At 38.1% G+C, this 57,671-nt stretch carries 61 protein-coding genes, 2 pseudogenes and 1 riboswitch (2 of these 64 only partly in view); of the genes and pseudogenes, 14 read left to right on the forward strand and 49 right to left on the reverse strand.

Annotation, left to right across the window (positions count from 1 at the left end; genetic code table 11):
- Together FI644_RS23135 and FI644_RS23140 are read left to right on the forward strand one after the other, a co-directional pair.
- A protein-coding gene (locus tag FI644_RS23135) for an ATP-binding protein (protein ID WP_053475924.1) crosses the window boundary here: on the forward strand, nt 1-1,256 show its 3' portion. Its footprint begins 13 nt before the window's first position; the window shows 1,256 of its 1,269 coding nt (coding positions 14-1,269); its start codon lies beyond the left edge, outside the window; its stop codon occupies nt 1,254-1,256.
- Nucleotides 1,257-1,260: 4 nt separating this feature from the next.
- Nucleotides 1,261-2,196 (forward strand): response regulator, encoded by a 936-nt coding sequence (locus tag FI644_RS23140; RefSeq protein ID WP_056684508.1) that lies wholly within the window; start codon nt 1,261-1,263, stop codon nt 2,194-2,196.
- A 195-nt stretch (nt 2,197-2,391) separates the two neighbouring features.
- Here the strand turns inward: FI644_RS23140 and FI644_RS23145 are convergent, their stop codons facing one another.
- From FI644_RS23145 to FI644_RS23155, 3 genes are all read right to left on the reverse strand, one after another.
- Nucleotides 2,392-2,709: a hypothetical protein gene (locus FI644_RS23145; protein ID WP_053475922.1), complete on the reverse strand. Its 318-nt coding sequence runs from the start codon at nt 2,707-2,709 to the stop codon at nt 2,392-2,394.
- Nucleotides 2,710-2,883: 174 nt separating this feature from the next.
- Nucleotides 2,884-3,120, reverse strand: coding sequence for a hypothetical protein (locus FI644_RS23150; protein WP_142108862.1), 237 nt, complete (start codon nt 3,118-3,120; stop codon nt 2,884-2,886).
- 38 nt (nt 3,121-3,158) lie between these two features.
- On the reverse strand, nt 3,159-3,407 hold the full coding sequence (locus tag FI644_RS23155) for a hypothetical protein (RefSeq protein ID WP_142108863.1): 249 nt from the start codon (nt 3,405-3,407) through the stop codon (nt 3,159-3,161).
- Nucleotides 3,408-3,598: 191 nt separating this feature from the next.
- Between FI644_RS23155 and FI644_RS23160 the strand changes: the two genes are divergently transcribed.
- From FI644_RS23160 to FI644_RS23175, 4 genes and pseudogenes are all read left to right on the forward strand, one after another.
- Nucleotides 3,599-3,967 carry a hypothetical protein gene (locus FI644_RS23160; RefSeq protein ID WP_053475920.1) on the forward strand — a complete coding sequence of 123 codons (369 nt, stop codon included), beginning with the start codon at nt 3,599-3,601 and terminating at the stop codon, nt 3,965-3,967.
- 94 nt (nt 3,968-4,061) lie between these two features.
- A pseudogene (locus FI644_RS23165) lies at nt 4,062-4,604 on the forward strand (methyl-accepting chemotaxis protein); the annotation flags it as partial.
- Between the two features lie 140 nt (nt 4,605-4,744).
- Nucleotides 4,745-5,560, forward strand: coding sequence for a CPBP family intramembrane glutamic endopeptidase (locus FI644_RS23170; RefSeq protein WP_181758142.1), 816 nt, complete (start codon nt 4,745-4,747; stop codon nt 5,558-5,560).
- 80 nt (nt 5,561-5,640) lie between these two features.
- Entirely contained in the window at nt 5,641-5,931 is a 291-nt protein-coding gene (locus FI644_RS23175; protein WP_053475918.1) for a HesB/YadR/YfhF family protein, read from the forward strand.
- 27 nt (nt 5,932-5,958) lie between these two features.
- Here FI644_RS23175 and FI644_RS23180 read toward each other — a convergent pair whose 3' ends face one another.
- From FI644_RS23180 to acnA, 8 genes are all read right to left on the reverse strand, one after another.
- Nucleotides 5,959-6,264 carry a hypothetical protein gene (locus FI644_RS23180; RefSeq protein WP_053475917.1) on the reverse strand — a complete coding sequence of 102 codons (306 nt, stop codon included), beginning with the start codon at nt 6,262-6,264 and terminating at the stop codon, nt 5,959-5,961.
- 73 nt (nt 6,265-6,337) lie between these two features.
- A complete protein-coding gene (locus FI644_RS23185) occupies nt 6,338-6,772 on the reverse strand; it encodes an acyl-CoA thioesterase (RefSeq protein WP_142108865.1) in 435 nt (144 codons plus the stop codon).
- Nucleotides 6,773-6,774: 2 nt separating this feature from the next.
- Nucleotides 6,775-9,111 carry an AAA family ATPase gene (locus FI644_RS23190; protein ID WP_053475915.1) on the reverse strand — a complete coding sequence of 779 codons (2,337 nt, stop codon included), beginning with the start codon at nt 9,109-9,111 and terminating at the stop codon, nt 6,775-6,777.
- A 101-nt stretch (nt 9,112-9,212) separates the two neighbouring features.
- The gene (tlp, locus tag FI644_RS23195) at nt 9,213-9,455 is read right to left on the reverse strand and encodes a small acid-soluble spore protein Tlp (protein WP_053475914.1); all 243 of its coding nucleotides are present in this window, start codon (nt 9,453-9,455) and stop codon (nt 9,213-9,215) included.
- A gap of 183 nt (nt 9,456-9,638) precedes the next feature.
- A complete protein-coding gene (locus tag FI644_RS23200) occupies nt 9,639-9,782 on the reverse strand; it encodes an acid-soluble spore protein N (RefSeq protein WP_053475913.1) in 144 nt (47 codons plus the stop codon).
- A gap of 64 nt (nt 9,783-9,846) precedes the next feature.
- Nucleotides 9,847-9,978 carry an FbpB family small basic protein gene (locus tag FI644_RS23205; protein ID WP_053475912.1) on the reverse strand — a complete coding sequence of 44 codons (132 nt, stop codon included), beginning with the start codon at nt 9,976-9,978 and terminating at the stop codon, nt 9,847-9,849.
- 138 nt (nt 9,979-10,116) lie between these two features.
- Nucleotides 10,117-10,650 carry a peroxiredoxin family protein gene (locus FI644_RS23210; RefSeq protein ID WP_053475911.1) on the reverse strand — a complete coding sequence of 178 codons (534 nt, stop codon included), beginning with the start codon at nt 10,648-10,650 and terminating at the stop codon, nt 10,117-10,119.
- 158 nt (nt 10,651-10,808) lie between these two features.
- Nucleotides 10,809-13,517, reverse strand: coding sequence for an aconitate hydratase AcnA (acnA, locus tag FI644_RS23215; RefSeq protein ID WP_142108866.1), 2,709 nt, complete (start codon nt 13,515-13,517; stop codon nt 10,809-10,811).
- Between the two features lie 350 nt (nt 13,518-13,867).
- Here acnA and sspO point away from each other — a divergent pair, with 350 nt between their 5' ends.
- Nucleotides 13,868-14,020 carry a small acid-soluble spore protein SspO gene (sspO, locus tag FI644_RS23220; protein WP_053475909.1) on the forward strand — a complete coding sequence of 51 codons (153 nt, stop codon included), beginning with the start codon at nt 13,868-13,870 and terminating at the stop codon, nt 14,018-14,020.
- Nucleotides 14,021-14,307: 287 nt separating this feature from the next.
- On the opposite strand, the gene FI644_RS23225 is transcribed toward sspO, so the two are convergent.
- Nucleotides 14,308-14,568: a hypothetical protein gene (locus FI644_RS23225; RefSeq protein ID WP_053475908.1), complete on the reverse strand. Its 261-nt coding sequence runs from the start codon at nt 14,566-14,568 to the stop codon at nt 14,308-14,310.
- Between the two features lie 113 nt (nt 14,569-14,681).
- Here FI644_RS23225 and FI644_RS23230 point away from each other — a divergent pair, with 113 nt between their 5' ends.
- Nucleotides 14,682-14,825, forward strand: a complete 144-nt coding sequence (locus tag FI644_RS23230; protein ID WP_075209142.1) for a small acid-soluble spore protein P — start codon at nt 14,682-14,684, stop codon at nt 14,823-14,825.
- Between the two features lie 48 nt (nt 14,826-14,873).
- Here the strand turns inward: FI644_RS23230 and selA are convergent, their stop codons facing one another.
- Together selA and FI644_RS27425 are read right to left on the reverse strand one after the other, a co-directional pair.
- Nucleotides 14,874-16,277, reverse strand: a complete 1,404-nt coding sequence (selA, locus tag FI644_RS23235; protein ID WP_053475907.1) for an L-seryl-tRNA(Sec) selenium transferase — start codon at nt 16,275-16,277, stop codon at nt 14,874-14,876.
- Nucleotides 16,278-16,418: 141 nt separating this feature from the next.
- Entirely contained in the window at nt 16,419-16,655 is a 237-nt protein-coding gene (locus FI644_RS27425) for an Rdx family protein (protein WP_342668482.1), read from the reverse strand.
- 148 nt (nt 16,656-16,803) lie between these two features.
- Here FI644_RS27425 and selD point away from each other — a divergent pair, with 148 nt between their 5' ends.
- Nucleotides 16,804-17,856, forward strand: coding sequence for a selenide, water dikinase SelD (selD, locus tag FI644_RS23245; RefSeq protein WP_082446566.1), 1,053 nt, complete (start codon nt 16,804-16,806; stop codon nt 17,854-17,856).
- Nucleotides 17,857-18,073: 217 nt separating this feature from the next.
- On the forward strand, nt 18,074-18,814 hold the full coding sequence (locus FI644_RS23250) for an arylamine N-acetyltransferase family protein (protein WP_053475905.1): 741 nt from the start codon (nt 18,074-18,076) through the stop codon (nt 18,812-18,814).
- Between the two features lie 52 nt (nt 18,815-18,866).
- Here FI644_RS23250 and FI644_RS23255 read toward each other — a convergent pair whose 3' ends face one another.
- Nucleotides 18,867-19,736 carry a serine hydrolase gene (locus FI644_RS23255; protein ID WP_056684502.1) on the reverse strand — a complete coding sequence of 290 codons (870 nt, stop codon included), beginning with the start codon at nt 19,734-19,736 and terminating at the stop codon, nt 18,867-18,869.
- Nucleotides 19,737-20,286: 550 nt separating this feature from the next.
- On the opposite strand from FI644_RS23255, the gene FI644_RS27255 reads away from it, so the two are divergent.
- A complete protein-coding gene (locus tag FI644_RS27255) occupies nt 20,287-21,354 on the forward strand; it encodes an HYR domain-containing protein (RefSeq protein ID WP_056684499.1) in 1,068 nt (355 codons plus the stop codon).
- Between the two features lie 416 nt (nt 21,355-21,770).
- Here the strand turns inward: FI644_RS27255 and FI644_RS27430 are convergent, their stop codons facing one another.
- The 11 genes and pseudogenes from FI644_RS27430 to FI644_RS23310 all read right to left on the reverse strand — a co-directional run bounded on the left by FI644_RS27430 (nt 21,771) and on the right by FI644_RS23310 (nt 30,985).
- On the reverse strand, nt 21,771-21,854 hold the full coding sequence (locus tag FI644_RS27430; RefSeq protein WP_075209303.1) for an IS3 family transposase: 84 nt from the start codon (nt 21,852-21,854) through the stop codon (nt 21,771-21,773).
- Complete coding sequence (locus tag FI644_RS26530) at nt 21,855-21,998, reverse strand: hypothetical protein (protein WP_181758143.1); 144 nt, start codon at nt 21,996-21,998, stop codon at nt 21,855-21,857.
- Between the two features lie 89 nt (nt 21,999-22,087).
- Nucleotides 22,088-22,345, reverse strand: coding sequence for a hypothetical protein (locus tag FI644_RS23270; protein ID WP_053475901.1), 258 nt, complete (start codon nt 22,343-22,345; stop codon nt 22,088-22,090).
- Between the two features lie 190 nt (nt 22,346-22,535).
- Nucleotides 22,536-24,713: an HYR domain-containing protein gene (locus FI644_RS23275; protein WP_082620661.1), complete on the reverse strand. Its 2,178-nt coding sequence runs from the start codon at nt 24,711-24,713 to the stop codon at nt 22,536-22,538.
- A gap of 286 nt (nt 24,714-24,999) precedes the next feature.
- A pseudogene (gene uvrA / locus FI644_RS23280) lies at nt 25,000-25,258 on the reverse strand (ABC-ATPase UvrA); the annotation flags it as partial.
- 177 nt (nt 25,259-25,435) lie between these two features.
- Nucleotides 25,436-26,191 carry an SAM-dependent methyltransferase gene (locus tag FI644_RS23285; protein ID WP_142108867.1) on the reverse strand — a complete coding sequence of 252 codons (756 nt, stop codon included), beginning with the start codon at nt 26,189-26,191 and terminating at the stop codon, nt 25,436-25,438.
- 109 nt (nt 26,192-26,300) lie between these two features.
- Entirely contained in the window at nt 26,301-26,780 is a 480-nt protein-coding gene (locus tag FI644_RS23290) for a GNAT family N-acetyltransferase (protein ID WP_142109090.1), read from the reverse strand.
- Nucleotides 26,781-26,881: 101 nt separating this feature from the next.
- Entirely contained in the window at nt 26,882-27,475 is a 594-nt protein-coding gene (locus FI644_RS23295) for a TetR/AcrR family transcriptional regulator (protein WP_181758144.1), read from the reverse strand.
- A gap of 180 nt (nt 27,476-27,655) precedes the next feature.
- Nucleotides 27,656-28,363, reverse strand: a complete 708-nt coding sequence (locus FI644_RS23300) for a DNA alkylation repair protein (RefSeq protein ID WP_053477517.1) — start codon at nt 28,361-28,363, stop codon at nt 27,656-27,658.
- Nucleotides 28,364-28,796: 433 nt separating this feature from the next.
- The gene (locus tag FI644_RS23305) at nt 28,797-29,735 is read right to left on the reverse strand and encodes an L-threonine 3-dehydrogenase (protein ID WP_053475899.1); all 939 of its coding nucleotides are present in this window, start codon (nt 29,733-29,735) and stop codon (nt 28,797-28,799) included.
- Between the two features lie 59 nt (nt 29,736-29,794).
- Nucleotides 29,795-30,985, reverse strand: coding sequence for a glycine C-acetyltransferase (locus FI644_RS23310; protein ID WP_056684491.1), 1,191 nt, complete (start codon nt 30,983-30,985; stop codon nt 29,795-29,797).
- 294 nt (nt 30,986-31,279) lie between these two features.
- Nucleotides 31,280-31,389, reverse strand: a riboswitch (SAM riboswitch).
- A gap of 348 nt (nt 31,390-31,737) precedes the next feature.
- On the opposite strand from FI644_RS23310, the gene katA reads away from it, so the two are divergent.
- On the forward strand, nt 31,738-33,195 hold the full coding sequence (katA, locus tag FI644_RS23315; protein WP_056684488.1) for a catalase KatA: 1,458 nt from the start codon (nt 31,738-31,740) through the stop codon (nt 33,193-33,195).
- A gap of 173 nt (nt 33,196-33,368) precedes the next feature.
- On the opposite strand, the gene FI644_RS26535 is transcribed toward katA, so the two are convergent.
- Nucleotides 33,369-33,509 carry a hypothetical protein gene (locus FI644_RS26535; protein WP_156319111.1) on the reverse strand — a complete coding sequence of 47 codons (141 nt, stop codon included), beginning with the start codon at nt 33,507-33,509 and terminating at the stop codon, nt 33,369-33,371.
- 99 nt (nt 33,510-33,608) lie between these two features.
- On the opposite strand from FI644_RS26535, the gene FI644_RS23320 reads away from it, so the two are divergent.
- Together FI644_RS23320 and FI644_RS23325 are read left to right on the forward strand one after the other, a co-directional pair.
- Nucleotides 33,609-35,165, forward strand: a complete 1,557-nt coding sequence (locus tag FI644_RS23320) for an ABC-F family ATP-binding cassette domain-containing protein (protein ID WP_142108869.1) — start codon at nt 33,609-33,611, stop codon at nt 35,163-35,165.
- 226 nt (nt 35,166-35,391) lie between these two features.
- Complete coding sequence (locus FI644_RS23325) at nt 35,392-36,243, forward strand: DegV family protein (protein ID WP_053475895.1); 852 nt, start codon at nt 35,392-35,394, stop codon at nt 36,241-36,243.
- A 57-nt stretch (nt 36,244-36,300) separates the two neighbouring features.
- On the opposite strand, the gene FI644_RS23330 is transcribed toward FI644_RS23325, so the two are convergent.
- The 22 genes from FI644_RS23330 to paaD form a co-directional block, all read right to left on the reverse strand.
- Nucleotides 36,301-37,452, reverse strand: coding sequence for a homogentisate 1,2-dioxygenase (locus FI644_RS23330; protein ID WP_053475894.1), 1,152 nt, complete (start codon nt 37,450-37,452; stop codon nt 36,301-36,303).
- 9 nt (nt 37,453-37,461) lie between these two features.
- Nucleotides 37,462-38,385 (reverse strand): fumarylacetoacetate hydrolase family protein, encoded by a 924-nt coding sequence (locus tag FI644_RS23335; RefSeq protein WP_142108870.1) that lies wholly within the window; start codon nt 38,383-38,385, stop codon nt 37,462-37,464.
- Between the two features lie 4 nt (nt 38,386-38,389).
- On the reverse strand, nt 38,390-39,010 hold the full coding sequence (locus tag FI644_RS23340) for a flavin reductase family protein (RefSeq protein ID WP_056684483.1): 621 nt from the start codon (nt 39,008-39,010) through the stop codon (nt 38,390-38,392).
- A 3-nt stretch (nt 39,011-39,013) separates the two neighbouring features.
- The gene (gene hisC / locus FI644_RS23345; protein ID WP_056684480.1) at nt 39,014-40,108 is read right to left on the reverse strand and encodes a histidinol-phosphate transaminase; all 1,095 of its coding nucleotides are present in this window, start codon (nt 40,106-40,108) and stop codon (nt 39,014-39,016) included.
- Nucleotides 40,109-40,346: 238 nt separating this feature from the next.
- Nucleotides 40,347-41,462: a 4-hydroxyphenylpyruvate dioxygenase gene (hppD, locus tag FI644_RS23350; RefSeq protein WP_053475890.1), complete on the reverse strand. Its 1,116-nt coding sequence runs from the start codon at nt 41,460-41,462 to the stop codon at nt 40,347-40,349.
- A gap of 132 nt (nt 41,463-41,594) precedes the next feature.
- Entirely contained in the window at nt 41,595-43,016 is a 1,422-nt protein-coding gene (gene lpdA, locus FI644_RS23355) for a dihydrolipoyl dehydrogenase (protein ID WP_053475889.1), read from the reverse strand.
- Entirely contained in the window at nt 43,017-44,231 is a 1,215-nt protein-coding gene (locus tag FI644_RS23360) for a dihydrolipoamide acetyltransferase family protein (protein WP_053475888.1), read from the reverse strand.
- A gap of 12 nt (nt 44,232-44,243) precedes the next feature.
- The gene (locus FI644_RS23365; RefSeq protein ID WP_053475887.1) at nt 44,244-45,239 is read right to left on the reverse strand and encodes an alpha-ketoacid dehydrogenase subunit beta; all 996 of its coding nucleotides are present in this window, start codon (nt 45,237-45,239) and stop codon (nt 44,244-44,246) included.
- Nucleotides 45,236-46,306 (reverse strand): pyruvate dehydrogenase (acetyl-transferring) E1 component subunit alpha, encoded by a 1,071-nt coding sequence (gene pdhA, locus FI644_RS23370; protein WP_053475886.1) that lies wholly within the window; start codon nt 46,304-46,306, stop codon nt 45,236-45,238. Before pdhA ends, FI644_RS23365 begins: the two co-directional genes overlap by 4 nt.
- Before the next feature lie 75 nt (nt 46,307-46,381).
- Nucleotides 46,382-47,488, reverse strand: a complete 1,107-nt coding sequence (locus tag FI644_RS23375) for a Leu/Phe/Val dehydrogenase (protein ID WP_142108871.1) — start codon at nt 47,486-47,488, stop codon at nt 46,382-46,384.
- A gap of 69 nt (nt 47,489-47,557) precedes the next feature.
- Nucleotides 47,558-47,956: a thioesterase family protein gene (locus FI644_RS23380; protein ID WP_053475884.1), complete on the reverse strand. Its 399-nt coding sequence runs from the start codon at nt 47,954-47,956 to the stop codon at nt 47,558-47,560.
- Between the two features lie 219 nt (nt 47,957-48,175).
- Nucleotides 48,176-48,970 carry an ABC transporter ATP-binding protein gene (locus FI644_RS23385; protein ID WP_053475883.1) on the reverse strand — a complete coding sequence of 265 codons (795 nt, stop codon included), beginning with the start codon at nt 48,968-48,970 and terminating at the stop codon, nt 48,176-48,178.
- Nucleotides 48,945-49,976, reverse strand: coding sequence for an ABC transporter permease (locus FI644_RS23390; protein WP_053475882.1), 1,032 nt, complete (start codon nt 49,974-49,976; stop codon nt 48,945-48,947). The genes FI644_RS23385 and FI644_RS23390 overlap by 26 nt, the downstream gene beginning before the upstream one ends.
- 18 nt (nt 49,977-49,994) lie before the next feature.
- A complete protein-coding gene (locus FI644_RS23395) occupies nt 49,995-51,020 on the reverse strand; it encodes an ABC transporter substrate-binding protein (RefSeq protein ID WP_053475881.1) in 1,026 nt (341 codons plus the stop codon).
- A 279-nt stretch (nt 51,021-51,299) separates the two neighbouring features.
- Complete coding sequence (locus FI644_RS23400; protein WP_142108872.1) at nt 51,300-52,250, reverse strand: NAD(P)H-dependent flavin oxidoreductase; 951 nt, start codon at nt 52,248-52,250, stop codon at nt 51,300-51,302.
- Between the two features lie 79 nt (nt 52,251-52,329).
- Nucleotides 52,330-53,205, reverse strand: a complete 876-nt coding sequence (paaX, locus tag FI644_RS23405) for a phenylacetic acid degradation operon negative regulatory protein PaaX (RefSeq protein ID WP_142108873.1) — start codon at nt 53,203-53,205, stop codon at nt 52,330-52,332.
- Between the two features lie 300 nt (nt 53,206-53,505).
- Nucleotides 53,506-54,708, reverse strand: a complete 1,203-nt coding sequence (locus FI644_RS23410) for an acetyl-CoA C-acyltransferase (protein WP_142108874.1) — start codon at nt 54,706-54,708, stop codon at nt 53,506-53,508.
- A gap of 2 nt (nt 54,709-54,710) precedes the next feature.
- The gene (locus tag FI644_RS23415; RefSeq protein ID WP_142108875.1) at nt 54,711-55,586 is read right to left on the reverse strand and encodes a 3-hydroxyacyl-CoA dehydrogenase; all 876 of its coding nucleotides are present in this window, start codon (nt 55,584-55,586) and stop codon (nt 54,711-54,713) included.
- A gap of 53 nt (nt 55,587-55,639) precedes the next feature.
- Complete coding sequence (locus tag FI644_RS23420) at nt 55,640-56,413, reverse strand: enoyl-CoA hydratase-related protein (RefSeq protein ID WP_142108876.1); 774 nt, start codon at nt 56,411-56,413, stop codon at nt 55,640-55,642.
- A 20-nt stretch (nt 56,414-56,433) separates the two neighbouring features.
- Nucleotides 56,434-57,213 (reverse strand): enoyl-CoA hydratase-related protein, encoded by a 780-nt coding sequence (locus FI644_RS23425; protein WP_142108877.1) that lies wholly within the window; start codon nt 57,211-57,213, stop codon nt 56,434-56,436.
- Entirely contained in the window at nt 57,206-57,514 is a 309-nt protein-coding gene (locus FI644_RS23430; RefSeq protein ID WP_053475875.1) for an EthD family reductase, read from the reverse strand. The genes FI644_RS23425 and FI644_RS23430 overlap by 8 nt, the downstream gene beginning before the upstream one ends.
- 141 nt (nt 57,515-57,655) lie before the next feature.
- A protein-coding gene (gene paaD, locus FI644_RS23435) for a 1,2-phenylacetyl-CoA epoxidase subunit PaaD (RefSeq protein ID WP_056684474.1) crosses the window boundary here: on the reverse strand, nt 57,656-57,671 show its 3' portion. 476 nt of this gene lie beyond the right edge of the window; the window shows 16 of its 492 coding nt (coding positions 477-492); its start codon lies beyond the right edge, outside the window; it ends in the stop codon at nt 57,656-57,658.

Genomic DNA, 57,671 nt, shown 5'->3' on the forward strand with positions numbered 1-57,671 from the left:
TACTTACTTATTTATTGCTGATATTTGCTGTGTCATTAGGTGGAGAGTTGAAATTTTACCCAGTTGAAGCTGATATCCGAGTTAGTCTTGGAACTCCATTTTTTTGCTTTTTTCTATTGATATTTAAAAAAATCAATTCGATTATCGCTGGTTTATCAGTCGGGATTTCAGTGGTTTTCTTTCGTATGCTGCTGTTAACATTTCATGGAACAGGAGATATATGGGGGGAATCATTCACTCACATTTTTCCGGTGTTTTTTTACTATGTTGGGTACGGGTTGTTTTTTCAACTGTTCAATGTAAGAAAATATTACACTCAACCGCTTCTTATAGGTTTATTTGGAATCGTAAATGAAATTATCGCAAGTATTATTGAAATATCCTTCAGAGTTATCTTTTCAAATGCGCCATTTACATTTTCAACCTTTGCTACGATCAGTGTGATTGCGTTTATTCGCAGCTTTTTTGTTTTAGGTTTTATTAATCTTTTTATCTTACGGGAAGCGAAGATAGCAGAAGGAATACAAAGAAAAAGGAACGAAGAGATGCTGTTGCTAGTCTCGAATCTTTTTGTTGAAATGGTGCAAGTAAAGAAATCGATGAAAAATGCAGAGAATATTACACAATCCTGCTATTTTCTATATCGGGGACTAAAAAAAGGAGGCTGTCAATCGCATGCGAAAACGGCATTGAGAATTGCGGGTGAGGTTCATGAAATCAAGAAAGATCATCAAAGGATTTATGCTGGCTTATCTAAACTTAAAGTAAAAGAAAATTTGACTGATTTAATGAGATTAGAAGAAATTATCGAGGTAGTTGTTGAGTGTAATAAAAAGTATGCTCAAAAGCTTGGAAAATCGATTGAGATTTTAGTAGATATTCAAGGAGGACACGGTAAATATCACACCTTTATGGTGCTCTCTGTTATTAACAATCTCGTAACTAATTCTGTTGAAGCTATTAAAGATACAGGATCCATCTTAATTTTGATAGAGAGGGTAAATGACAATATCAAAATTCAAGTCAGTGACAACGGTCCCGGTATACCGTTAAAATGCAGGGATTTAATTTTTGAGCCAGGATATACAACAAAATATGATTCTAGCGGAAAATCATCCAATGGAATTGGGCTGTCTCATGTTAAGGAAGTTATCGAGAATCTAGGTGGAGAGATACGATTAAGTACAGATAAATTACTTAGTAATACAACTTTCATTATTCAACTGCCAATAATGAATATTAATCAGAGCGGGTGACAAAATGAAATTTTTTATTGCAGACGACTCATATTCTATTCGTGCCATGCTATCTGAAATTATTGAAGAAGAAGAGTTGGGGACTGTCAAAGGTGAAGCAGAAGATGGAATTGAGATAAGCAGTGAACTTCTTTCTGTCAAAGAAATTGATATTTTGCTTATCGATTTATTAATGCCTGAGCGAGACGGCATCGAAACGATTCGTGAACTTGGTCCTCTATTTAAAGGGAAAACGATTATGATTTCTCAGGTAGATGCGAAAGAAATGGTTGCAGAGGCATATTCACTTGGAATTGAATATTACATAACAAAGCCAATTAATAAATGTGAAGTGGTTACTGTAATTAAAAAAGTCACGGAACATTATTTAAGGGAGAAATCGATTATTAATATCCAAGATTCACTAAAATCATTGGCAGGCTTTCAAACAGAGGGTATGGTCCACAAAGAACAGGAGGATCCAGCTATGCTGGTTGTTTCTTCTGGAAAATCTATATTATTGGATTTAGGAATCGTTGGGGATTGTGGATATCGGGATTTGTTAGCCATTATTAAGTATTTGTATTCATTAGAAAAGCATAAAGATGGTACTCCATTTCCACCATTAAAAACATTGTTTGAAAAGGTTGCAGAAAATCTTTTGGAGATAGAAAATGATGAAAGTTCTCTAAAGCGGGAAATGAAGGCCTGTGAGCAACGGGTCAGGAGAATCATTCACCGTGCCTTAGAGCATGTCGCTTCATTAGGATTGACTGATTACACAAACCCTAAATTTGAATTATATGCTTCAACATTCTTTGATTATTCCGTTATACGGAAGAAGATGCTTGAGATTGAAGGTAAGTCTAACGGTAACATGATGCCGCTAAGAGTTAACATCAAAAAATTTATTGAAGTATTATATATGGAAGCAATAGAATTATCTGATGGAAAAAATTAATGCAAATGCGAAAAGGATTTGTTTCAAATATCTTTGAAACGAATCCCTTTTCTACATCAGAAGTTATTTCTTTATGAGCCTCTTTTCATCGGCTTCATATCAACACAAGATTTTTAATTAGTAAAAATAGAGACTTACATAAAAATTTAAAAAGCTACCTAATAGTAAGGTAGCTGGTAGTATTATGTTCAATATTTATTTAGGTACAAAAAAGTAGTATATATCAGGTGAAATTTGCAAGAATGTCCAAACCAAAGGAGCTTCAAAAACCATCCCCATGCCAATCCGTTTTCTGGCGGGATTTTTAGCTGCTAATAACCAGACCCCTGCTCCTATGAAGAAACCGACGTAAATCATTGGTTCAAATAGTACTTTTACGATTTCGTAAACTACTTCTCCCCAAGGCAATGTAATGTCTACTACATCTCGTATAGTTGCATCTGTGTTTTCTGGAAGATTCTTAGACCCTATAAAATAAATAATAATCACCGGTAAATATAGAGCAAGCAACATTCCTACTGAACCACCAATTGAGAATAAATAAGCTTTTCTACGTTTGTATGGATTTTTAAAAGCAAACAAGAAGAAGAATAACGATATTAAAAATATTAACCCAAATAGCGGGACAAACAATAATTAAAAGAGTCGAATTCCATTTCCAATTAGTTCATCAGCAATCATATGTTATCACCTACTATTCTCAATCTTATTTATGATTTCCCAAACCGATGAGTCAATATAGTAGTATTCTGAGATATCATGATAATCAGTGTCTCCATGAGGCAAATGTTCCATTTTTTCTTTTTTAACTTTTATATTGACCCTTACAGGTGACTGCCTATCTTCATAGAATAGATCACAAATCACTCTGATGCTGTCTTTCTCAAACACCATCATCCCTTTAAGTACTTTAACTGTAGTCAACTTGCCGTCTCTTGTGAGACGAGATAAAATATCCTGTACTAACTTTTCTTTGTCCTTTTCTTTTCTGTTGAACAAATCATCTTGAATTTGCTCTTGACTTCAAGTTCCTTCTTGGGTTCCTTTCCATCCTGCATTGCCGCCTCTTTTTCTTTTTTTCCAGTTTCAATGAGTTCAACATTGCTTTTTTCAAATTTGGATACTTTCGAGAGAACAGTGGTTTTTATGATTAAATAGGTTGTAACCACAAGCAATATAACAATTACAGTTACTATAATTTTTCTCTTCATTCTTCACACTCTTTTCATCAAGGGCTAGGCGGAGCAATATAGAGCAATGGGTTTACACTATTACTAGGTTGATACTTATAAAATGGTCTATGAATTTCAAAGTGTAAATGCTGACCAATTTTTTCTTTGATCCAAGTTTCAAGAAAAATCCTACTGCCAGTGAATATTCTGAACTTAGGAAATTTTTCATAATGCAAAAAGCGGTAATAAAGGATTTACAAAATAAAAGTAAACAATTAGTGGAAATTAATAAAAATTATGAAACAAAAATAATGATTCATGTAAGGCATAATGATAATGCAAACAGATTGCTCGATTCATTCAATTATTATGTAAATAGGAATGAGAATTTTGTAGACAAGCTTTTACGTGATACTCTCACGGAATGTGTAACAGTTTTACAGAAAGATCTAAATGATAAGTCTATATCCTTGTTTGAGGTAAAAGAGAACCAATTAGTGATAAGGGAATATTCACGAATCAGTGCATTATCAGCTGCGACACGAACTTTTAAAAAGGGTGAGGGATTTGCCGGCAGCGATGGAGAATATGAGAATTAAAATGAACCGAATCGTTGCCCAATCGGTCGATTCCACCACGATTATGAAAGAACTGGACCAAAAGCTTCAAACGATTAATGACATTACGACATTCATTTAGGATATTGCAGAGCAAACAAATTTACTGTCCCTTAATGCAGCGATTGAAGCAGCAAGAGCAGGTGAACAAGGCAAAGGGTTTGCAGTAGTGGCACAGGAAGTCAAAAAGCTTGCTGAGCAAAGCAGTGATTCTGTAGGAAAAATCTCAGCGTTAATTACAGAAATACAAAGGGATTCTTCTGAAGCCTTTAAAAATATTGATCTTGGAAAGGAATCAGCAGTCCAAGGTGCAGAAATGGTGAAGAATACAGCGAACAGTTATGATAATATGATTCAATTTATCGAACACCTAACAAAAGATATTGATGAAATTGCAGGAGTAAGTGCCACCCTTTCATATAGCAGTCAATCGATTTCTACCTCGGTTGATAGTGTTATTGCCATCTCTGAGCATACTTCTGCAGGAGTTCAGGAAGTAACAAATATGACGAAAGAACAGCAGCAAGCTGTTCATGAGTTAAAGTCTATCTCCGAGAATCTACATAAGCTAAGCTTTGAATTAAGAAAATTGATTAAGCATTTTATAACATCTATATAAGAAAAAATATATGTAGAGAAGGAGCAAGCAAAATTGCTCTTTCTTTTATTCATTTATTCTACTATTAGTAAGTGCTAAAATAAGAAAAATGAGGTTAAAAGTGGTAGAATGACTTGATGGCTTTTGAAGGAGTGAACACAATGGTGATTTCAGTAAAGCATAAAAAGATTCTACCCTATTTACAGCTTTTATTATTTGTTATCATTATTGTCATTGTTCAATTTAAACAGTTCACTATCGCTTTTACCCTCTTACTTGCATGTATTCTTTACTTAGCAATTTTTGCAAAACAAAAACGTGTGTTTTTATGGGGGTTAGCAGCCTATAGCATCGGCTACTTATTTTATCTTTTTGGGGACCGCTTCATTGACAGTCTCCCCTACCATGTAAACATCTTAATGGTTCTTAGTCGGTGTTTACTTTTATTCCCTATTGTAATCATGTTTTATGTTGCAAGGAAGTTTGGTGAAAAATCAGTTCTGTATTGGTCAAGGCCTGATTGGCAAGCAAAAATTACTTTTCCCTTTATTTGGGATGGTTTTCACTCCATTTCTATTAAGGGATTCTTGCTCTTTGCAATAAGTATAAATATTGCTATTTTCACTCCCTTTATATTAAAAACTAATCCTAGTATGAGCCTTCATCTCCTCCTTTTCTTACTATTTTTTTCAATAATAAATGGACTATTGGAAGAGATATTATGGAGAGGAATCATACTTACTAGCATGGTCAATCTTGCTGGTGAAAAAGCCGCCTTGCTTTTTTCGGGAATAGCCTTTGGTCTATCACATTTAATACTGGGCTACTCCATTCTAACTTGCTTTGGTTTTGCAATTGGCGGTTTCTTCTATGCGGGCATAACGATTCGTTCAGGAAGTCTTTTTCCCGCGGTGATCTGGCATATTGTATTTAATTGCCTGATGATCCTGAGCGGGCTGATTCCGTTTATTGAATAAGGGTATATTAGAATGCAATGATTTATTTTTCATTCAAGGACAGAAAATAAACTAAAGTTGCTTAAAGGAGGATGTTTCAATTGAAAATAATAATTAATGACCAAGCTGCTAACTGGTATAAAGAGGAAATGGAGCTGAATGCAGGCGCTTACGTTCGTTTTTTTGCCCGATATGGCGGTCACAGCACTGTACAGCAAGGTTTTTCGTTAGGCATTTCAAATGAAGAGCCACTTGATGCTGGCACATCAACAACAAAAGATGGCATTACCTATTATATTGAGCAAAAAGATCTGTGGTATTTCGATAACCATAATCTCTTTGTTGAATTTAATGAAAAAGCTAAAGAGCCTGAATTTAAATACGAAAAATAACAAAAAAAGAGTTACAGACATGTTCTGCTAACTCTTTTTTCCTTCCCAAATATGATCTTCAAGCCCTTCTGCTTCTAATATCTTCGCTTGATGTTCCCCAATTAAATCAAAATGGGAATAGCCATCTTTCCGCTTATGTATCCATTCGGGCCGTAATTGATGCTTCATGCCCCATTCAATAAGGCGGTTCATATCGCTGCAGCCAACTTTAGTCACTGTTTTATATCCAGGAAAGCGGTCATCCAGCCAATAATGTGTTATAAAGGCTAATTCTCCTTGATCAATCTTAGTTTTCCAATCTCTTATGTCTTTCTTTTTTAAACCAAATGCCAAAGCCTGCACCACCAATCATATAAAAAAGAGAGATAAGGAGCGATAACTTCCAAAGTACTTACGCTCCACAACATTAATTTGCTTCTACTGGTTGTTTCTTTGCTTTTTCATACGCTTCAAGCCATTCAGGATATTTTTTTCTAATCGAAAGCGGTCGGAAGGAATCCTTTTTCACACATACATGTTTAGTAAGACCAGTAACAGCTAAATCTCCATCTTCATTAAAAATTTCATACCCATAATTGACGCGTAAGCCATCATACTCATCAATCCATGTTTTCACAATCGCCTTTTGCCCATAAAGGAGCGGTTTTTTATAGGATGCTTGGATATCCATTACAGGTGATAGAATTCCATCCTTCTCTAATTCGGCATAATTAAAGCCTAAATCCTTAATAAGCTGAGTGCGTCCTAACTCCATCCAGATTAGATAATTAGCATGATAAACAACACCCATTTGATCAGTCTCCGCATATCTGACTTCAATTTCCCTCGTTGAAACAAACATTCCTATTCCCCTTTTCTCATTCTAAAAATTGCAGTTTCAAAATCTGCTTTTTCTAGGTGATCCACTTTTTCCAATCGATTATTTACCTTGTCTTCTGTCATTAATCTTAGCGCCTGTGTCTGAATGGCTTCATCCGTTACATTCGTTGCGAACCTACCATTCCCATTTATTGTTATTTTACCTAATACATCTTTTAGATAAGTCAGTGCATCTGAAGTTAAATGATATTGATAATGTGATGCATAGTTAATGATAATTTGAAGCAATTCTTCATTAGAATAATCATTAAATTGGAAAAACTTCTTAAATCTCGATTTTAACCCTGGATTACTTTTAAGTAATTCATCCATTTCCTTAGGATATCCAGCCAAAATGACAACTAAATTTTCATTATGCTTCGTCATTTCATCAACTAGCGTATTAACTACTTCCTTACCAAAATCCCCTTGCGAAGCAGACAGCAACGAATACGCCTCATCAATAAAAAGAACACCGCCAAGTGCTTCTCGAATCATCTTTTTTGTTTTTATAGCTGTTTGTCCGACATAGCCAGCAACAAAATCCGCTCTGCTAGTAACGACTAAATGGCCTCTTTTCAGCACTCCGCATTCCTTCAAGAGCTCCGCAAAAATTTTTGCAACTGTTGTCTTACCTGTTCCAGGGTTGCCTGTAAACACTGAATGAAGCTGGATCGGAACGACTGGCAATCCTTTTTCTCGCCTAATTTTCTGCATTTTCACAAAAGAGATCAGGATCTTTACTTCATTTTTTATTAATTCAAGTCCAATTAGTTGATCTAATTGTTCCCTTGGGTTCATTTCCTTTTCGGACTCAATTTCTTCAAAATCCTCTTTTTCAAGCAGCGTATACGTCAAAATATGCTTGTCCATTGAAGATTGTGAACCCTTTTTAAAAATTGCAGCTAAGACTAAATCCTGAACTGTCCGTGCATTGCCAAACGTATCATCCACCCGTTCCTTTTCAATTCTTTTTTCAAGCTCCAGCTTTGCATCATCTGTCATTACATAATCATTCTCTATTGCAAGTTTCTCAGCAATCCCGATGAGTTCGACGTTCGAATAGTCCGGAAGCTGGATATGGTTTGATTGTGGAAAGCGGCTTCTTAAACCAGGATTGGCATCTAAAAACTGTCTCATCTCATCTGGATAACCAGCCAATATTACTGCAAATTTCCCGCCATATTCTGGTCCAGTCATCAATGAAACGAGCGTATCAATTGCTGTTTGTCCAAAATCGTTTCCGGATTGCCCATCTCTTTTGAGACTGTATGCTTCATCAATAAACAGGACTCCACCGCGTGCTTTTTCCACCATTGTGCGTACATTTTCTTCTGTTTGACCAACAAATGACCCAACAAGCTGTGAGCGGTCTGCTTCAACCACTTCTTCGCGCGGCAGAACTCCGAGCTCGTGAAAAATTTTAGCCAATAAACGAGCAATGGTCGTTTTCCCCGTCCCTGGATTCCCAGTTAAGACCATGTTTAAGCTCATTTCATCCTTTACTTGAAATCCAAGTATCTTTCGTTCTTTTTGATAGGTAAGGAAGCGATAGTAATCATTTACTCTCTTTTTTACATGGTCAAGTCCAATCATTCCCTCTAACTCTTCAAGAGGATTCGTTTCTGATTCTGTCTCCTCTTTTTCGTCAACAAATACCTCAGCCCACTCTTTTTTTAAACCTTCAATCCGATCTAAGTGCTTCTTCATATCACTATAATAGGTCGAAGTATAGAATACACCCGCTATCGATTGGTCATATTCTTCTGATGCCTTCAAGAGCAAGGCTGTCTCTTCAATGATCTCCTCCAATAGAAGAATCATTTTCTCATGTGTTTGCTGCAAGCCGAGATCCTTTCTTTTTTGGGCATTTTCCTTCCCTCTTTGTAATTGATCTCTTTCTGCATCTGCATGATCAAGAAATTGTTGGCAAATATTCAAAAATTGCTCTGATGTTTTTTTCTTCGCTTGCCTGTTATCTGTTTCTCTCAATGGCGGAAATACGAGTGCACTAAGGGCTTCTTCCTTCTTTTTCCATTCGAATTGTCCCAACAATTCTGCTGCTCTTTCATTATTAGCATTTAATTGATATGCCTTCTTAAGCCAAGCCGAGCTTAATGAATCCTGCTTTAATTGATTTATTCTCGATAGTGATGCGATTGTTAATAATTCAGAAGCCAGCTGATGATCTACATTTTCATCTAATGATTTGATCACAGATAGTAATTCCGCTTCATTCTTTATGTACTTATTTTGATTTAATTCCTGTTCCCATCGCTGCCATTTTTCGATGATTGATTGCTGCTGTCTTTTCTTTTCCACGTCTCTCACTTCTTCTTTTCAATTTCCAATTCTATCATATCATATTTCACTTTATCTCTAATAAGAAAAGACCTGTTCATCCTCGAACAGGCCATAAAATATTATGATTGTCTATACCCATTTTGACGTGCCTGGGACTCATCTTGTATTTCAGAACGCATAGCATCAATGCTTTCCTTTCTGCGCTCGTTTTTTGCCTCTACTCTAGCTCGATCCTCAGCATTTGAAAATTCTAATGTTTCCTCAGCTTCATTTATATTTTCAATTGTATTTTGAACCATCGTTTGTAATTTTTCGACATTGTCACTGCGATCATCTGGTTTTGGTTTATTATTAAACTCCATGCTCCTAGTCCTCCTAAAATTGTTGTAGTAATACGAATTTAGTTTGTGAATTAAGAGTAAAATTATCAACGGAAAAAAGTGGTTGATTTTATAAGAAAAGCACAACTATTCGAAAAAGGTTTACTTTCTTCTTCCATAGAAAAACCACCGTAAATTAAAACGGTGGCAATAGGATTTGTATCGTTATTCACCTTTGGTTTGAATTACTTGAGGCACTCCGCCAGTATTACTTTGCATTTTCTTTCCATTATTTCCACCATAGCCTCTTGGTTGTGTACCAATATGGTTTGGATTAAATTTCCTTGCATCTCTTTTAGGATTTCCCATAAAAATATCCCTCCTCATTTAAAGTATGGTCATTTGAGGAGGGAGTTATTGCTTGTAAATAATGTTATTCAGCTTTCGTTAATCGCTTTTGTTCTAATCGTGCTTCAATTCTTTCCATAGCAGCTTGATCTTTTAAAATTTGTCGTTTATTTTCTAAAACAAGATCGGCGAATGAACGTTTTCTAGGTTTTCTCATTAGTTATTTCACCTTCCTTTAATCCTATATTAACAGTTATTATTCACAAAAAGCGTTGTAATTATTACAACTTTTTGAAAATTTATTTGTTTTATGAAAAATATAAAAAACATCAGCGAATGCTGATGCATAAAAAGCTTATAAATCTGAATATTCTTTCATCATCTCCATTGTCATTGCACTTAAATGCTTATGTCGAATGATTCCTTCCTCATCGATAAAATACGTAGTTGGAATTGTCAGTATTTTGTACATCGAACTTACTTTGTCTTTCTCATCTAGTAGGATAGGAAAATGAGCATCCATTTTCTTTGCAAAACCTGCAACATCAGCTTCTGTATCAATATTTACTGCAAGAATGACTACATCATCTTTCGCTAGTTCATAGAATTTTTGCATATCCGGTATTTCTTTTTTACAAGGGGGACACCATGTTGCCCAAAAATTCAACATGATCTTTTGCCCTTTGAATTCAGAAAGACTGACTGTTTCACCTGCTAAATTCTTTAATTCAAAGTCTGGTGCTTTTAACCCAACCTCTAGACCAGGGAGATTATTTGTCTGAATCGATTTAACTTCTTGCTCTTGCATTGTATTCTTTTCCATTGCCTGGACAATTGCGACAGTCATTAAGCCGCATAAAAAAACGATAGCAATTACTTTTTTTATCATGCTATTCCACACCTTTTTTAACCTTATAAAGTTATTGTAACCCAGACACAAAAAAAAAATAAGATGTTTTCCTATGTATTTAACAAGGTAAATGTGACAATTCTTCAAATAAAAAAGCATGCAATTTCATTTCTGAAATCACATGCCTTCATTACAATTTAGTTAGCTAGCTTCTCACGAAGAACCATTTGCAGGATTCCTCCATGACGGTAGTAATCAATTTCAACTTCTGAATCGAAACGAACAAGCACTTCAAATGATTTCTTGTTTCCATCTTCATCAGTTGCCGTTACTTGTACGAGATCACGAGGTCTCACATTTTCATCGACTTGAACATCAATTGTTTCTTTACCTGTTAAGCCTAAAGTTTCAGCACTTTCACCATCCTTGAATTGAAGTGGAAGAACACCCATTAATACAAGGTTTGAACGGTGAATACGCTCATAGCTTTCAGCAATTACAGTCTTGATGCCTAATAGGTTTGTACCTTTTGCAGCCCAGTCACGTGAAGATCCCATTCCATAATCCTTACCAGCAAGAACAACAAGACCCGTACCATCTTCTTTGTACTTCATACAAGCATCATAGATTGAAGTTACTTCCCCAGTTGGCCAGTAAGTTGTGAAGCCACCTTCTGTACCTGGTGCAATTTGATTACGAATACGAATGTTTGCGAAAGTTCCGCGCATCATCACTTCATGGTTACCACGACGAGATCCATAAGAGTTAAAGTCACGAACCTCAACACCATTTTCACGTAAATATTTTCCAGCAGGTGTATCTTTACCAATTGCACCAGCAGGAGAAATATGGTCAGTTGTTACAGAATCACCGAATTTACCAACAACACGCAAACCATTTAAAGGTTTTACTTCGTCTGGATCAGGCTTTAAGCCTTCAAAGAACGGTGGGTTCTGGATATAAGTTGATGTTTCATCAAATGTATATAGCGGTTCATTGCTTGTTTGGATTTTGTTCCAAAGGGCATTATCGCCAAATACATTTTCGTATTCTGAACGGAATAAATCAGGTGTAACTGTCCGTTTCACTACTTCATTGATTTCAGCAGATGTTGGCCAAATATCCTTAAAGAACACATCTTTACCATCTTTGTCTTTACCGATTGCTTCAATTTGAAGATCGATATCAACTGTTCCTGCAAGTGCATAAGCAACCACAAGAGGCGGTGATGCCAAGTAGTTCGCTTTAACAAGCGGGTGAATACGTCCTTCAAAGTTACGGTTACCTGAAAGAACGGATGTAACTAGAAGATCGCTTTCTGCAACCGCCTTTTCAATCTCCTCTTTTAATGGACCAGAGTTACCGATACATGTCGTACAGCCATATCCAACAAGGTTAAATCCTAATTGATCAAGGTATGGAAGTAATCCAGAATCACGCAAGTATCCAGTTACTACCTTTGATCCAGGTGCTAAGGATGTTTTTACAAACTTTGGCACTTCCATGCCAAGTTCAACAGCTTTTTTCGCAACTAAGCCTGCCCCAACTAATACATATGGATTAGAAGTGTTCGTACAGCTTGTAATCGCAGCGATTGCAACGGCACCTGTTTTCATTTGTGTTGTTTCACCATTGTTGAATTTTACTGTTACTTCTTTATTAATTTCCTTCTCATCTAAACCAAATCCTTGGTTTCCTTGAGAAGCTGTAATCGCTTGATTGAATTCTTTCTTCATTGCTGAAAGTGGAATTAAATCTTGAGGGCGCTTTGGTCCAGATAGATTTGCTTCAATTTCAGCCAGATTGATTTCAACAACATTTGTATATACAGGCTCTAATGACGGATCGAAGAATAATCCGTTTTCTTTGCTGTATGTTTCAACCACTTTAATTTGTTCTTCCGAACGTCCAGTTAAGCGCATATATTCAAGTGCTTCCGCATCAACCGGGAAGAACCCACATGTAGCACCATATTCTGGAGCCATGTTTGCAATAGTTGCACGATCAGCAAGTGGCAGCGCTGGCACACCAGGACCGTAGAACTCAACAAATTTACCAACAACACCATGAGCACGAAGCACTTGTGTTACTTTTAACGCAAGGTCAGTAGCTGTTGTACCATCTGGAAGCTCTCCAGTAAGTTTAACCCCTACAACCTCAGGAACTGGGAAATATGAAGGCTGTCCAAGCATACCTGCTTCTGCTTCGATTCCACCTACACCCCATCCAAGTACACCAATCCCATTGATCATTGTTGTATGAGAATCTGTCCCAACTAGTGTATCTGGGAATGCTTCAAATTCGCCATCTTCGTTTTCAAGTGCATGAACGACATTTGCTAAATACTCCAAGTTAACTTGGTGAACGATTCCTGTTGCAGGCGGAACAGCACGATAATTATCGAATGCTTTTTGTGCCCAGCTTAAGAATTGGTAACGTTCAGCGTTACGTTCAAATTCAAGCTCCATATTTAAATCCAATGCTTCTGCTGTACCAAATTTATCTACTTGCACAGAGTGGTCGATAACAAGGTCAACTGGCTTTAGCGGGTTGATTTTGTCTGGATCTCCACCCATATCTGCCATTGCTTTACGTAAAGATGCTAAGTCAACTACTGCAGGAACACCAGTAAAGTCCTGTAGGATAACACGTGAAGGCTTGAATGGCACATCCACTTCCTTCACTTCACTTGTTCCCCATTTTGCCAGGTTTTCAACATGTTCTTTCGTAATCACACGTCCGTCATATTGGCGTAATACAGATTCTAGTAATACTTTAATAGAATATGGTAATTTTGAAACATTTCCTACTCCAGCCTCTTCAAGAGCGCTTAAATGGTAATAGTTATAACGCTTCCCGTCTAATTCAAAAGACTTACGGGCATTAAATACATCATTTTTTGCCATGGGTGTATCCCCCTTTTACAATTTTACAATTAATTAAATATAGGAAGTTGTCGAAAAGTTGGAATTTTCATCTATCCTAACTTTTCTCACAATTCTTATCTTAATACAACCTTCTTTATATGTAAATAACAAGAAAGTTATTGGTTTCAATAAGTATTACTTATGTTAAAAAGAAGTTTTTAACTTTTTTTATTAAAAAGGTGAATTTTAGTGGATTTACTGATAATGATTTTCATTTGCTTTTGGATAAAAATTATTGTAGAAAAATATTATTTAAGACTATTTTCTATACTGGAAACAACACATAATTCCTCCAATAAAAGACAAACTTATACATGGAGGTGATTAAAATGGCAAAAAAGAGAAAAGCAAATCACATTATTCTAGGCATGAATGCTGCAAAAGGGCAAGGAATGGGTGCTGGTTTTAATGAGGAATTCGCCAATGAGCCACTGACAGAAGCACAAAAGCAAAACAACAAGAAAAGGAAAAAAAATCAATAATCGGGATTGGGAGGTGGGTAGATTTCTGCTTCCCTATTTTTTAGGTAGGTTAATTGAAAAAACCCGACAATTACATGCCGGGCAGTTTAACACTTATTTTTTATAAAGTATAATTTTGCAGCTTTTATGTTTTTTTGCAAGTTTCGAACCTATTTTTGCGAACAACAAAAGTATTTTTGCAAATTCCTCTGTTATTTGCAAAAGTTAAATTTTATATGCATGTTTCCGTTATTTTTTTGCAAACAATCAAACATTTTTTGCAATTCTTCTGTTTTATTTGCAAATCATTATTGAAACTCATTAACTTCCTGTACCATCGTGCTTAAGTCCTGCTGAAATTTCTCCAACTGTGCACGTTGTGTTTCTGAAGCCACTTCCAGCGCATTTTCAATTTGCTCATAAGCCTCATTCACTTCCTGTTTTAAATGCTTTAATTGGTGGCCGTAGCTTGCAGTATCTCTAACAATTTCATGATACAATTCTTCTGCATCCTCTACTCCCTGCTGGGCTGCTTGGAATGCTTGCTGTTTGTTTTTTTGATATGGCATGTTCTATTCACTCCTTCTTCATTTTGTACAATTAAATTGTGCAGTCCAATTAAAAAATATTCCGCATAATTTCTCATTTAGATTCCATCCTATTGATTAGGAGGGATGAAGAAATGAATAAGAACGATGGCAAGGATATGCGAAAAAATGCCCCAAAAGGGGATAATCCCGGTCAGCCAGAACCACTTAGCGGATCAAAGAAAGTGAAAAACCGCAATCATTCGAGACAAAAGCATAACAGCAATCACGATATGTAAAGTTATTAATAAACAGCTGTCGCTTATCGCTTCAGCTGTTATCCTTGTCTATATTAAAGTTAGTGAATAAAGGAGATGGACTTCTTCTTCCTTCGTTACAGCCCTTAAATCTATTAGAACTTCTTCTTTATGGATTCTAACAATCACTCCAGGTGAGAAACCCATTCTTAGCTTCCTTGCGAGCTGGTCCGCGCTCATTTTCTTATGTTTAATAACTGCAACATAAGTATAGAGCTCAACATCTGGCATCGTGCCTCCGCCTACTTGTCCAATGCTTTCCTTTAATGTTGCATCGTACAGATCAGTGCTGCTTAAAAGCTTGCTGATAAAGGCTTGCGTTCTTCTTTCCAGTTCTTCCTTTGAAGTTAATAAATCTCTAATCACAGGAATATTTTTCATCCCTGCATCCCCTTTTAAATAATCTATTAAAGTGCCTTCCAATGCAGCAAGTGTCATTTTGTCCACTCGTAAAACCCTTGCAAGCTGATGCTTCTTTAACTGATTTATTAGTTCCTTCTTACCCGCAATAATTCCTGCCTGCGGACCACCAAGCAGCTTATCCCCGCTAAATGAAACAAGATCCGCACCCTTTTGCAGCACTTCCTTAACTACCGGTTCATCGCCAATTCCTTTCTCTTCAAAATTAAAAAGCGCACCACTCCCTAAATCCTCGTAAAAAAGAATATTCCGTTCTTCCGCAAGCGATGCCAAATCTTCCGTTTCTACTGTTTTTGTAAAACCAATCACTTTAAAATTGCTTGTATGAACTTTTAAAACCATCGCCGTATGTTCAGTAATCGCTCGCTCATAATCTGCAAGATGTGTTTTATTTGTTGTACCTACTTCAACGAGTTCTGCACCACTTTCTTCCATTATAGAAGAGATCCGAAAAGAACCGCCGATTTCGACAAGCTGGCCTCTTGATACAATCACTTGACGGTTATTTGCTAATGCCTTAAGTATGAGGAAGACCGCTGCCGCATTATTATTTACAACCATAGCAGCCTCTGCACCTGTTAGCTCTTTCAACAGTCCTTCAATATGACTATGCCTTGAGCCACGCTCACCTTCTTCAAGCTTATACTCTAAATTGGAATAATGTAAGGCTGTTTCAAGCACATGTTTTACAGCACGTTCACTCAGTCTGGCACGTCCTAGGTTTGTATGCAGAATTGTCCCCGTTGCATTAATCACTCGTTTAATCGTGTAGCTATATTGCTTACCTACATGTTCCTCTAAACGCTGAAAAAGTAAATCTACAAATTGCTGACTGCCTGGATCAGATCCTTGCCATTTTCCATTGATAATTTCAGCACGAACGTTTTCAAGTACTTTTTTCATTTCATTTGTCATATGTATTGAATCAATCCCGCTCTTCTCCAACAATAGAACAAAACGCGAATCCTTTTGGAGCTCATGAACAGGAGGTATATTTCTTAGTAACTTCTTCAACTTGCCCCCTCCTTCTCTTGCAGATTTATTATATACCATTTTTGCCTTAGGGCTAAAGGAAGTCTAATTAACATTTTAGTTTACATAATATTTTTATATAAAACAAACCTTCCCTTTATATAGAGAAGGTTTGTTAAAAGGCTATGCTTCCATTTTTCCAATTACTTCTTGTGCTTTCGGAAATAAGCCTGTTTCATCTTTAGAGTAAATTTTCTCTCCGTTGACAGTCACTTCGAAAACCCCGCCAGAGCTAGGAACTAATTCCAATTTCTTGATATTTGTTCGAAAATGTGTAAATAACTCTTCCGCGAAACTCGCGGCCTTCGGTGCATAGTTTCACTGCATACAAAATTCGACTTTAACTTCGTAGGTTTTCATATCATTGACCTCCAAGTATAAATTCTCGAAACATTCATATTTTTTCACTTCTATTGTAGTATAAATGCAGTTTTTCCACAAATGTTGAAATACTATCAAGTGATTTTACTCAGTAATAGAGGTATACTGATGGTTGGAGGTGGTATCAGTGAGTGAGCAAGAAAAAATTCGTTTGACATCTTTATCAACAAAAGCTGGCTGAGGCTGCAAAATTGGTCCTGAGGACTTGTCGCAAGTTTTGCGACTGCTGCCGAAACAAGATCCAGTTCCAGAATTGCTTGTTGGCCATGAAACAAGCGATGATGCTGGTGTGTATCAATTAACAGATTCAATTGCATTAATACAAACAATCGATTACTTTACTCCGATCGTCGATGATCCATATATGTTTGGCCAAATTGCCGCTGCAAATGCGCTTAGTGATGTCTATGCTATGGGAGGTCAGCCCAAAACAGTCCTAAATATTGTTGGTTATCCTGTTAAAAAACTGGGACCTGATATATTAGCAGAGATACTTAGAGGTGCAGCTGATAAGGTGAAAGAAGCCGGCGCAATTACGGTAGGAGGACATTCCATTGATGATCAAGAGCCTAAATTTGGTCTTTCTGTAACAGGTATTGTTCATCCAAACCATGTATGGAAAAATGTTGGTGCCAAGCCAGATGATGTACTGGTCCTAACAAAGCCGATTGGTGTTGGAATCATGACAACCGGGATTAAACGTGGAGTTGTGACCTTAGAACAAGAAAGAGAAGTAACCGAAACTATGGCTTCTCTTAATAAAATCGCTGCTGAAATTTTGACTTTCTTTACACCCCATGCGGTAACCGATGTGACTGGATTTGGTCTACTAGGTCATGGAAGCGAAATGGCTCGAGGAAGTAATGTAAGCCTTGAAATTGATTATAATCGTATCCCTATTCTTGATGGTACATATGAACTTGCTGTGAAAGGGGTCATTCCTGGAGGCACAAAAGCAAACTATAACTGGCTTGTGGATGACGTTGATTATGGCACCGTGGCACCTGATGAACAATATATTCTTTGCGATGCGATTACATCAGGAGGATTGCTTGTTGCCATGAGTAAAGAAGAGGCAGATCAATATGTTCAACAATTACATCATGCCGGGCTTCATTGTGCATCTATTATTGGGAGAGTATCCGAAAGACAGGAAAAACTGATTTATTTGATAAAGTGAAACTTCAATTAGTGGGGGGCTTCATCCCCCACTGATTGTTAGTTGAACTAATCACGCTCAGGTACGCCACGTCCTGTGGCTTTCGCCTGACTAGGACATCCTGTCAGTCGTCGGGCATTTACGGGATGTTGATCCCCCACTTGGAATTTTCTGTTCTCTCAATTTCTGAGTTGGGATTTTACAGCCCGTTAATCTGCGAGAAAGTGAAGGTGTTTTTATGGATGTTCAGGCATACTTAAAACGCATTTCGGTAAAAAAGGAAGAGCAGTTAACATTAGAATATCTGGCAAAACTCCAGAAAAATCATATGGAAAATATCCCATTTGAAAATTTAGATGTCACACGTAAAGTGGAAATTAAATTAATCATCGATCGCTTTCATGAAAAAGTTATGGGAAATGGGCGAGGAGGATTTTGCTATGAACTTAACGGGCTATTCCAACTGCTCTTAACAAATCTAGGCTATCATTCTCACCTCATAGCTTGCACCGTGAAAAAGCCTGAAGGGTGGGCAAAAGCAGATACACATGCTGCTATTATTGTTCACTTAGACCGTCCCTACCTTGTAGATGTTGGCTTCGGGGACTCTGTTCGACAGCCAATTCCCTTAACAGGAGTGGAACAGACGGATGTAAGCGGGACTTATCGAGTCATTCAAACTGAGCAAGGTTCATTTGATTTACAACGTTTTGATGAAAATCAATGGCAGACACTCTATCAATTTACAACCGCTGTTAAAAATATTGAAGATTTTACAGAAGGATGTCTATATAATCAAACGTCTCCAGACTCTACTTTCACACATGGTGATATCGTTACAATCGCGACTGCAGATGGCCGAATAACCTTATCTGGCTTAACCGTTACCCAAACGAAAAATGGGCAAAAGGAAAAATGGGAGCTTTCTGAGAAAGAAAAAATAAAGTTTCTTGAAAAACATTTTTATATTAAAATGTAAAAGGACTGCATTCGTTGCAGTCCTTAAGCCCATAGCAATAGTATCATTTGATCTATATTTTAAACTGAAAGATTCGGATCATCCGTGATATAACAATTATTAGACTCATTATAGAAGCTATTCCAAGCCAAATAATAATACTCGGCATTGTCATAAAGATTCCTTTCTGATTAAGAACTCTCCCACCCCCAATAAATGTCATGATTTGTGGAATAAAGATAAGCAGAAAGAGCGGGATCAGCCTAATAATGAGATAGAAAAATGAGAGCCATTTTGGACGTTTTTTGTATTTTTTCTCCCAGTCTGTTATACGAAGTAAGTTTCTAATTTCTAAAATGATAGTCAACACAATTAGAACGATCATTCCTATTTCTAGAAGTTTGCTGCCAAAAAAAGACTCTTCCGGTGGATGATTGGCTAATATCTTTGTAATCCCACTTATAAAAGAAGAATAGTCAACAAATGTATTCAACCCACTATTAAATAGCATGACGACACCATATCCATCTTCCGGCAATAAAACTTCTTCAGCTTTGTATGTCCATAAAATTCCGCTATGCTGAACTTGTTTTTTCCCATCCTCTGTTTCTCCGATATTCCAACCCATTCCATATGATATCTCTGAACTTGCAGAAGTTTGCATTATTTGAATACCATTAGAACTTAGTATTTGCTTATTCTTATACATCCCGCCATTTTGTTGTGAGATTAACCATTTCGCCATATCGTCAGCTGTAGAAACAATACCTGCTGGACCATCGATAAACCATTCTGGCTCATTTAGCCTAAGTGTAGAAGGCAAAACTTTAGAAAATATAAAGAAAAGTATTAAGAAAATCTTAATTTTAATTAGGTTAATGAATTCGCAATCAAATGTTGAATGGGAAAAAAGGCTAAATATGAAATGCATAAAACCTTTCATAAATAGGCTCGTTAATTGACTTTCTTGCTGTTTTAAAAATAGCCTTCAAATATGGCATCTGAGAAATTTTTTTAATATAAACTTTTAAAAGGCAAATCGGCTTTCATAGGTCTAGCCTAGTTTAAAAATAAAACTAAACAGCCCAAAACTTTCCAATCATAGAACCTTGGAAGGTTATTTAATATTCCTAAATTTAGTATAGTATGAGATATTTTAAGCTTTTAGAGAAAAATATTGACAAACTATTAGCTAGTTTTGCTGAATAAGAAAAGTTGTTTTTTTGTTGCCTTTTCTTTTAGGTTAATGTCCAATTTCTCCTGTTCCCACTTGTACAAACTCCTTAAGGATAATTTTACATATAGTATGGTGAAGGTATAGATACAACCAAGGAAGGATTTTTAATTGTTTAATAATTCATTTAGTGGTCAAGTTTTCAACGTCATTATGTTGTCCAACTAATCTCTAAAAACCAAGTCACGTGATTTGGATTGTAAGTAAGGACCTGTTAAACCAGTATATTTAGGAAAAATATATGGAAGGAGAACAATGAATGGTAACCTTTTTCTTTACGGGAGATCTTCAAACATTTTCTATCCCACCAGATGTATGCTCTATAACCATCCGTGCTGTGGGTGCAGCAGGTGGCAATGGTGGGAATATCCCTGATTTTGGAACTAATGGTGGTGCTGGTGGAATCGGTGCTTCGATTCAAGGTGATTTTTCGGTGACCCCTGGAGAAACCCTATCCATATTGGTCGGAGGAGCAGGAATGAATAGCACTACAAGTGCTGGCGGCGGCGGCGGCGGTTCTTTTATTTGGCGTGGAAATGACTTCTCTGATTTAAGCCTTGCATCCCTTCTAATTGCTGCTGGTGGCGGCGGTGGCGGTGGCCAGGGTGAAATTACTAATGGTAATCCTGGAATAGATGCTTCGATTACTACAAATGGAACTGCTGGGAATCCTGGTGGTAGCGGCGGAACAAACGGCAATGGTGGTAGCGCCGTTGATAGCGGCGGTGGTGGCGCAGGCGTCTTTACAGATGGTGGTAGTGTTGGAGGTGGCGGTGGCGGTGGAACCGCGATCGACGCTGGAGGAATTGGCGGTACGGGTAGTGGTGGCGGAGGTACTGGTGGTTTTGGCGGTGGCGGTGGTGGCGCTTTCGATGGTGGCGGTGGTGGCGGCGGTTTTAGCGGTGGTGGTGGTGGTCAACAAATTGCAAATGCTGGTGATGGTGGCGGTGGCGGTGGCGGTTCTTTTAATGCAGGCAGCAACCAGATCAATACTGCCGGTGGCGGACAAGGGAACGGAGTCGTTGAAATTACCCTTATCCCTGATACTATACCACCAACCATCGAATGTCCTCCTGACATCACCGTTTTCAATGATCCAGGTTCAAATGGAGCTATTGTAGATTATCCACCTCCAACCGTGAGCGATAACTGCTCAGCTGTCACTACTGTTTGTTCGCCAGCATCTGGTTCTTTCTTTCTTCCCGGTACGACATCGGTCACTTGTACCGCAACAGATGCTGCTGGAAATACCAGCACTTGTACTTTCGATGTGACAGTGGTTGTTGATCCTTGTCGGTTTTTTAGTGGTAGATGTAGACGAAGATAGCAAGCTTTTTAATCTACACTATCTCGTATATTATATAGTAATATATTTATAGAAAAAGCGGTGTGGTGTAGTGATATGCTCCCTATAAAGTAGACAGATGAAATAACAAAAATCTGTTTATTATGGACTGATCCATAGTTTTAAGACTTAGAAAAAACACCTATGCTGCCTGTCCTTTAAATTCAATAGGGGATAGGTAGTTTAATTTTGCCTGAATGCGTATCCACAATTTCATTGTTATACAAGTCTATAATTGTTGATAAATACAACATTGTTGTCCCATAAAGTAAATATGTAATATCTATTACCCATTTTTCATTGGGTTTAATTTCACTGAACTGACAATTTAAAAGATTTTCTACTACCATATTACTTTCCCCGTTTAAGTATTTTGGTCGTTTCACTTTAATTTGACACTACACTTTGTATTTCTGCATGATTCTTTGGACAGTTTTCCGATTTACAACTAACTGGTATTTTCGCTTAAGTAAAGCTTTTATTTAACGGTGTCCATAACGAAAATATTTTTCTTCACAACGAGCGACAATTAGCTCCTCTAAAACTTGGCGATACTTTTTCTTCCAGCGATAATAAGTCGCTTTTGGTACTTTCAAAATGGCTAATATACTGATGATAGAATACATAGAACAAAGATCTTCAACAATCTTTAAGATTATCTCCGGCTCTATCTCCTTTCTAACTCTTGGTACTTTTTTAGAATTTCCAACTGTGTCTATAATTGTTTGTTCTTTCTTCTTAATTCCTCTACTTTACTTAATCCATATGGTCCCTTACCGTATGTGTATTGTTTGCCAACAGGCTGAGAAAATCTGTGAATCCGTCCTTCTCTATGCCATTTCATCCAAGTTTTAATTTGATAAACATTTTTAATGCCCAATTGGTCCATAATAGCGTGGTTGGTAAATCCTTTTTGTTTTAACTCGATCACTTTCCACTTAATTTCCTCTGGGTAATGAACTCTTGTCCCCATAAGAAAAACACCTTCAAAATCGTATAAGTAATAAATACGACTCAGGGGGTGTTTTTTCCTTGTCTCATTTTACTGGGTCACTCTACAGCTCAAGGGGGTTTTTGATTTGAGAATTTCCGAAATTAATTTTATGTTAACTAGATGTGTATAAAGTATTCATTTCTTTTTGATCCCATGTGTGGTTTAATCGTTATCTCCTTCGACTGCATCTGCCGCTAAAAAACCGACAAGGATCTACAATTACTCTCACGTTGAACGAACAAGTACTGGTATTTCCTGCAGCATCTGTAGCGATACAAGTGACAGTGGTATTACCGGGAGGAAAGAAAGATCCAGATGCTGGTGTACATAAAGCAGTAACGTTAGGACAATTGTCGCTTACTATTGGATCTGGAAAATTGACAATAGCTCCGTTTGTACCTGGATCATTAAATAATGTAATATCTTCAGGGCAATCAATCACCGGCACTTCGACATCGTTTACTGTTACTGTAAACGAACATTCTGCTGTATTTCCAGAGGTATCAGTAGCTAAACATGTCACTAAAGTAGTTCCAATAGGAAAAAGGGAACCTGATGCTGGTGTACAAACAAATGTTGCTCCAGGACAGTTATCATTTATGGTTGGCGGTGGAAAGTTCACTACTGCCCCACAAACACCAGGGTCATTATCCTGAGTGATGTTACCTGAACAGATAATAGTCGGTGGTTCGACATCGTTGACTGTGACCATAAAGGAACATTCCGCCGATCCTCCACAAATGTCGGAAGCCGTACAATTGACGATGGTGGTACCCACTGGGAACAGAGAACCAGAAGGCGGGCTGCAGCTAAAAGTCACTCCAGGACAGCTAGTACTTACAGTTGGATTTGGATAGTTGACAATGGCTCCGCATACACCCGGGTCATTATTTTGAGTGATGTTACCTGAACAAACGATAGTTGGTATGCGTTCTAGATCGCTAATGTTTCCAAAGATATCTTGACTGTTGTTACTCCGAGTGTCAGTCCATACTGAGATTAACTTTTCCGGTTCTGGCAAAGCTGGTGGAATAAAGGCCGAGTAGATATAATCACCAATAAATGTACTAGGATTACCAAAGGTTGGATCAGCATTAGGGTTAAAAGAAACGTCGGTTATCCGTGTATTTGTAAAATTGACTCCTCCATCAATAGAAACTGCTAAAAAAACATCTAGAAGAGTAGTAGATTCACGGTTTGTATAGTAAATAACAGTTACCGTGCCACTGCATGGAGAAACCGATACAAACGGGAAAAAATTTTGGGTATCCTCTGGACTATTGTCAACACGAGTGGGGGGAGACCAGTTTGCTCCACCATCATCGGAGAAAGACAAAAGAATATGAGCATTGGATGTGCCGTAAGCCTGCCATACAGCATACACTCTTGCAAAGTTCGCAGAACCAAAACATTCGGATGTATCTACCCCAAGAAAAGCAAAGGTAGGGACACGGAATGCCCATTCAGGTACCTCCGCAGTTAGTGTAAAAGGAACTCGAACAATAGGACTGACATTAACAGTGGGACCGAAATTTACCCCTTCATCATCTGACCGGCGAATTCGAAACGTGGCGTTAGTGAAATCTCCCTCAATCCAAGCAACATATACTTCTCCATTCGGACCTACTTGAACATTTGATCCTTGGACAAAGGGAGCTCCTCCAATTGCCGCTGAGATGGCGACTGGCGCCATCCATGTCGAACCACCATCTTCAGACCTTTGAAGTAAAATTTGAGAGGTGGCTGCAGCATCATTAGTAAACCTAGTATAGCTAATATAGGCATTCCCTTGAAACGGACTTGTTAGCGTCTTGTCGAATGCAAGATATTCCTTATCATCAAAGAAATTATTGTCTATTCCAGAAACATTAATGGCATTAGAAAAAGTTGCTCCATCGTCAACTGACCGATAAACAATGATGGATGCCCTATCTACTGTATCTGAAACAGGTTGAACAGCGATACCAGCTAATAACCACCTATTGTTTAAATCGGCATCTATGATTGGGTCGCTTGTATTTCTAAATCCTGCTGGAACTGGGAGAAACGAAGTTGTGAATGAAGCACCTCCATTAGTGGATCGATATACCCCGAATTGAGGAAATCCATTTGCAAGTGTATAGGCGTGAGAAGCAGCAATGATTGACGAGGGATTATTTGGATTGACCGCTACAGTAGGCTCATTTTCGGGCCGTCCATTTAAAGTTGAGATTCGAAAATCTGTTGAATCCACTTGTAGTATTGATACGGATGTATTTTCTTCATTCTCCTCATGTTCTTCACTTTGCACTATCATTTGTTGCATTGGAGGTGGACTCGTTATCCTTTTTATTCTTTCTTCTGACATAATCTATTACCGCCTTTCTGGTTATTCATAAACTAAACTGATTCTGGATTTTGCCTTAGTTTGATAATATATACCAAATGTCCTTGTTATCTAAAAACTTAATAAACTTCCCTTAAATCGGTTTGGGCGACTTTTGGTTGCCTTTCAAAAATAAATTGTGAAGAGGTCTTTCCTCTTAATTACAAAGTTCTAAATAATATATGCTAAGACAAACATCTAGTGCTTAGACTTAATACCCAAAGGAATAGTTTTATTTTTCACCTCCAATGATCTTCTGATTGAAATATACATCATGCTCTATTAGTAAAACAGTATTCCCTAAATCTCTTAACCCCTTTAATACATTTACTAGACCTAATGTATCCTTTGGGTGCAATCCAACAGTCGGCTCAACCATGATGTAAAGGACACCTGTTAAGGCTGAATCTAGAAGTGCGGATAACCTTACTCTTTGGGCTTCCCTCCGGATAAAGTAATTACTTGACGTCCAATGTTAAGTAGCCCAATCCAATTTTTATAATTCTAGTAAGTTTGGTTGACAAATCCTGATCTAATATTCAATTTCTTGCTGCTTTTTTCGGGCCAATTTCTTATTGGACTAAACATAAAAATAGAGTGTCCGATACTAATGGACACCCTCTAAAAACCTTATGTACTTATGATACTGTCACCGTTAAATTCATGGGAATTTTTGTTTACTAGTTATTATATTACATTTTCTTTTAAATTGATTTTCTAAACAAATACAATCCAAATCCTAAAGTATCTCTCCCCCACTTCAAGTAAGTTGTTCTCCATTTCCGAATTCGGTTTAGCATCGCATCTCGATCTGAATCATCAGGATTTTCCTGACAATAATTTTCAATTGATGAGGAATAAAGCCATTCGTATTCATCCCACTCATCATCGTTTGAAACATATGACCATAGAGGAACTAAACCCAAATCCTCACCAACCATTACATTCTCTGCATGGGTTTTTAGTTCCGACTCATCCACTCCTCCAAGAGCAGCTAAATACTCCTTACTAGGAGACTGTTTCCAATAACCTTCACCGATTAGAATATATCCATTTTTCTTAACTACCCGATTCAGTGTCTGTAATGTTGATTCCAATCCACCTAATGCATGTGTTGAACCAATGCACATACCTAGTTCATAACCTTCTTTTATACATTTATCGATTGCAGTCCTCGCATCACCCACGATAAATTCTAAACGGTCATCAGGAATTCTGCCGTTTGCATTCCTTTTTGCTTCCTTAATGGCACCTTCATACAATTCTATTCCAGTTGCGGATACATTATATTTTTCGATTAGACGAATGATTAGTTCACTTTTACCAGAACCAATATCAATAACCGTATCCAGTGAATCCAATGAAATCATTTCAAGCATTTTCATCATCTTTGTCTCACTAATTGGGTTACTGAAAGCATGATTACGGTGCGCAATCGCTGAAAACTTATTTCTATCCAAATTTAACAACTCCTTTAGAGCTGAATATTTAATCCAATTACCAAAATATGTTAATTTTAATGAAAGCTATTATCCGGTAAATATAAAAAACTTGCAAATTATAAATTATCTACTGCTTAATATATTCGGATTGAAGAATCCCCATATGAAAAATGTCATGCCAATGACCATTTCTAAACAAGGACTGTCTGCTAACCCCTTCATGTTTAAAGCCAATTTTCGTATATAAATTTATCGCTTTTTCATTAAACGAAAACACTCTTAGTGATACTCGATGTAAATTCATTTCCTGAAAGGCATAATCGAGCAATAATTTTAATGTCTCTTTTGCGTATCCCTTTCCCCAGAAATCCTTTTCACCAATATCAATAATACATTCACCATTTCTATTTTTATAATCAATATTAATTAATGATGTAATACCAATGGACTTATTTAATTCCTTTTCAAATATTATATAACTTTTTGAAGAACTGGAGCTTAATATAACATTTTCCACAAATTCTTTTGTATCTTGTAATGTATAAAGATCTAGTGAGGGATTTGTTGATACCATGACATCCATATCATTTCTCCAAGAATGATACATTTCTGCATCCTCACTTACCAATTTTCTTAAACTGATTCTATTAGAGTTAAACAATACATTACTCTCCCTTATTAAATAAGTTCAACTGCCATTCCTAGTTTTTAATTTTCCACCCCAAGTAAATAATAGAGTGAACTATGAAAAACTTCTAACTGATCATTCACAAAATTAGAAGTCTCGCCAAGCTGTGAAGTATTTAGCATGAGACCATCTACAAATGAAAGCATAAAATGTGCAATAGATCTAACATCTTTTTGAGGTGCAAATTCTCCTGACTCAACTCCTTGTTGAAGAAAATTTGTGATTCCCTCAATAACTCTCTTATGTCTTTGCTCAAAAAAAGTAGTATCTTCTAATGAAAAGAAATATTCTGCCCTTGCTTGAACAAGTGATGGTTGACGCAACAGATCTACTACTTCCTTGTAAATCAAGGTATTCAACTGATCAACAAATTTCATATTGCAGACTTCTTCTATAAAAGTAAAAGAATGATTATCTACTATTGCTAAAACTTCCAAAAAAACTTGCTCAATACTATCGAAATAAGAATATAGAGTTCCTCTTGCTATATTTGCTTCAAGCATGATGTCATTCATTGAGGTATCTGTGTAACCTTTAGTTTCAAATACTTTTTTCGCAGCGTGAGCTATTTCTAATTGTTTTTTTCTCCGATAAGCTTCAGTTACTTTTGGCACAAATATTACTACCTCCTTCTCATTAAAATGAACAACAATGTCTATTTTAAAATACTAGACATTGTTGTTCATTTTCAAGTCTTATTTTTACTGTACTTACACTCTTCCCCTTGAACGTTTTGTAACTTCAACAAAAAGAGTATTGATCCTTTTTGGATCAACACCCCTATGAATGTTATTTTAACACCTTACATATTTACGTTTGAAACCCAGCTTCCCTCTATCAATTTCTTTTTGAATACTTTCGTAAGCGTTTAGGAAACTGCTTTTTTTCATTCCCCGTTTGACTTCTACTATGCCTACTTCCTTTGCGGTCTCGACTGCCTTTTCATGAAGAGGCAAATATGAAATCCCCACAGTGTATAGAAAATTATTCATAGCGGATTTCGTTCGCTCTGGCGAATCGTGAATCGTATCTTTCACAAAATCAAGCAGATTGAAAATCTTACTTTCAGAAAACTCATTGTCCTTACGATTCCCTAAAAGCCAGCAATAGCAACTCCAGCCCCCTGACATTCTCAGCTCATTACCGCTTGCAATCCACTTATCTGAAACGTCTTGGGCAATATCTGACTCTGATAAAGTTACTGCCACCACATAATCGGACAGCATATAAAAATACGCTCCATCCATCCAACGGTCAAAATCCGATTCATTCATTGCTTTTGGATCTGCAATAATCCCTGCAAAGTACATGGCATCGTAGTTACCTGTGGCGTAAAGCTCTTCAGCTAAAGATTGATTTATTTTTATTTTCTTTGCAATTGGTTTCATGGCACCAGTTGCCACTCCAAAAAGCGGATCATGCGCACCATTGGATATGTACATTTTTTTAGTTCGTTCCTTACCAAGGGCTTCAAGCTCTCGCATAACTGTTTCGAAATCCATAGTTTTGCACTTCCTCCTTAAAAATACCCAATTAATTGTGAAAAAGGTTTGTTTCTTTACCAGTCTTTCATACTTCTCTATTTTACCATTATTCATTTCAAGTAATTGGACTACAGCCAACATTTTTAGAAAATCCTCCATGTTATAATGTATTAGAAGTAATTTTGGGAGGGATTAAAATTGAGAAGCGAATACGAAATGATGGAATTAATTCTTGGTATCGCCAAAAAAGATGAAAGAATATAAACTAAATTACGAATATCCAGAATATGATGAACAAATAACTAACTATACTCAAAAAATTTATCATTCCTTATATCTGTCAAAGGAGAAAAGGAGAAGCTGAATACTTTGACTTTATCAGCATCTCCTCATACATTCATCTTGGAATAGATTTAAAAAGGACAGCTAATCATAGCTGTCCTTTCCATGTTTACTTGCTCAGTTTCTCTAACATATCTGCTGTCATTTTTGCTAAATCAAATTCCGCTTTAAAGCCCCACTCTTCCTTGGCTGCACTAGCATCGATTGAATTTGGCCAGCTATCGGCAATTTTTTGACGAACAGGATCGACGTTATAGTTCATTTCAAAGCTTGGGATATGCTTGCGGATTTCAGCTGCAATTTCTTCTGGATCAAAGCTCATTGCCGTCACATTAAATGAATTTCTGTGTAATAATTTGGATGCATCAGCCTCCATTAATTCGACAATTGCATTTAATGCATCAGGCATATACATCATATCCATATATGTTCCTTTATCAATATAAGATGTATATCGTCTATTTTTAATGGCCTCATAATAAATTTCAACTGCATAGTCCGTAGTTCCACCTCCAGGAGGAGTTACATAGGAAATCAAGCCAGGAAATCTTAATCCTCTCGTATCAACACCAAACTTATGATAGTAATAATCAGCTAGCAGCTCACCAGCTACTTTATTTACCCCGTACATTGTTGTCGGACGCTGAATGGTATCCTGAGGTGTATGATCCTTTGGCGTAGAAGGGCCGAACGCTCCGATTGAGCTAGGTGTGAAAAACTGACAGCTTAATTCCCTTGCAGTTTCTAGTGCATTCATAAGTCCACCCATGTTTAAATTCCAAGCGAATACAGGATTTGCCTCTGCAGTCGCAGATAGCAGTGCTGCCATATGAATAACTGTATCAACTTTATATTTCTTCGCTACCTCAATCATCGTTTTTGAGTCAGTTACGTCTACCACTTCAAAAGGACCCGACTGTGCAGCTTCTGTTTCATTTTTTCGAATATCTGTTGCAATCACATTATCTGTACCATAAATATCTCTGAGCTTAACAGTTAATTCAGACCCAATTTGCCCTAATGCACCTGTAATAAAGATCTTTTTCATTGATTGCCTCCATCTCTTCCCTTTTCGAAAGTGTTCTCTATCTAAGAAATGTTCATCTTTTAGATAATGCCCATTTCCTTTCCAACCTTTTCATAAATCGCAATTGCTTGATCAAGCATTTCCTTTGTATGTGCAGCAGAAGGCATATTTCTTACTCTGCCTGTTCCTCTTGGTACGGTTGGGAACACGATTGACTTCGCATAAACGCCTTCTTCATTCAGCTTTTTACTGAACTCCTGTGTTTTTACTTCATCACCGATAATACATGGTGTAATTGGTGTTTCACTATTCCCGATATCAAACCCTAATTTCTTTAATCCTGCTTTTAAATAGTTTGCGTTATCCCATAGCTTCTCATTTAATTCAGTGCTTTCCATTAATATTTCGATCGCCTTCGTGCTCGCAACAACATCAGCAGGTGTTAATGAAGTAGAGAAAAGGAAAGGTCTGCTGCGAACTTTTAGCCAATCAATAAGTTCGCGCTTCCCAGCCACATAACCGCCCACAACGCCAATTGCTTTAGAAAGTGTTCCGATTTGAAAATCAATTTTATCGGATAATCCGAAATGCTTAACTGTTCCTGCTCCATCACCTAGAACACCTGATCCGTGTGCATCATCTACGTACGTTATTAGATCAAATTCCTCAGCAATTTCAACAATTTCAGGAAGTTTTGCGATATCCCCGTCCATTGAGAAAACCCCATCCGTGATAACCATGATTTTATTATAAAGACCTGATTCTTTCGCTTCCTTCGCTTTCGCTCTTAAATCTTCCATGTCAGAATGGTTAACCCGAATAATTTTTGCTTTTGATAAACGGCAGCCATCAATAATTGAAGCATGATTTAATTCGTCTGAAAGGATCGCATCATTTTTATCCATTACAGCTGAAATCGCTGCCATATTACAATTGAACCCTGATTGATACGCAATTGCAGCCTCTGTATGTTTAAACTCAGCTAATTTTTCTTCAAGTTTAAGATGAATATCCAATGTTCCATTAATTGTCCGGACAGCTCCAGCACCAACCCCATATTTGTTAAGTGCATCAGTCGCTGCTTTTTTCAATCGTTCATCTGTTGCCAGACCTAAATAGTTATTGGAAGAAAGGTTAATTAATTCTTTTCCATTTATTTTAATGACTGGTCCATTCGGGCTTTCAAGAGGGTCGATCACATTGTATAACCCTTTGCCTCTTAAATCTTCTAGATTCTCATTTAAAAATGCATCTAATGTTTTACTTGTCATTATTAAATCCCCCAGTTAGATATTTTCACACTAATTGTCACCTTACAGTATACAGTTGTTTTTCTAGAAAGGACATCTGCAACCTTGTTATGTAAAGGATTCTTAGATTATACTTTAACATAATTTTTAACTTTGTACATACCTCATGGACAGAATAGACGGTAAAATTTTTTAGCTGCATTTCCTAGTTTGCTCTATTTTTTTAAAAGTAATGAGTAGGTATTTAAACGAAAAAAACCTCCTTTTTCTCATCCAAAAGAAAAAAAGAAGGCTCGTACTTACGAAACCATCTCATTCTCATCTTCCAGACACGTAATGCATCTGCAGGAATTGGCACAGTGTTCATTTAAGAACCTGCTGCCGAGACTTCTTAGGGCCTGTCCCTCAGTCTCTCTGGATAAGAAAGTGATGTGTTGCTATTCATTTTTTGCTATTCCAACTTCTATTTTATTTAAATAATCCTAAAAGTCAAGCAATTCAATAAGTTTCGTGATTAAAATCTTCTCACTTGTTCTTATTTCCAAACTTCTTCATATAATTATACTGTTGTTGCAAATAGGACATCCCCATCCATACAATACATATTTTTAGAAAACATCATTGTCCTATGTCAAAGCATTTCATTCTATCTATTATTTTATTATATTTATTTTTTATTTGTATTAATTATAAATAAATATTGATTTTTTGTTGAGAAGTGTTATCATTGCATGCAAGAGGTAATTAACTAATTTATATGAGGTGAATATGAAATGACTAATAACAACAATCTAACTACAAGCTGGGGTGCACCCGTTGGTGATAACCAAAACTCAATGACTGCTGGTTCTCGAGGCCCTACATTAATTCAAGATGTACATTTACTTGAGAAATTAGCTCACTTCAACCGTGAACGTGTACCTGAGCGTGTTGTTCACGCAAAAGGCGCAGGTGCACACGGATATTTTGAAGTAACAAACGATCTAACGAAATATACAAAGGCTGACTTTTTATCAGAGGTGGGCAAACGCACACCAATGTTTATCCGTTTCTCTACTGTTGCTGGTGAACTTGGCTCAGCGGATACTGTACGTGATCCACGTGGATTTGCTGTAAAGTTTTATACGGAAGAAGGAAATTATGACTTAGTTGGAAACAATACACCGATTTTCTTCATTCGCGATGCGATTAAATTCCCTGATTTCATTCATACACAGAAGAGAGATCCAAAGACTCATTTGAAAAATCCTACTGCTGTTTGGGACTTCTGGTCATTATCACCTGAATCCCTTCATCAAGTAACATACTTAATGGGAGACCGTGGAATCCCAGCAACATTACGACATATGAATGGATATGGAAGCCATACATTTAAATGGACAAACAAAGACGGTGATGGCGTATGGGTGAAATATCACTTTATTGCTGATCAAGGTGTGAAGAACATGGATGTAAACCTAGCAGCAAAACTTGCGGGTGAAAATCCTGATTACCATACAGAGGATTTATTTAACGCAATTGAAAATGGTGATTATCCATCTTGGACTTTGAAAGTTCAAATCATGCCGCTAGAAGATGCAAATACTTACCGCTTTGATCCATTTGATGTAACAAAGATTTGGTCACATAAAGATTATCCATTAATTGAAGTAGGAAAAATGGTTTTAGATAAAAATCCAGAAAACTACTTTGCAGAAGTGGAACAAGCAACATTCTCACCTGGCACTCTAGTTCCTGGAATCGATGTTTCACCAGATAAAATGCTGCAAGGCCGCCTATTTGCTTACCATGATGCTCATCGCTACCGTGTTGGTGCAAACCATCAAGCATTGCCAATTAACCGTCCGAGAAATGAAGTGAAGAATTATCAGCGTGATGGACAAATGCGGTTCGATAACAATGGTGGCGGTTCTGTCTACTATGAACCAAACAGCTTTAGCGGACCTACAGAAGTAACAGAACATAAGCAAGCAGCATTCCCTATCACCGGAATTGCTGAAAGTGTCGCCTATGATCACAACGATCATTATACTCAACCAGGAGACCTTTACCGCTTAATGTCTGAAGAAGAACGTACTCGCTTAGTTGCAAATATAGTTTCAGCAATGAAGCCTGTTGAATTGGAGAAAATTAAGCTTCGTCAAATCCAGCACTTCTACAAGGCTGATCCTGAATACGGTACTCGTATTGCAGAAGGACTTGGCTTGAAAGTTCCGCAAGAAGTAAAATAATAGACTCATAGAACAAGGCATCCGTCTTATATGATGGATGCCCTATTTGCATATTTTAAAATTTACTTACCCCATTTTGGTTATTACTGGAAATAATAGGTTCATAACTTCTTTTTAAAGCTCAATATTGCAATATTTTGGAATAATTAGGTTCATAAAATCTTATTAAGACTCTATTTTTCATTTTTTTGGAAAATGTGGGCACTTAATTTCTTTATTGCAACTATATCTTTTTGATTTTGGTATTTAAGTTCACCAAAATCACTAGTGGCACCCAAGCTGCCTCCTATTTCATCTTCTGCCTCTTTTTCCATTACTTTTTCCTCTTCCCTCCCGCTGAAAGTCTAGTCGAATGAATAAAAATCTTGTAGAATGTAAAAATGGATTACTTTTGAAAGTTGAGGATATAAAAAATGAGCTTATTAAACGTTGAAATTTTGAGCCATACTTTTGGCGATCGGACATTGTTTAAAGATGTTTCCTTCCGTCTTTTAGCTGAAGATCATGTAGGGCTTGTTGGAGCAAATGGGGTTGGAAAATCAACTTTGATGAATATTATTACAGGCCAGCTGATACATGATTCCGGACGTGTCGAATGGACACCAAGTGTTCATTATGGCTACCTAGATCAGCATACTGTTCTCACTCCAGGAAAAACCATGCGAGATGTGCTTAAAGATGCCTTTCTTCCGCTTTTTGAACAAGAAAAAGCACTTAATGAGGTCACATCAAAGATGGCGGATGCTACTCCTGAAGAACTTGAAGAATTGCTGGATGAAATGGGGAAAATTCAGGATCGCTTGGATGCAGGCGGTTTTTATTCTCTTGATATAAAGATTGAGGAAGCTGCACGCGGACTTGGTTTGGATGCAATCGGACTGGACCGTGACGTTTCCGCATTAAGTGGTGGACAGCGAACAAAAGTATTACTTGCAAAGCTGCTCCTTGAACAGCCACAAGTTCTATTGCTTGATGAACCAACAAACTATTTAGATGTCGAGCATATTCGCTGGCTTTCAAACTACTTAAAAGAATATCCATATGCATTTATGCTTATTTCTCATGATACAGAATTCATGAATCAGGTTTCTAACACAATCTTTCATTTAGAATTTTCGAAGCTGACACGTTACACAGCAAGCTATGATAAGTTCCTCGAATTAGCAGAGATTAATAAAAATCAGCACCTCAATGCATATGAAAAACAGCAGGATTTCATTAAAAAACAAGAAGATTTTATCGCAAAAAATAAAGCGCGCTACTCAACGACTGGCCGGGCAAAAAGCCGTCAAAAGCAGCTTGATCGCATGGAAAGAATCGACCGTCCTGAAACGGCCATGAAGCCAACCTTTGAATTTAAGGAATCACGCGGCAGCAGCCGTTATGTGTTCGAAGGACAGGATTTTGAAATTGGGTATACACATGCGCTACTACCTAAAATGTCGATAACAATTGAGCGTGGAGAAAAAATTGCTATTGTTGGCTGCAACGGGGTCGGAAAATCGACTCTACTCAAAACAATGCTCGGAAAAATCAATCCGATTAGCGGAAAAGTTGAACGTGGTGACTTCCTTTTCCCTTCTTATTTTGAACAAGAAGTAAAAGCAGAAAATATCACTCCAATTGATGATGTCTGGAATGAGTTCCCATCAATGGATCAGCATCAAGTACGTGCGGCTCTGGCAAAATGCGGTCTAAAAAATGAACATATCTCTCGCCCATTAAACCAATTAAGTGGTGGAGAACAAGCGAAGGTTAGACTATGTAAGCTCCTTATGAACGAGAGCAACTGGCTCTTATTTGATGAGCCAACCAACCACCTTGATGTCGTCGCAAAGGAAGAATTAAAGCGTGCCTTAAAAGCGTATAAAGGAACTGTTGTATTAGTTTGTCACGAACCTGACTTTTATGAAGACTGGGTAACAAAGGTTTGGGATGTCGAAGAATGGTCCCAGCAGCTATCTAAATAATCAAGTATAGAAGCCTTCTGCAAAGCAGGGGCTTTTATTTTTATGTAGGCATTTGTGACCAATCTTTGAACATTTAATAAAACTCGTGCAACCGATTACAATAGTGTATAATAAAAAAAGCCCGTAAATTAATAATATTTTTAATTATAACTATGAGAAAATAGTAATATTTCTTTTCTTGGCTAACCTTTAAGCGGGTAAATATTTATAAAGGACTAACTAATTTATGACTGTAAAAAAGATTGCCTGGATTACTGACAGTACTGCCTATATTACAGATGATTTGAAAAAACACCCTGATGTGTATGTTATTCCATTATCCATAACATTCGGAGACGAAACCTTTGAAGATGGAATCGATTTAAGTACAGATCAATTATATAAAAGAATTGTTTCAGCAAAAGAAATCCCGAAGACTTCTCAGCCGTCTGCAGGACGATTTGCTGAGCTGTTTGAACGATTAAAGGAAAACTATGATTCTGCTGTTGCCGTTCATATTTCTAGTAAATTAAGTGGAACTATTAATAGCTGTCTTTCTGGAGCTGCACTCGCAGATTTCCCAGTAGAAGCAGTCGATTCTAAGTCAATGTCTTATGCGATAACGACCTTAATAAATAAAGGGATGGATCTTGCTGAAAAGGGTATGTCTAGTAAAGAAATCGCTAATTTTTTGCAAAAGGATGCTACAAAATCAGAGAACTATTTTTTACTAGGAAGCCTTGATCAATTTTACAAAGGCGGAAGAATGTCAGGAACCGCCTATTTATTAGGTAGCCTTTTAAATATAAAGCCAATTATCAGAATTAACAATCATGGTGAATTTGAACTTTTCGAAAAGGTTCGATCAGAGAAGAAAGCAGTTAAACGTATGCTGGAATTGCTTGGTGATTCATATAAAAAACACTCAATTTCCCAAGTGCAGATATTACACGGAAATGTCCATGAAAAAGCGAAAGAGCTTGGAAATGAAATAAAAGCTCTTTTCCCTAAACTTGATATTTTCATCGGTGAAATAAGCTCCACCATTGCCTCTCATTCCGGTGAAGGCACGCTTGCTACATTGTGGCACAACGAATAAAAAGAGAATGCCTGGGGATACACGTTCTAAACGCTATCTCACAGGCATTTTTGTTAATTAAACCCATGTAAACATATACTTTTCATCCTCAATTGCTTTAGCCTGATTGACGACCTTCAAAGGTCTGAACGTATCAATCATAACCGCAAGCTCTAGCGTTTCCTTCTTCCCGATGCTTGCTTCCGTCGTCCCAGGATGCGGACCATGAGGGATTCCACTTGGATGCAACGTGATGGATTCAATATTTACCCCTTTCCTGCTCATAAAGTTCCCTTCAACATAGTAAAGGAGTTCATCACTATTCACATTACTATGTGTATATGGTGCAGGTATCGCCTCTGGATGGTAATCAAACAATCTTGGCACAAAGGAACAAACAACAAAATTATGCCCTTCAAATGTTTGATGAACCGGCGGCGGCTGGTGGACCCTTCCAGTAATTGGTTCAAAATCTTCAATATTAAATACCCATGGATATAAATACCCGTCCCACCCTACCACATCGAGAGGATGATGGTTTAATATATGGGAATGAAGATATCCTCTTGTTTTTGTAATGACTTCAAACTCACCTTTTTCATCAAATGTTTCCAATTTTTCCGGACCGCGAATATCTCTTTCACAGAATGGGCTATGCTCAAGCAATTGACCATACTCATTCCGATACCTTCTCGGTGTCGTTATTTGACTAAATGATTCAATAAATAAAGCTTTTGTCTTTTCGCTATTATCTGGAATAAAACGATAAATCGTTCCAATCGGGATTATTACATAATCCCCCGGACGATACGTGATTGTTCCAAACATCGTTTCTATTTTGCCGTTTCCATAATGAATATAGATCATTTCATCGCCGTCACCATTTCGATAGTAGTTATTCATTGGTCCTGTTATATTTCCTGTCCCTATCAGTAAATCCTCATTGCCCAATAGATACTGTCTGGCTTTAAGCGCATCGCCATTTTTCTCAATATTATTCGTCATCAAATGTCTGTGCTTTAGTGGGCATTGCTCCTCATATTCCGGTAAATACTTTCCAATTAATGTTGTTTTTACTACCTCAGTTGGCATATGGTGATGGTAAAGAATGGATTGTGTTCCCGAGAAGCCTTTTGTTCCCATCACCTGTTCTCTGAATAGACTGCCATCATCTTTTCTAAACGCCGTATGACGTTTATGCGGAATTCTCCCCATTTGTCGATAAAACATCTCCCCACCTCACTCACTAATGATTGTATTAATCAATTTTCCTAGAGCAGTAATTTCTAATTCAACTTCATCACCCGGCACTAACCAGCGATGAACATCTGTTCCAAGCTCCAAAATACAGCCGCTCCCTACGGTCCCGGAACCAATCATTTCTCCTGGATACAAAGTAACCCCTTTTGAAGCCTGCTCGATCATTTCCCCAAACGAATAGTAAATTTCTTTCAAATTCCCTTCTGATAATAAGACACCATTTACTTTCGCCCTCATGTTTAACTCATAGCCATTTTCGACCCGATATTCTTCCATTTCATCCTTCGTTACTATAAATGGACCAATCGAGGTTGCAAAATCCTTGCCCTTTGCTGGTCCAAGCCCAACCTTCATTTCCTTCCTTTGTAAATCTCTCGCACTCCAATCATTTAGGATACAATACCCAAAAATATGTTGATCCGCATGTTCAGCTTTAATATCCTTGCCTTCTTTTCCGATTACACATGCAATTTCTAATTCATAATCAAGCCATTCACAATTTTTCGGCCGAGTGATACTTTCGTTAGGTCCTTTAAACGCTAAATGATTAGAAAAATAAAACACAGGAATTTCATACCATTCAGGGATCATATCAAGTCCACGGTTTTCTCTTGCTGTTTTCACGTGTTCTTCAAAAGCATAAAAGTCCCTAAAACTTTTCGGATTTGGCAGCGGTGCTTTTAATTCAACCTCTTTTAATAAATAAACTCCTTTATTTGCAGACAGAGTCTTCTGTTCACCAGAGAGATACTTCATGAAAAAAGAATGGTTTTCAAGAAATGAAAGCATGTCTTTCGGTAATACACCGTTTGAAGCTTCATGCATATCAACTACAAAGTGATCATTTTCGATCCATCCAGCTCGTAACGCCCCATCCTTCTTTTGAAAGGTTACAAATTTCATCGTCTCACCTCAGGTTTGTTTTTCGGACTAATTCAAAAACATCACCCAATGGCTTTGTATACATTTGTCCAGCCATACGTCCGACAGGCTTTAGTTTATCAGTATTAATTCTGCCCTTTTCATAAAGCTCTTCTGCAACATGGACATGCTCTACCTTTCCTATGACTAGACTCCCTGCACCTGGATGCTCACCAAAATGAAGCACTTGATAAAGAGAACATTCCAGATGAATTTTTGATTCTTTTACCCTAGGCGGTTTTACCATCTGACTGCTTTCCTTCCACAAACCAGAAATATCTAGTTCATCCATTTCAGCAGGAAACTCAGTCGCACAAATATTCATCTTTTCTGTCCAATCTTCGCTGACAATGTTTATTACGAATTCCCTTGTTTCCTCAATATTGGCAAGTGTATCCTTTTTCTTTCCGTCCGTTCCCCTTCTCATTGGCGAAAAACAAATGAGCATCGGATCTGCACAAATAGCGGTAAAAAAACTAAATGGTGCTGCATTCACGATCCCCATCTCATTAATTGTCGTCACAAATGCAATCGGCCGGGGTAAAATGGACCCCACCAGTAATTTATAGGCATCTTTCCATTCCAGATTACCCGGAGTGATTTCCAATGTTTACACCGCCTTCTCTCTAACTATTTCATTAAGTGTTGTTAGGAAAAATTCATTATCTTCACGTGTACCGAGTGTAATCCGAAAGGCATCAGCATATCCTGATAGCATTATTTGCCGGACAATGATACCGTTAGTTATTAGCTTGGCGGCAACAGGCTGATGTGCGTACACATAAACAAAATTCGTTTCAGATGGAAAATAACCAAACCCCATCTCATCCAATTGTTCACAAACAAACGCTCTCTCCAATGCATTTTTCACCGCACAGCCTTTGATGAATTCCTGATCATCAAGAGCGGTTTCAGCAGCCACTTGAGCCAGCTGATTTACATTAAAAACCTCCTTCACCTTGTGCAGCTCCTTCACTATTGCCGGATCCATGATCCCGTAGCCGATACGAAGACTGGCTAACCCATAAACTTTTGAGAAAGTTCGCAGGATAACTAGGTTTGGGTGATTATACAGTAGTGGAACAGATTCAAGGTAATTATTTGAGCATACATATTCATAGTAAGCTTCATCCAATATAATCAGAATATGCTGCGGAATATTTTTAATTAATTGTAAAAGTTCCTCTTTCCCAACAATTGTCCCTGTTGGATTATTTGGGTTACAAACAAAGATCATCTTTGTTTTCTCTGTAATTTCTTCGTACATATTGGATAAATCATGCGCACCATTTAACATTGTGACAGTGATAGCTACCCCACCTTCAATAACAACATTCGTCTCATAACGAGGAAATGTCATCGAAGCCATGATCGCTTCATCACCGGGATTTATATATGCCCGTGTTAGCAGGCGAATTATCTCTTCTGAACCATTTCCAATCAGAAATCGTTCTTTTCCTAACTGGTAAAATGCCGACAATTTTGCAATAAGCCTTGACGTAGTTCCATCAGGATAGAGAGATAGCTGGTTCAAGTTTTGAGAGATAACTTCCTTTACACGATTTGAGCAGCCATACACGTTTTCATTGTCAGACATTTTTCTCACTGTTCGAAGCTGATATTTTTGTTTTATTTCTTCAGCCGAATCTCCTAGAGGATAGGAGACAATTCCTTCTACTGCACGTCTCGTTTGAATGTTTGACATGTAAAACACCTCAATTTATTTAGACAAAATCCATTTTATTTGAAAAACTTCGTTATTTTTTGCAAGTTTTTTAGTTTATTTGCAATTACGCCTTTATTTTTGCAAAACCTCCATTTTATTTGCAAGAAACGCTTTATTTTTGCGAAACTCCCATTTTATTTGGAAAGCACGCTTTATTTTTGCGAAACTCTCATTTTATTTGCAAAACTCCCTTTTTAATAAAGGGAGTCTACTATATTTATAAATTTCCTCTTCTTTCTTGTTCCCGCTCGATAGACTCAAACAACGCTTTGAAATTCCCTTCGCCAAAGCCTCTTGCTCCTTTACGCTGAATGATTTCAATAAATAATGTTGGGCGGTCAACGATTGGCTTCGTGAAGATTTGCAGCAAATAGCCTTCATCATCCCGGTCTACTAAAATGCTTAACTCTTTAATTTTGTCTATTTCCTCATCTATTTTTCCTACACGCTCTGCTAAAGCATCATAATACGTAGATGGAGTGCTTAAAAATTCAACGCCATTTTTTCGAAGGATACTAACTGTTTTTACAATATCTTCAGTAAGAATCGCTAGATGCTGAACTCCAGGGCCATTATAATATTCTAAGTATTCCTCGATTTGAGATTTCCGCTTCCCTTCGGCTGGTTCATTAATCGGGAACTTTATTCTGCCGCCATTATGCATAACCTTTGACATAAGTGCAGAATATTCAGTGGTAATATCTTTGTCTGTGAAGTGTTTCATTTCTTTAAAGCCCATTACATTCGCATAATAATTGACCCATTCTTCCATTCTTTCCACATTGCCAACAACATGGTCAATGCCGATAAAACCTGCATCTTCGAATGGAACATTCATTTCTAGTGGTTCATAGCCAGGCATAAAAACACCTTGATAGTCATTTCTCTCAACTAATGTATGAATCGTGTCACCATATGTACCGATGACTGCCTTCTTAATTGTTCCATTCTCATCTTTTAATTCAAATGGCGGCAAGATTTCAATGGCCCCTCTTGAAACCGCTTCTTGATAAGCTTTTTCTACATTATCAACTGTTAGCGCAATATCCTTTACCCCATCACCATGCTTCTTCACAAACGAAGCTATTCTACTGCTTTCATTTAACGAACCCGTAATTACTAAACGTATTTTCCTTTGTTGAAGGACATATGAGACTGTCTCTCTATTCCCTGTTTCAAGACCTGAGTAAGCGACAGGCTTAAATCCAAAAGCTGAGCAATAAAAATGACAAGACTGTCTAGCATTCCCAGAGTATATTTCTAAATAATCCACCTCTTTTACAGGAAAGAATTCCTCTACCTTTTGTTGTTTAGCCACTGTTTTTTCTTGCATTTCCATTCCTCCTATTTTTAAAATTAATAATATTCTGAACTAAATTAATAATATATGAAGTGTGTAAACGTTCTCAAGAGTTTAAGTTAAAGCTATGATGCTTATCTGTGTTAAAGTGAAATTTTCGTTATATTAAACTTTATATATTTCATTTCTTATTGCAGGTGGAATATGAATAGCCTGTTTTTTTATCGATTCAACTGCTTCTAGCATCCCCTCATTTATACTTGGATGCGGATATGTTGGAAACAGCCAGTCTTCATCACGAGCTGCCATTTCCAAGGAAAAAACTCCGCTTGTAATCAGCTCTACAGCTCCATATCCCATCATATGCATACCAAGAAAAAGCTGACTCTCTTTGTCTATTATTACTTTAATGAATCCATCTCTTTCTCCACTAATTGCAGCAATCCCGCTCGATGATAGTGGAAATTGACCAACATTGACCTGATATCCTTGCTCGCACGCCTCCTGTTCCGTTAGTCCCACACTCGCAATCGGGGGCAAAGTATGAGCGACTGTTGGCAAGAAGCTAAAATCTACCTCAGAGGAGATACCTGCTATGGCTTCTGCAGCTGCTTTTCCTTGCCGAATAGCTCTAACAGCTAATGCAGGACCCTCTGTCACATCTCCAATCGCAAATATAGATGGGATTGAAGTGAGACATTGTTTATTTACTTGAATAAACCCGCTTGCTGTCATTTCAATGCCAATCCGGTTAATCCCTAAGTTATCGATGTTTGGTTTTTGTCCTGTGGAAACAAATAGATGAGTGCAAGTGTGTATTTCTTTTTCTAGATTGATAGATACACTACTCTCGTTAGCAACCGCTGAAGAAATCGCAGCATTTCTGATTATTTTAATCCCGTTCTTCTTGAACACTCGCTTTATCTCTCGATTGATTGCTTGGTCAAAGGGAAAGTCATTCTTCTCAATTATCAGGGTAACATGAGAGCCAAAAATGCTAAAAGCCATTGCCATCTCTAATGCAATATAATCATGTCCATACACGAAAAGTGTTTCTGGAATCGTTTCAATCTTTGTCATTGACCATGAATCTACAATCCGTTTATGATCAATTTCTATTCCTGCAGGTATAAAGGGAGAACTGCCTGTTGCAATAATTGCGTGTTTAAATCGATACACTGCATATTGATCGCCATTCTCTACTCCAATCCGGTCTTCTGCAAGAAAGAAAGCAGATCCGCTTAGAAGTTCCACTTTATTCGCTTTACATAAAGCTGCAATGCCTTTACGCAGCTGGTGAATGGTTTTTTCTTTATGTGTTTGAAGTGTATGAAGATTAAAGTGGATTGAATCACTTTCTATTCCAAATTGGCCAGCTTTTCTAATAGATGCTAACTTATTAGCTCCCTTTGTAAAAACCTTAGTAGGAATACAGCCTTTATTCAAACATACACCGCCGAATTCTTCTCTTTCAATAAGTGTTACAGATTGGCCAAGCTGGGCCGCCCGAATGGCCGCATGATAGCCGCCTGGCCCCCCTCCGATTATGATAAGATCTCGTTCATGAGCAAGTTCGCCGACAACCATTTACACCATCTCCAGCAAAAGCATTTTTGGCTCTTGAATTAGTGCGGCAAAACGGTTTGTGAATCGAACTGCAGTTGCCCCGTCTGCCACTCTATGATCAAAAGACATCGACAGATTCATGATAGAGCGGATGACAATTTGATCCTCATCTGTAACAACTGGCATTTTTTTTGTTTTATGAAAGGAAACTAATGCAACCTCTGGATGCTGTATTATCGGTGTAGCGCCAAAGCTTCCTCCTAGTGGACCGACATTGCTAATTGTAAAAGTCCCGCCTGAAATATCCTTTATTGCTAATTTATTTTCCAAAGCCTTTTCTTTGAGCTGTTTCATTTCTAATTGAATGGCACGGATTGATTTCTTTTCCACATTTTGTATTACAGGAACCATTAATCCTTCTTCCATATCAACCGCTACGCCAATATGATGCTCATGCAGAAGCTGGATCACTTCATTTTCTTCATCTAGTACGGCATTAAATATTGGGTACTCCTTTAAGCAAATGGATAGTGCTTTTAAGAAAAAAGCAGTGATTGATATATTTTGGCTACTTTTCTTAAGCTCACTGCAAAATTGAAGAAGGCTGGTCACATCTACCTCTTCAAAATGGGTACAATGTGGGATCGTGTACATGGACTGGACCATATTTTTGGCGATTTGCTTTCGTCTGCCCCTAAATGGGATCGTGTTTTTCTCATAGGAGGTTTTAGTTGGGGCCACAGTTGGATTTATTTCGGGAGCAATTGCTGTTTCCTGAAGAGCAGTAATAAAATGATAAATATCTTCATCGGTAATTCGTCCACTAGGACCTGATCCTTCCACCTTTTCAATATTGATGCCATTTTCACGTGCAATTTTTCTTGTATAAGGGGAAGCTAAAATTCGTTTAGATGAAACCTTTTTACCAGTAAATGCAAACGGAACTTTTTCCTCAAGGGTAGATTGACTGGGTTTCTTTTGATTATCTTTGTTTACTTCTCCATCAATATCATTCATTAGTAGTAGTGTCGTTCCAACAGGCACCGTTTGTCCTGGTTCCACTTTAAATTCTCGTATAATCCCCGCTCTTGGGGAAGGGATTTCAGCAGTCATTTTATCTGTTTGCACTTCAAGAAGCGGATCATCTGCTTGAACGATATCTCCAGGCTTCACTAGAAAACAATTAATCTCCGCCTCCGTCATCCCTTCACCAATGTCATGAAGTTTTACTTCCATTCCTTCCCTCCTCTAAAACATCATCACTTTTCTAATGGCATGCTTAATTCTCGTTTCATTCGGCAAATAATGATCCTCAAAGCCAAAATAAGGAACTGGGGCATCAAAACCTGTCACCCGCTCGGCCGGTGCTTTCTGGTATAAAAATGATGTATCATTTATGATGGCTAACACATCATTTCCAATTCCACCGGTCGCGTGGGCCTCATGAACAATTACGGTCCTGCCCGTTTTTTGGACGGATTCGGCAATGATATCCTTATCTATTGGGAAGAGTGTCCGCAAATCAATGACCTCACATTGGATTCCCTCTATCTTCATCTCTTCAGCTGCCTTTAATGCGATTGGCATCATGGCTCCCCATGATATAACCGTGACGTCATCACCTTCAATCATTTTTTTCCCTTTGCCAATTTCAATCATATATTTTCCTTCTGGCACTTCCTCTCTAGTTGATCGATAAGAGCGCATGGGCTCTAAATATAAAATTGGATCAGGGTCTTCTATCGCCGCAATGAGCAATCCCTTTGCATCGTAAGGGTTTGAGGGGCAAACCACTTTTATGCCTGGCATATGCGTGAAAATAGCTTCGGTGCTGTCACAATGAATCTCCGGTGCTCTCACCCCTGCTCCGTATGGGGCACGAATCACCATCGGAACAGTGTAATGCCCCATCGTGCGCATTCTTAATCTTGTGGCATGTGTCATGATTTGTTCATAAGCAGGATAAATAAAACCTAAAAATTGTATTTCAATTACTGGCAGGAAACCATTAACTGCCATGCCAATACCTGCTCCGACAAAGCCTGCCTCACTTAATGGCGTATCCATTACCCGATTTTCTCCATATTTTCCCTGCAGCCCATCTGTTGCTCGAAAAACGCCGCCATTTTTTCCGATGTCCTCCCCCATCAATACCACTTCTTTCCGATCGGCAAGCATTGTATCGAGTCCATCGTTAATAGCTTGAATCAGCGTCATCGTCTTCGTTCTAACTGCTGTACTCAAGTACTGACACCCCCAACCAATCTGAGATACTCCTCTTTTTGCTCACGTATCTGCCAAGTCGGCTCAGCAAAAACATGATTAAATATATCTGCTGGATCAGCAGGAGGAAACGCTTCCATTTCAGTAATTGCTTCTTCTATTTCCTCTGCTGCATCTGCTTCGATATCACGTACCCAAGCCTCATCATAAAGCCCTTCATTTTTCAGCCATCTTTCCAGGCGCAAGATCGGATCTGTTTCCATTCTGCGGCTCTTGCTTGCTGCTTGGTCCCGATATTTGGCTGGATCATCAGCTGTCGTATGGGCACCATACCGCCATGTAACTGCTTCAATCAATGTAGGTCCCTTGCCGCATCTTGCACGTTCCAAAGCTTTTAATGTTTCAAAATAAACAGTAAAAACATCATTTCCATCGATTCTAATTCCAGGAATATCATAGGCTATTGCTTTTTGAGCAATCGTCTTTGAGTTCATCTGCTTTTCAATCGGAACTGAGATAGCATATTGATTATTTTGATTGAAAAAGACAACAGGTGCTTTACATACACTGGCAAAATTGATTCCCTCATGAAAATCTCCCTCAGATGTTGCCCCATCTCCAAAGTAAGCAATTGCGGCATTTTTTGTACCTTTCATCTTTTCCGCTAAAGCAGCCCCAGCCGCATGAGGAATTTGTGTCGCAATTGGAATGCCTGGCGGAAATATCTTTTTTCCAGCTGGTGGGATGCAGCCCTCGTTTCTGCCGTTCCAAAAAAGAAGAATATTTCGCAGCGAATGGCCGAATACAAAAGCAGCTCCATGTTCCCGATAAGTTGGAAACATCCAATCGGATGATTGCAATGCAAGGGCACTCCCTACTTGAGAAGCCTCCTGGCCTTCAAAAGGTGCGTATGTGCCAATTCTCCCTTGTCGCTGTAAACTAATTGCCTTTCGGTCAAACATCCGGATTCTAACGAGTTGCCTGTAGAAGCTTTTAGCGAGATCTGCAGTGATTTTTTCTTTATATTCAGGTGAAACAATTATTCCGTTTGGATCCATGATTTGCTGGATCGGAAACTGATTATCCATTTTCTCACCCTTCTCTTTTTCATTTTAGAGATTAACAGTTTACTATTGTTGTAATATTGTTTTTATTAGAAAAAATTACGTTCTTACTGCCCATTTCGGTCGCTTCATATGAGAAAAGAAGCTATTTCTGCGTGATCGGGCCTCTATTCGATTTTCACAAAATTGATTGGCTGCTTCGATTGTTGTTATTCCCTTGCTTTCCGCGTATTCATAAATATTAAGGAGTGAATTATAAATGGCTTTTGTTTTTTGAAGAACCCTTTCCTTGTTTGGAGTATAAAGCTCATCAGCTACTTGAATAAGACCTCCTGCGTTTACAATATAATCAGGTGCGTATAAAATCCCCTTTTCTTTCAAGGATTGCCCATGGTGAAGCTCCAAAAGCTGATTGTTTGCTGAGCCAACTACCGCCTTCACCCTTAATTGTTCAATCGTTTCACTATTAATAATTCCGCCCATTGCACATGGAATAAATATTTCTGCATTCGACTGATATATTTCTTCTTTATTTACTACTTTTACACCAGCTCCTAATGTTTTCGCTTTTGATAGCAGCTTATCAATTGCCTGCTGGTTTATATCTGTCACATAAAGGTCTGCTCCTTCTTCCAGCAGCCTCTCTGCTACTTTAAATCCAACCTTGCCGAGCCCTTGAATAGAATAGCTTTTCCCAGCTAAATCATCTGAACCAGTCAACGCTTTTGACGTTGCCTGCAGTCCATAAATAACACCTTGAGCAGTCGGAATCGATGAATCCCCGCTTCCCCCATACACTTCGTCAACACCGACTATACAGTTTGTTTCCCTTAATGCATGCACAAAATCTTCTGGGGAAGTACCCATATCTGTACCTGTGTAAAACCGTCCATTCAATGATTCCACAAATTGCCCAAAGGCTCGGAATAGTTCAGGTGTTTTATCCTTCCTTGGATCTCCAATGATAACAGCCTTCCCACCGCCGAAATCAACATCTGCCGCCGCACATTTATAGGTCATTCCTTTTGACAGGCGAAGAACATCCTCTATTGCTTCATCTTCGCTTGCATAAGGAAGCATTCTGCATCCTCCAAGTGCTGGACCGAGTCTTGTACTATGAATCGCTATAATTGCTTTTAAACCAGTTGATTCATCATTACAAAAAACAACTTGTTCATGACCTTTTATTTTCGAAAACATATTCATTTCATTTGCTCCTCCCAAATTTTTGATAACGCTTACACATTTAAAAATGATAAAGTCGTTGCCAAATAATCAGCTTCCGTCTACTTTAGCAAGTAAACTGTCAATCTTCCCTTTTGGAAGAATAACTTGCTTCACTTCTCCCGTCCCAACAAGTCTTTCTCCTTGTTTAACAGAAACCTTTGTCATTACGGTATTCTCTTCTAAAGCAGAAACAGTGGCAGTAATGATTAATTGTGATCCTTCAGTCGATGGAGCAAGATGCTTCACAGTTACAGCTCCGCCCATTCCTTCCTCATGTTCCTCTAAAAATGGGAGAATGATTTTTCTTGATGCCCACTCCATATGATAGACCATTGAAACAGTTGAAAAGACACGATGAACAATTTTCCCTTCAAACTGTGCAAACATATCTGGCGTAACAATTACCTTCACAGTTGCAGTATCTCCAATCTTCAATCGTTGTTTCACATTCATTCCCCCTAGCCAAAATCAACCTGCATTATTTTTATAGCCATTAAAGGAGTATCACTATATATGTATGACGTATTATTAACGATATAATATCATTTCGTATAATAAATAGTCAATAAATTGTAAAAAGTTTAAAAATTCTTTCTTTTTTGATATGTAAAGTCCATAATAAAAAGGATTAACTAGCTAAAAGTGCCTAATTAATCCCTTTGAATTTTAAGATAAGAGCGCGCGATCATTTGCCATTTTTGCGCCTCTAATTCTCTGAAACTCGTATAATAGCTGTTCGATCGTCAAATTACCTTTTTGACCTTCATCCACTTCAAGGATGATTTGTCCATTATCCATCATAATTAATCGATTGCCAAGATCCAAAGCCTGCTGCATATTATGCGTAACCATCAAAGTTGTTAAATTGAATTTTTCAACTATTTCCTTCGTTAAATTTGTGATTAGCTCTGCACGAGACGGATCAAGGGCAGCTGTATGCTCATCCAATAAGAGAATGGAGGGCTCAGTAAAAGTTGCCATAAGCAATGAAAGTGCCTGTCTCTCTCCCCCTGATAATAAACCAACCTTTGCAGTCAATCGATTTTCTAAACCTAGATGAAGGGTTGAAAGTACCTCTTGAAAATACTCCTTCCGCTTCTTCGTTACTCCTTTTCTTAAACTGCGCGACTTATTTCTTGAATAAGCCATCGCTAGATTCTCTTCAATTGTCATACTAGGAGCTGTGCCTGCCATCGGGTCTTGAAACACACGGCCAATGAGTTTAGCTCGTTTATATTCAGATATAGAGGTTACGTTCTGACCATCAATCGAAACGGTTCCAACATCAGGAGTCATTACGCCAGAAATCATATTCATTAATGTCGATTTTCCAGCACCATTACTGCCAATGACTGTAACAAAATCACCTGCATTCAGCGTTAAATTGATCCGGTCCAAGGCAATTTTCTCATCTGGTGTCCCCTCATTAAACACTTTATGAATCTGTTTTAATTCCAGCATCAGCATCCCCCTTTCTATCTGTAGGGATTTGGCTTACTATCATATGTTCTGCTTTTCTTCTCGCTTTTCGTTTTTTCTCCTTTGAGGCATCTATGAATTTTGGCATAATAAGCGCCAAAATAACTATCATAGCCGTGATGAGTTTCATATCTCCAGGCTCAAGAAAGTCCACTCTTAGAGCTAATGTGACAACAATCCGGTAAATGATTGCCCCTCCGATTACTGCTAACGTCGTCCTTGCAATCGTTTTTGTACCGAAAAGCGCTTCCCCAATAATGACTGAAGCCAGACCAATGATGATCATCCCTATTCCCATTCCGACATCGGCAAATCCTCCCTGCTGAGCAATAAGGGAGCCGGAAAAGGCAACCATTGCATTAGAAAGGCCAAGACCAAGAATAACCGTTACATTCGTATTGGCCGAAAAGCTTCGAATCATTCTTTTATTGTCCCCTGTTGCCCTGATTGCGAGCCCAATCTCTGTTTGTAAAAACTTATCTGTCAGAAACTTAATGGCAAAAGTGACTACAATCATAAAAATTAATATTCCCCATGTCCTCGGCAAACTCTCACCAAGGCCAATAGCAGAAAATATGCCATTAAAGAAAGAATCCATTCCGATTTTATTAGAAACATCACTCATGCTCGTTATTGCCGTGTCAGTATTCAATAAGGGAACATTTGATTTCCCCATTATCCTTAGATTAATTGAATACAAGGCAATCATCATTAAAATCCCTGAAAGAAGCGCATTTATTTTGCCAAACGTATGAAGAACTCCCGTAATACAGCCAGCAATGAAGCCAGCAACTAATGCGACTAATGTTGCAATAAATGGATTCACACCGCTGACAATCATTGTCGCAGAAACAGCAGCTCCAGTAACAAAACTGCCGTCGACCGTTAAATCGGGAAAATCAAGCACACGAAATGATAAATACACACCTAGTGCCATGATGGCATAGATAATACCAGATTCAAATGCACCAAAGACCGCAGTAGGCATTAAGAATCACACCCTTTATTATTCGCCTTCATAAAATTCAGCAATTTTTTCCCACTCCTGTTTCACTTCTAGCCCCTGTGCTTCAGCAGCTTTTTTATTTATCATTAATGTTAGACTGCTCGGCAGCTCAACAGGAATTTCTGATGGCTTTTTATTTCCTTTTAAAATATCAGCTGCCATTTTCCCCGTTTGATAACCAAGATCAAAGTAGTCAAATCCGCTCGCTGCAATGGCTCCACGTGCCATAGAATCAAGTTCGCCAACAAACAGCGGGATTTTCTCATTATTTGCTACGGCAATAACTGACTCTAAAGCAGAAACTACTGTGTTGTCTGTCGGAACATAAATGGCATCTACACGGCCAACTAGTGACTCCGCCCCTTGTTTTACCTCTGCTGACGTTGAGATCGATGCTTCTTCAACTGTAGCACCGAATTTAGCTGCAAGTTCCTTTACTTGAGCTACTTGTACTTCGGAGTTTTGCTCACCAGCATTATAAATAATGCCAATTGTCTTTGCTCCTGCTTCCTCAACAATAAAATTAATCGTTTTCTCAGTTCCATCTGGATGGTTATCTGTTGTCCCAGTGATATTATCCCCAGGCTTATCAAGTGCCTCCACAAGCCCTGCCCCAATTGGATCGGTAACGGACGTAAATACAATCGGAATATTCTTTGTTGCATTTAAAGCACTGACCGCACTAGGAGTTGCATTTGCAAAAATAAGGTCTACCTTGTCTCCAGCAAAGTTATTTGCAATCGTTTGAGTGTTATTCATATCTGCTTGAGCATTTTGGAAGTCATACTCAACATTGTCTCCTTCTTTAAATCCGGATTCTTCCATTGCTTTTTTAAATCCTTCTGTTGCTGCATCTAAAGAAGGATGCTCAACAAATTGAGTAATTCCTACTTTATATGTTTTGTTTTCTTCTTGTTTTGCTGCCGGTTCTTTCGCCGCCTCGTTTGCAGCCTCTTTCCCACAGCCGCTTAATACGAGCAATCCTGCTGCCAATACTAAAGAAAATGCCTTTAAAGACTTTTTCACTCTAGTAACCCCCCTAATATTATTTAAAATAGAACACTACCAAATGATGATAGTGTGAACTCCTTATGTAGGTGTATTCTTGTTGAATGAGGTATGTTGCTTTGAAATTTATATGATAAATACTATGAATAACGTATTTATAACGTTATATTAACACCTTCAAGAAGGAAAGGTCAATAATATTCTAAAAATTTTATATTTTTAGATTAATACAATTTATTATATGATAGCAAGAAGAAAAGCATACAGAAAAGTAATCTGTATGCTTTCAATCGATGCCTATTTAAATAGTAGAAATGCTTGTTCAAGCTGCTTCTTAGCATCATTGATTATTGTTCCCATCAGTTCTTGGACAGAAGGAATATCTGTGATTAATCCGGCAACTTGCCCTCCGTTCATAAAACCTTCTTCTTCCTTTCCTTCAAGTGCACCCGTTCGGTGGAATTCTTCGGAGGTTAGTCTATTAAAATCATCTAAAGAAATTCCGTTTTCTTCAAACTTTAATAGTTTCCAGGCATAATCCGTCGCTAAAACTCGCCGGATTCTTCCGACAGATCGCCCTACTATTAACGTACTATGATCAGAAGCATCGATTATCTTTTGTTTATACTTATGATGAAAGGGGGCTTCCTTCGTAGCTATGAATCTCGTCCCCATCTGAACTCCACTTGCACCTAGAGCAAGCATAGAGGCAACGCCTTTCCCATCTCCTATTCCGCCTGCTGCAGCCACAGGAATAGTAACCGCTTCAACGATCTGTGGGATTAATACAAGTGTCGTCGTTTCAAGTGCTGAATTAATTCCCGCTGCCTCATATCCTTCAGCAACAATTACATCCGTTCCAGCAGCTTCAGCTTTTTTCGCTTGCCTAACAGAAGCACAGACAGTTATTACCTTTGCTCCGTGTTCATGCAATTTTGGAATAAATGGGGCGGGATTTCCAGCAGAAAGAGATACAACGGGAATATTATATTTTTTTACGAGGGAAAGAATTTCACGAACATATGGAGAAACTGTAAGAGCTACATTGAGAGCAAATGGCTTATCTGTTCTTCTCATTGTTTCATTTATGATTTCTTCCACTTCAGCTGGTGTCATCGTTCCTGCACCAATTGTACCTAGTCCACCAGCTTCTGACACAGCTGAAGTTAAAATTGCGTTGCTAATATTCCCCATTCCCCCTTGAATGATGGGATACTTGATTTTTAATAGGTTTGTTAAAGAATTCATCTCAATGCCCCCTTAAAATTGATCCACCTCGTCATACTCTCTTAGTCATTTTTTTAACAAGCGATGCCTGGCAACTGTTTTATTCAACAATGTAGGGGTGGGTTAGGACATTATACTCCTGATCTTTATTCTTCAGTTCATTTCCTTCTTGAAAAACACTTTCGAAAAAGCGAGAGGCTGGTTCTGCCAATTCTTTGTAATAATCGCTAAATAAAGATGCAGCATGGTTGCCTAGCCATTTCTCCGGAAGCAGTTCTTCTGGAAGACCCGGATCAACAAAAAGGAATTTACGGTATTCGTGTACAAGCTTTGTTCGTTCAACAAAGCATTCCGCATCCGTTTTATTGCCTTTTTGAATTTTATTTTTATCGATAATGTATTTTTGGCTATATTCAGAAATGAAGTCCTGATATTTCGCATTGATTTCTTCTAAATTCCAGCTTTTTTCGACTAAGCGGATGTTTTCATGCGGGCCGGTATATTGTGAAATAAAAAAGTCGACATAGTCACCAATTTCATATTTTTCGATTAGATCAAACACTTGTTTTTCTAAGTCATTTGCGGAAATCCAGCAGCTGTTGGAAAGTGTGCCGAACCCGCTCCAAACAAGCTCTTTTCTCAGCTCATCTCTTACATTCCTGATTTCTTCTGGAATGTTGTACATGAATATTCTCCAAAAGCCATCCCATTTTTCAGGCATTAATTTAAATATCCGTTTTCCTGCCTCATCGATTCTTCTTTGTCCACGATCTGTCAATGAATAATAGCTTTTATTGCCAATCTTCTCAGACTGGACCCACCCCTGCTTATTCATTCTTGAAATAGCTGCTCTGACAGACTGATCATTATGACCAAATTCACTTAACAGTCTGATTAAGCTTCCTACCCAGATTTTGCTTCCATAATGGGAAATATAATCTCCATATAAAGTAAAAATCATTGATCTTGTATTCAACCTGCATTCATCCTCATTTCATTTCAAACTTGTTCGGAAAAAATACGTTATACCCCTATTCTACTAAATGATTTCTTTATTTTCCAAAAATATTTTTCCGAAATAACGATATATAAAGTGAAAGTACCATCAGTAGGGGTTTTCTTTCTTCCCCCACTGTTGGTTAGTTGAACCAATCGGGCATTTACGGGCAGTTAATCCCCACTTCCGCTTCTTCGTTTCCTCGACTGCCTTTTCGTAAAGGGTCATACTGCCCGTTAATCTGCGATAAAGAAATATATCCCCATACAAGTAAGCATGCTATACACTTTCTACAATTGTCGATATTCCTTGTCCTACACCTACACACATCGTGGCAAGTCCATATCTCGCATTTCTTCTTTTCATTTCAAATAATAAGGTTGTCAAAATTCTCGATCCACTTGCTCCTAACGGATGCCCAAATGCAATGGCCCCGCCATTGACATTTACTTTATCGGGATTTAATTGAAGTAGCTTCATACACGCGATTGATTGTGCGGCAAATGCTTCATTTAGTTCAATTAAATCGATATCATTTATGCTGAGCCCGGCACGTTTTAATGCCTTTCTAGTTGAATCAACAGGGCCTATTCCCATGACAGACGGATGAACACCAGCTGCTGCAGAAACAATATATTTTGCTAATGGCTTTAAACCAAGATGATCAGCCTTTTTGGAAGACATCAATAATAAAGCGGATGCCCCATCATTCACACCAGAGGAATTCCCTGCTGTAATCGTCCCATTCGGAAAAATTGGCTTAAGCTGTGACAGTTTTTCTAATGTAGTTTCTGGACGAGGATGTTCATCCTTATCGATTAAGCATTCATTCCCCTTTCGATCTGTATATATTACGCGAACCATTTCCTCTATTATAGCTCCATTTTCCATAGCCGCTTTTGCACGTCGCTGGCTCTCTACAGCAAACAGATCCTGTTCCTCACGCGAAATTCCATATTCTTTTGCCACATTTTCAGCTGTTTCCGGCATGCTCTCTGCCCCATACATCGCACGCAAGCTTTCATTTGTAAAACGCCAGCCAATCGTCGTGTCATATAACTCCATGTTTCCTCTTGGATACCCCATTTGAGGTTTTCCCATCACAAACGGAGCACGAGTCATGCTCTCGGTACCTCCTGCAATAAATACGTCCCCTTCTCCAGCTAGAATGGCCCTTGCGGCGTAATTAACCGCATCTAAGCCTGAACCGCAAAGCCGATTCACAGTCGAACCACCTACTTCTACTGGAAGTCCAGCCAGGAGAGCCGACATGCGAGCAACATTGCGGTTATCCTCACCTGCTTGATTGGCATTTCCAAAAATCACTTCTTCAATTTCAAGTGGATTGATTTCTGGGTTCCTTTCAAGTAAGGCTTTAATAACAATAGCACCTAAGTCATCAGGACGAATACTTTTTAAAGCACCATTATATCGTCCAATAGGTGTCCTCACTGCATCAACAAAGACAACCTCTTCTGCCATCTTCAATCCTCCTTGCTCCGATAATCATAAACCCCCCTGCCAGATTTCCGGCCAAGCCTGCCAGCTTTAACATATTGCTCAAGAAGAGGAGCCGGACGATATTTTTCCCCTAGCTTTGAATGGAGATAGTTTAAATTATTTAATCTTGTATCAAGACCAACAAGATCCCCTAGCTCAAAGGGTCCCATTGGATAATTCAGCCCAAGCTTGATTGCTTTATCAATCTCCTCTGGTGTACCGACGCCTTCCTGGAGCATATAGAAAGCTTCATTTCCAACTAGCGCACTAATCCGACTTGTGACAAAGCCAGGAAATTCATTAATCACGACTGTTTCTTTTCCCATTTGTTCTGCAGCTCGCTTAATGGAGGATACGGTTTCCTCACTCGTCTCCAATCCCTTAATAATTTCTACAAGCGGCATTTTATGCACAGGGTTAAAAAAATGCATAGCAATGACCTTATCAGATCTTTTTGTGAAGGAGCCTATTTCCGTTGGGCTCATCGTTGAGGTGTTCGTTGCAAAAATACAATGGGCTCCTGCATGCTGGTCAATGACCTCAAAAATATTTTTTTTAATTTCCATTACCTCCGGAACTGCTTCAATAACTAAATCCGCTTCTCTTACATTTTGTGATAGGCTAATTGAGTAGTTAAGCCTCCCTTTAGATTCCTCCATTGTTTCATTCGTAATCTTCTTTCGAATAATACCTTTTTCAAAAATGGCATTGATCTCTTTTTCTGCATGATTCAGCTGATTTTCATTAATATCGATTAATGTCGTTAGAAAACCACCTACCGCACTCACATAGGCAATTTCTCTTCCCATGACACCCGAACCAATAACAACAATATTTTTCAATGAATTCACCCCTATCATGATTCAAAATAAAGAGACGAGCACTAGATCCCATTGTGCTCGTTTCGTGCAAATTATTTACCAGTAAATACAGGCTTTCTTTTTTCGATAAAAGCTTGCACACCTTCTTTATGATCCGTTGTTAGTCCAGCGATCCGCTGAGCCTGTGCATCCTTTTCCAGGCTTTCTTCAAGGGAATAACCCCAGCTAGACTTTAAATTTTTCTTAATCAATCCAATGGCTGTTGTCGGCATTGCTGCCAGCTTTTCTGCAAATGATGTTATCTCTTCTGTCCATCGATCAAGCGGAATAACTCTTGTTGCAAGCCCTAATTCTTGTGCCGTTTGTGCAGAGATTTTTTCACCTAAAACGGCTAATTCTAATGCTTTTGCGTGTCCGATTAACTTCGGCAAATAATAAAGATTCCCTGCATCAGGTACGAGACCAACATGGATAAACGCCTCGATAAAACTGGCTTTTTCTGATAAGAGACGGAAATCGCATGCCAAGGCTAGACTCATGCCTGCACCAGCAGCCACTCCATTTACAGCAGCAATTATCGGCTTTTCACATTTGTGAAGCTCCATCACCATCGGATTGTATCTGCTTCTCAAAACTTCTCCGTGATCCATGTCATCCATAATCCCGCCAAGATCCTCACCAGAGCAGAATGCCCGCCCTTCCCCAGTAATCACTAAACAGCGAATCGCTGTATCTCTGTTTGCTTGTTTCACTGCATGTTGTAAATCTTTATTCAATTGCTCTGTGAAAGCATTCAATTTCTCAGGTCTGTTTAACGTAATCCAGGCAACTTGATTATTAACCTCATATTTTACCGATTCAAACATCGCTTATATGTACACCCCCTCTATTTTCCTTTAAAATTTGGCCTTCTTTTCTCTTGGAAAGCTCTCATTCCTTCTTTTTGGTCCTCTGTCGAGAATAATAGATAGAAATTTTTACGTTCAAAGTGCATCCCTTCTTCTAAGGATACATCCACTGCTTTAAGAACGGATTCCTTTATTAGCCGGATGGATAATGGAGCCTGATTTGCAATTTCTGCTGCAAACTTCAGCGTTTCTTCCATGAGGACTTCTTTTGAAACAAGGCGATTGATCAAGCCAAATTGGAGTGCTTCACTAGCACTAATTCTTTTTCCGGTAAATAGCCATTCCATTGCTTTTGTTTTTCCGGCGAGCTTTGTTAACCGTTGAGTTCCTCCCGCACCTGGCATAACGCCTAGATTCACCTCAGGGAAACCAAATTCAGCATCATCAGCAGCTAAAAGCAGATCACAGCATAGGGCTAGTTCAAAGCCGCCTCCAAGAGCAAACCCTTGTACACCACCGATTATCGGTTTCTTGATCCTCGCAAGACGGTCCCAATCCTTGAATTGATTGCGAAGCTCAAAATCGATTGCATTATCTGCAGCCATTTCATCAATATCTGCTCCAGCCGCAAATGCTCTTCCATTTCCGCTTAATACGATGACACGAACTTGATCATTCTCTTCGAAGTCTTCCATTACGGAAAGAATGTCAGACACCATCTGACGATTGATGGCATTTAACACTTTTGGACGATTCAAATTGATGAGACCGAGCTTTCCGTTTATGGAAGCTTCAATACATTCATAGTGATTATTCATTCACTTCCTCACCAATCATTAGCGTGATGAGATCTCCCGCAAATTTCATTGCATCTTTTCCAGATGCTTTCCCTTCATCCGTTCTCATCGCTGTTTGTAACGCTTCAAGACTGTCATAAAACATTTCGCACATTAAATAGTATTTACCTTCTCCCCCCATTGGACTGCCTACTATTCTAGTAACCTCCATTTTTCGAAGACCCGGGATTTTTGCTGTCAACGGACCGTGAGTTTCAAAATAATGCTTGTCAAAAGCCTCTTTATTTTCAGGATGCTTGTAAAGAGCGATTAGTTTTACCATATGGACAACTTCCTCTCGAATTTATTTGGATTTATCTTGTATTTCTAGTTTATCCTTATTCAATTTATCTAGCGTTTCCAGCCTTTTATCTAGCAGTTTTTTCGTTTTATCTTGTACTATATTAATGATATCGAGCATTTCCTACATCATCGTTGAG

It is taken from the genome of Cytobacillus solani, from assembly GCF_006704205.1.
GTDB classification, from domain to species: domain Bacteria; phylum Bacillota; class Bacilli; order Bacillales; family Cytobacillaceae; genus Cytobacillus; species Cytobacillus solani.

Excerpts from the sequence above, each read along its gene's own strand:
- FI644_RS23310 (WP_056684491.1), bottom strand. The coding sequence starts at position 30,985 with ATGACAAGTAAAACATTAGATGCATTTTTAAATGAGAATCTAGAAGAT.
- lpdA (WP_053475889.1), bottom strand. The coding sequence starts at position 43,016 with ATGGTTGTCGGCGAACTTGCTCATGAACGAGATCTTATCATAATCGGA.
- FI644_RS23425 (WP_142108877.1), bottom strand. The coding sequence starts at position 57,213 with ATGAATAATCACTATGAATGTATTGAAGCTTCCATAAACGGAAAGCTC.
- FI644_RS23140 (WP_056684508.1), top strand. The coding sequence starts at position 1,261 with ATGAAATTTTTTATTGCAGACGACTCATATTCTATTCGTGCCATGCTA.
- FI644_RS23300 (WP_053477517.1), bottom strand. The coding sequence starts at position 28,363 with ATGGATTTCGAAACAGTTATGCGAGAGCTTGAAGCCCTTGGTAAGGAA.
- FI644_RS26535 (WP_156319111.1), bottom strand. The coding sequence starts at position 33,509 with ATGGAAAAAGAGGCAGAAGATGAAATAGGAGGCAGCTTGGGTGCCACT.
- FI644_RS23330 (WP_053475894.1), bottom strand. The coding sequence starts at position 37,452 with ATGTTTTATCGACAAATGGGGAGAATTCCGCATAAACGTCATACGGCG.
- FI644_RS23410 (WP_142108874.1), bottom strand. The coding sequence starts at position 54,708 with ATGGCAGAAGAGGTTGTCTTTGTTGATGCAGTGAGGACACCTATTGGA.
- FI644_RS23415 (WP_142108875.1), bottom strand. The coding sequence starts at position 55,586 with ATGATAGGGGTGAATTCATTGAAAAATATTGTTGTTATTGGTTCGGGT.
- FI644_RS23200 (WP_053475913.1), bottom strand. The coding sequence starts at position 9,782 with ATGGGAAATCCTAAAAGAGATGCAAGGAAATTTAATCCAAACCATATT.
- hisC (WP_056684480.1), bottom strand. The coding sequence starts at position 40,108 with ATGTCAAACATTCAAACGAGACGTGCAGTAGAAGGAATTGTCTCCTAT.
- FI644_RS23230 (WP_075209142.1), top strand. The coding sequence starts at position 14,682 with ATGAATAAGAACGATGGCAAGGATATGCGAAAAAATGCCCCAAAAGGG.
- FI644_RS23360 (WP_053475888.1), bottom strand. The coding sequence starts at position 44,231 with ATGGAAGTAAAACTTCATGACATTGGTGAAGGGATGACGGAGGCGGAG.
- tlp (WP_053475914.1), bottom strand. The coding sequence starts at position 9,455 with ATGGAGTTTAATAATAAACCAAAACCAGATGATCGCAGTGACAATGTC.
- FI644_RS23270 (WP_053475901.1), bottom strand. The coding sequence starts at position 22,345 with ATGGGGACAAGAGTTCATTACCCAGAGGAAATTAAGTGGAAAGTGATC.
- FI644_RS23400 (WP_142108872.1), bottom strand. The coding sequence starts at position 52,250 with ATGAATTCTTTAACAAACCTATTAAAAATCAAGTATCCCATCATTCAA.
- FI644_RS23375 (WP_142108871.1), bottom strand. The coding sequence starts at position 47,488 with ATGAATATGTTTTCGAAAATAAAAGGTCATGAACAAGTTGTTTTTTGT.
- FI644_RS23275 (WP_082620661.1), bottom strand. The coding sequence starts at position 24,713 with ATGTCAGAAGAAAGAATAAAAAGGATAACGAGTCCACCTCCAATGCAA.
- FI644_RS23420 (WP_142108876.1), bottom strand. The coding sequence starts at position 56,413 with ATGTTTGAATCGGTAAAATATGAGGTTAATAATCAAGTTGCCTGGATT.
- FI644_RS23430 (WP_053475875.1), bottom strand. The coding sequence starts at position 57,514 with ATGGTAAAACTAATCGCTCTTTACAAGCATCCTGAAAATAAAGAGGCT.
- FI644_RS23160 (WP_053475920.1), top strand. The coding sequence starts at position 3,599 with ATGCAAAAAGCGGTAATAAAGGATTTACAAAATAAAAGTAAACAATTA.
- FI644_RS23155 (WP_142108863.1), bottom strand. The coding sequence starts at position 3,407 with ATGAAGAGAAAAATTATAGTAACTGTAATTGTTATATTGCTTGTGGTT.
- FI644_RS23335 (WP_142108870.1), bottom strand. The coding sequence starts at position 38,385 with ATGAAATTTGTAACCTTTCAAAAGAAGGATGGGGCGTTACGAGCTGGA.
- FI644_RS23185 (WP_142108865.1), bottom strand. The coding sequence starts at position 6,772 with ATGTTTGTTTCAACGAGGGAAATTGAAGTCAGATATGCGGAGACTGAT.
- FI644_RS23225 (WP_053475908.1), bottom strand. The coding sequence starts at position 14,568 with ATGCCATATCAAAAAAACAAACAGCAAGCATTCCAAGCAGCCCAGCAG.
- sspO (WP_053475909.1), top strand. The coding sequence starts at position 13,868 with ATGGCAAAAAAGAGAAAAGCAAATCACATTATTCTAGGCATGAATGCT.
- FI644_RS23205 (WP_053475912.1), bottom strand. The coding sequence starts at position 9,978 with ATGAGAAAACCTAGAAAACGTTCATTCGCCGATCTTGTTTTAGAAAAT.
- katA (WP_056684488.1), top strand. The coding sequence starts at position 31,738 with ATGACTAATAACAACAATCTAACTACAAGCTGGGGTGCACCCGTTGGT.
- FI644_RS23320 (WP_142108869.1), top strand. The coding sequence starts at position 33,609 with ATGAGCTTATTAAACGTTGAAATTTTGAGCCATACTTTTGGCGATCGG.
- hppD (WP_053475890.1), bottom strand. The coding sequence starts at position 41,462 with ATGCAAGAAAAAACAGTGGCTAAACAACAAAAGGTAGAGGAATTCTTT.
- FI644_RS23290 (WP_142109090.1), bottom strand. The coding sequence starts at position 26,780 with ATGTATCATTCTTGGAGAAATGATATGGATGTCATGGTATCAACAAAT.
- FI644_RS27255 (WP_056684499.1), top strand. The coding sequence starts at position 20,287 with ATGGTAACCTTTTTCTTTACGGGAGATCTTCAAACATTTTCTATCCCA.
- FI644_RS26530 (WP_181758143.1), bottom strand. The coding sequence starts at position 21,998 with ATGTATTCTATCATCAGTATATTAGCCATTTTGAAAGTACCAAAAGCG.
- acnA (WP_142108866.1), bottom strand. The coding sequence starts at position 13,517 with ATGGCAAAAAATGATGTATTTAATGCCCGTAAGTCTTTTGAATTAGAC.
- FI644_RS23325 (WP_053475895.1), top strand. The coding sequence starts at position 35,392 with ATGACTGTAAAAAAGATTGCCTGGATTACTGACAGTACTGCCTATATT.
- FI644_RS23390 (WP_053475882.1), bottom strand. The coding sequence starts at position 49,976 with ATGCCTACTGCGGTCTTTGGTGCATTTGAATCTGGTATTATCTATGCC.
- pdhA (WP_053475886.1), bottom strand. The coding sequence starts at position 46,306 with ATGGATAATCAGTTTCCGATCCAGCAAATCATGGATCCAAACGGAATA.
- FI644_RS23305 (WP_053475899.1), bottom strand. The coding sequence starts at position 29,735 with ATGAAAAAGATCTTTATTACAGGTGCATTAGGGCAAATTGGGTCTGAA.
- FI644_RS23210 (WP_053475911.1), bottom strand. The coding sequence starts at position 10,650 with ATGATAAAAAAAGTAATTGCTATCGTTTTTTTATGCGGCTTAATGACT.
- FI644_RS23385 (WP_053475883.1), bottom strand. The coding sequence starts at position 48,970 with ATGCTGGAATTAAAACAGATTCATAAAGTGTTTAATGAGGGGACACCA.
- FI644_RS23250 (WP_053475905.1), top strand. The coding sequence starts at position 18,074 with ATGGATGTTCAGGCATACTTAAAACGCATTTCGGTAAAAAAGGAAGAG.
- FI644_RS23145 (WP_053475922.1), bottom strand. The coding sequence starts at position 2,709 with ATGTTGCTTGCTCTATATTTACCGGTGATTATTATTTATTTTATAGGG.
- FI644_RS23170 (WP_181758142.1), top strand. The coding sequence starts at position 4,745 with ATGGTGATTTCAGTAAAGCATAAAAAGATTCTACCCTATTTACAGCTT.
- FI644_RS23255 (WP_056684502.1), bottom strand. The coding sequence starts at position 19,736 with ATGAAAGGTTTTATGCATTTCATATTTAGCCTTTTTTCCCATTCAACA.